This is a genomic window from Halobacillus faecis (assembly GCF_007991335.1).
Classification (GTDB): Bacteria; Bacillota; Bacilli; order Bacillales; family Halobacillaceae; genus Halobacillus; species Halobacillus faecis.
The window spans coordinates 1-57,671 of the sequence record NZ_BJYD01000006.1; the positions used below are offsets into that span (position 1 = coordinate 1).

Annotated in this window: 57 protein-coding genes, 1 pseudogene and 2 riboswitches (1 of these 60 running past the window's edge); of the genes and pseudogenes, 17 read left to right on the forward strand and 41 right to left on the reverse strand. The window is 46.9% G+C overall.

The window, feature by feature from the left end; genetic code table 11:
* Nucleotides 1–126 precede the first annotated feature (126 nt).
* From HFA01_RS03770 to HFA01_RS03785, 4 genes are all read right to left on the reverse strand, one after another.
* A complete protein-coding gene (locus tag HFA01_RS03770) occupies nt 127–1,890 on the reverse strand; it encodes a beta/alpha barrel domain-containing protein (RefSeq protein WP_146813370.1) in 1,764 nt (587 codons plus the stop codon).
* Nucleotides 1,891–1,962: 72 nt separating this feature from the next.
* The gene (gene rsgA / locus HFA01_RS03775; protein WP_146813372.1) at nt 1,963–2,988 is read right to left on the reverse strand and encodes a ribosome small subunit-dependent GTPase A; all 1,026 of its coding nucleotides are present in this window, start codon (nt 2,986–2,988) and stop codon (nt 1,963–1,965) included.
* A 155-nt stretch (nt 2,989–3,143) separates the two neighbouring features.
* Nucleotides 3,144–3,923, reverse strand: coding sequence for an ABC transporter permease (locus tag HFA01_RS03780; protein WP_146813374.1), 780 nt, complete (start codon nt 3,921–3,923; stop codon nt 3,144–3,146).
* Nucleotides 3,913–4,881, reverse strand: a complete 969-nt coding sequence (locus HFA01_RS03785; protein ID WP_146813376.1) for an ATP-binding cassette domain-containing protein — start codon at nt 4,879–4,881, stop codon at nt 3,913–3,915. Before HFA01_RS03785 ends, HFA01_RS03780 begins: the two co-directional genes overlap by 11 nt.
* Nucleotides 4,882–5,534: 653 nt before the next feature.
* Between HFA01_RS03785 and HFA01_RS03790 the strand changes: the two genes are divergently transcribed.
* Entirely contained in the window at nt 5,535–5,783 is a 249-nt protein-coding gene (locus tag HFA01_RS03790; protein ID WP_146813378.1) for a hypothetical protein, read from the forward strand.
* 12 nt (nt 5,784–5,795) lie between these two features.
* On the opposite strand, the gene HFA01_RS03795 is transcribed toward HFA01_RS03790, so the two are convergent.
* The gene (locus tag HFA01_RS03795) at nt 5,796–6,143 is read right to left on the reverse strand and encodes a hypothetical protein (protein WP_146813380.1); all 348 of its coding nucleotides are present in this window, start codon (nt 6,141–6,143) and stop codon (nt 5,796–5,798) included.
* Nucleotides 6,144–6,302: 159 nt separating this feature from the next.
* On the opposite strand from HFA01_RS03795, the gene HFA01_RS03800 reads away from it, so the two are divergent.
* Genes HFA01_RS03800 through HFA01_RS03810 form a run of 3 tightly spaced genes read left to right on the forward strand, consistent with a single transcriptional unit; the run spans nt 6,303 to nt 8,474 of the window.
* A complete protein-coding gene (locus HFA01_RS03800; RefSeq protein ID WP_146813382.1) occupies nt 6,303–6,980 on the forward strand; it encodes a hypothetical protein in 678 nt (225 codons plus the stop codon).
* Nucleotides 6,981–6,992: 12 nt separating this feature from the next.
* Entirely contained in the window at nt 6,993–7,733 is a 741-nt protein-coding gene (gene nfsA, locus HFA01_RS03805) for an oxygen-insensitive NADPH nitroreductase (protein ID WP_146813384.1), read from the forward strand.
* 15 nt (nt 7,734–7,748) lie between these two features.
* Nucleotides 7,749–8,474, forward strand: a complete 726-nt coding sequence (locus HFA01_RS03810) for an NAD-dependent protein deacylase (RefSeq protein WP_146813386.1) — start codon at nt 7,749–7,751, stop codon at nt 8,472–8,474.
* Nucleotides 8,475–8,546: 72 nt separating this feature from the next.
* Here HFA01_RS03810 and HFA01_RS03815 read toward each other — a convergent pair whose 3' ends face one another.
* Both HFA01_RS03815 and dacB read right to left on the reverse strand, forming a co-directional pair.
* Complete coding sequence (locus tag HFA01_RS03815) at nt 8,547–9,758, reverse strand: cation:proton antiporter (RefSeq protein ID WP_146813388.1); 1,212 nt, start codon at nt 9,756–9,758, stop codon at nt 8,547–8,549.
* A 99-nt stretch (nt 9,759–9,857) separates the two neighbouring features.
* The gene (gene dacB, locus HFA01_RS03820) at nt 9,858–11,243 is read right to left on the reverse strand and encodes a D-alanyl-D-alanine carboxypeptidase/D-alanyl-D-alanine endopeptidase (RefSeq protein ID WP_167506151.1); all 1,386 of its coding nucleotides are present in this window, start codon (nt 11,241–11,243) and stop codon (nt 9,858–9,860) included.
* 429 nt (nt 11,244–11,672) lie between these two features.
* On the opposite strand from dacB, the gene HFA01_RS03825 reads away from it, so the two are divergent.
* Nucleotides 11,673–12,407, forward strand: coding sequence for a poly-gamma-glutamate hydrolase family protein (locus HFA01_RS03825; RefSeq protein ID WP_167506152.1), 735 nt, complete (start codon nt 11,673–11,675; stop codon nt 12,405–12,407).
* 58 nt (nt 12,408–12,465) lie between these two features.
* Here the strand turns inward: HFA01_RS03825 and HFA01_RS03830 are convergent, their stop codons facing one another.
* Both HFA01_RS03830 and HFA01_RS03835 read right to left on the reverse strand, forming a co-directional pair.
* On the reverse strand, nt 12,466–13,110 hold the full coding sequence (locus tag HFA01_RS03830) for a hypothetical protein (RefSeq protein WP_146813395.1): 645 nt from the start codon (nt 13,108–13,110) through the stop codon (nt 12,466–12,468).
* Nucleotides 13,111–13,546: 436 nt separating this feature from the next.
* Nucleotides 13,547–13,996, reverse strand: coding sequence for a hypothetical protein (locus HFA01_RS03835; protein ID WP_146813397.1), 450 nt, complete (start codon nt 13,994–13,996; stop codon nt 13,547–13,549).
* Between the two features lie 282 nt (nt 13,997–14,278).
* Here HFA01_RS03835 and HFA01_RS03840 point away from each other — a divergent pair, with 282 nt between their 5' ends.
* Complete coding sequence (locus HFA01_RS03840) at nt 14,279–15,184, forward strand: VanW family protein (protein WP_146813399.1); 906 nt, start codon at nt 14,279–14,281, stop codon at nt 15,182–15,184.
* An 80-nt stretch (nt 15,185–15,264) separates the two neighbouring features.
* Here HFA01_RS03840 and HFA01_RS03845 read toward each other — a convergent pair whose 3' ends face one another.
* The 3 genes from HFA01_RS03845 to HFA01_RS03855 form a co-directional block, all read right to left on the reverse strand.
* The gene (locus HFA01_RS03845) at nt 15,265–15,846 is read right to left on the reverse strand and encodes a DUF4256 domain-containing protein (protein WP_146813401.1); all 582 of its coding nucleotides are present in this window, start codon (nt 15,844–15,846) and stop codon (nt 15,265–15,267) included.
* Between the two features lie 175 nt (nt 15,847–16,021).
* A complete protein-coding gene (locus HFA01_RS03850) occupies nt 16,022–17,314 on the reverse strand; it encodes an NCS2 family permease (RefSeq protein WP_146813403.1) in 1,293 nt (430 codons plus the stop codon).
* A 69-nt stretch (nt 17,315–17,383) separates the two neighbouring features.
* Nucleotides 17,384–17,484, reverse strand: a riboswitch (purine riboswitch).
* A 289-nt stretch (nt 17,485–17,773) separates the two neighbouring features.
* Entirely contained in the window at nt 17,774–18,232 is a 459-nt protein-coding gene (locus HFA01_RS03855; RefSeq protein ID WP_146813405.1) for a hypothetical protein, read from the reverse strand.
* A 120-nt stretch (nt 18,233–18,352) separates the two neighbouring features.
* On the opposite strand from HFA01_RS03855, the gene HFA01_RS03860 reads away from it, so the two are divergent.
* Nucleotides 18,353–18,790, forward strand: a complete 438-nt coding sequence (locus HFA01_RS03860; protein WP_146813407.1) for a hypothetical protein — start codon at nt 18,353–18,355, stop codon at nt 18,788–18,790.
* 24 nt (nt 18,791–18,814) lie between these two features.
* Here HFA01_RS03860 and HFA01_RS03865 read toward each other — a convergent pair whose 3' ends face one another.
* From HFA01_RS03865 to HFA01_RS03885, 5 genes are all read right to left on the reverse strand, one after another.
* A complete protein-coding gene (locus HFA01_RS03865; RefSeq protein WP_146813409.1) occupies nt 18,815–19,840 on the reverse strand; it encodes a DUF2332 domain-containing protein in 1,026 nt (341 codons plus the stop codon).
* A gap of 38 nt (nt 19,841–19,878) precedes the next feature.
* Nucleotides 19,879–20,430, reverse strand: coding sequence for a hypothetical protein (locus tag HFA01_RS03870; RefSeq protein ID WP_146813411.1), 552 nt, complete (start codon nt 20,428–20,430; stop codon nt 19,879–19,881).
* A 179-nt stretch (nt 20,431–20,609) separates the two neighbouring features.
* Entirely contained in the window at nt 20,610–21,440 is an 831-nt protein-coding gene (locus HFA01_RS03875; RefSeq protein WP_146813413.1) for an ABC transporter ATP-binding protein, read from the reverse strand.
* 199 nt (nt 21,441–21,639) lie between these two features.
* A complete protein-coding gene (locus tag HFA01_RS03880) occupies nt 21,640–22,641 on the reverse strand; it encodes a DUF3231 family protein (protein ID WP_146813415.1) in 1,002 nt (333 codons plus the stop codon).
* Nucleotides 22,642–22,652: 11 nt separating this feature from the next.
* Nucleotides 22,653–22,871: a hypothetical protein gene (locus HFA01_RS03885; RefSeq protein ID WP_146813417.1), complete on the reverse strand. Its 219-nt coding sequence runs from the start codon at nt 22,869–22,871 to the stop codon at nt 22,653–22,655.
* Between the two features lie 530 nt (nt 22,872–23,401).
* On the opposite strand from HFA01_RS03885, the gene HFA01_RS03895 reads away from it, so the two are divergent.
* Nucleotides 23,402–23,881, forward strand: coding sequence for an SRPBCC family protein (locus HFA01_RS03895; RefSeq protein ID WP_146813421.1), 480 nt, complete (start codon nt 23,402–23,404; stop codon nt 23,879–23,881).
* 4 nt (nt 23,882–23,885) lie between these two features.
* Here HFA01_RS03895 and HFA01_RS03900 read toward each other — a convergent pair whose 3' ends face one another.
* Complete coding sequence (locus tag HFA01_RS03900; RefSeq protein WP_146813423.1) at nt 23,886–26,240, reverse strand: penicillin acylase family protein; 2,355 nt, start codon at nt 26,238–26,240, stop codon at nt 23,886–23,888.
* A 109-nt stretch (nt 26,241–26,349) separates the two neighbouring features.
* Between HFA01_RS03900 and HFA01_RS03905 the strand changes: the two genes are divergently transcribed.
* Together HFA01_RS03905 and HFA01_RS03910 are read left to right on the forward strand one after the other, a co-directional pair.
* A complete protein-coding gene (locus tag HFA01_RS03905; protein WP_146813425.1) occupies nt 26,350–27,354 on the forward strand; it encodes an aldo/keto reductase in 1,005 nt (334 codons plus the stop codon).
* Nucleotides 27,355–27,619: 265 nt separating this feature from the next.
* A complete protein-coding gene (locus HFA01_RS03910; RefSeq protein WP_146813427.1) occupies nt 27,620–28,096 on the forward strand; it encodes a DUF456 domain-containing protein in 477 nt (158 codons plus the stop codon).
* A 76-nt stretch (nt 28,097–28,172) separates the two neighbouring features.
* On the opposite strand, the gene HFA01_RS03915 is transcribed toward HFA01_RS03910, so the two are convergent.
* Entirely contained in the window at nt 28,173–28,610 is a 438-nt protein-coding gene (locus tag HFA01_RS03915; protein WP_146813429.1) for an RDD family protein, read from the reverse strand.
* Nucleotides 28,611–28,845: 235 nt separating this feature from the next.
* Here HFA01_RS03915 and HFA01_RS03920 point away from each other — a divergent pair.
* Both HFA01_RS03920 and HFA01_RS03925 read left to right on the forward strand, forming a co-directional pair.
* Nucleotides 28,846–29,018: pseudogene (locus tag HFA01_RS03920) on the forward strand (IS1595 family transposase); the annotation flags it as partial.
* A gap of 68 nt (nt 29,019–29,086) precedes the next feature.
* Nucleotides 29,087–29,290 carry a hypothetical protein gene (locus HFA01_RS03925; protein WP_146813432.1) on the forward strand — a complete coding sequence of 68 codons (204 nt, stop codon included), beginning with the start codon at nt 29,087–29,089 and terminating at the stop codon, nt 29,288–29,290.
* Nucleotides 29,291–29,482: 192 nt separating this feature from the next.
* Here the strand turns inward: HFA01_RS03925 and HFA01_RS03930 are convergent, their stop codons facing one another.
* From HFA01_RS03930 to HFA01_RS03960, 7 genes are all read right to left on the reverse strand, one after another.
* Complete coding sequence (locus tag HFA01_RS03930) at nt 29,483–30,271, reverse strand: TerC family protein (RefSeq protein ID WP_146813434.1); 789 nt, start codon at nt 30,269–30,271, stop codon at nt 29,483–29,485.
* Between the two features lie 27 nt (nt 30,272–30,298).
* A complete protein-coding gene (locus HFA01_RS03935) occupies nt 30,299–30,679 on the reverse strand; it encodes a sporulation protein (RefSeq protein WP_146813436.1) in 381 nt (126 codons plus the stop codon).
* A gap of 387 nt (nt 30,680–31,066) precedes the next feature.
* Nucleotides 31,067–31,531 (reverse strand): helical membrane plugin domain-containing protein, encoded by a 465-nt coding sequence (locus HFA01_RS03940; protein WP_146813438.1) that lies wholly within the window; start codon nt 31,529–31,531, stop codon nt 31,067–31,069.
* Nucleotides 31,531–34,467, reverse strand: coding sequence for a formate dehydrogenase subunit alpha (gene fdhF, locus HFA01_RS03945; RefSeq protein WP_146813440.1), 2,937 nt, complete (start codon nt 34,465–34,467; stop codon nt 31,531–31,533). The genes HFA01_RS03940 and fdhF overlap by 1 nt, the downstream gene beginning before the upstream one ends.
* On the reverse strand, nt 34,460–35,263 hold the full coding sequence (gene fdhD / locus HFA01_RS03950) for a formate dehydrogenase accessory sulfurtransferase FdhD (RefSeq protein ID WP_146813442.1): 804 nt from the start codon (nt 35,261–35,263) through the stop codon (nt 34,460–34,462). Before fdhD ends, fdhF begins: the two co-directional genes overlap by 8 nt.
* Nucleotides 35,264–35,530: 267 nt before the next feature.
* Complete coding sequence (locus HFA01_RS03955; protein ID WP_146813444.1) at nt 35,531–36,772, reverse strand: MFS transporter; 1,242 nt, start codon at nt 36,770–36,772, stop codon at nt 35,531–35,533.
* A 60-nt stretch (nt 36,773–36,832) separates the two neighbouring features.
* A complete protein-coding gene (locus tag HFA01_RS03960; protein WP_146813446.1) occupies nt 36,833–37,423 on the reverse strand; it encodes a DUF2087 domain-containing protein in 591 nt (196 codons plus the stop codon).
* Between the two features lie 208 nt (nt 37,424–37,631).
* Between HFA01_RS03960 and HFA01_RS03965 the strand changes: the two genes are divergently transcribed.
* Nucleotides 37,632–37,892 (forward strand): hypothetical protein, encoded by a 261-nt coding sequence (locus HFA01_RS03965; RefSeq protein ID WP_146813448.1) that lies wholly within the window; start codon nt 37,632–37,634, stop codon nt 37,890–37,892.
* An 88-nt stretch (nt 37,893–37,980) separates the two neighbouring features.
* On the opposite strand, the gene HFA01_RS03970 is transcribed toward HFA01_RS03965, so the two are convergent.
* The 7 genes from HFA01_RS03970 to HFA01_RS04000 form a co-directional block, all read right to left on the reverse strand.
* A complete protein-coding gene (locus tag HFA01_RS03970; RefSeq protein WP_146813450.1) occupies nt 37,981–38,685 on the reverse strand; it encodes a LutC/YkgG family protein in 705 nt (234 codons plus the stop codon).
* Nucleotides 38,682–40,109 carry a LutB/LldF family L-lactate oxidation iron-sulfur protein gene (locus HFA01_RS03975; RefSeq protein ID WP_146813452.1) on the reverse strand — a complete coding sequence of 476 codons (1,428 nt, stop codon included), beginning with the start codon at nt 40,107–40,109 and terminating at the stop codon, nt 38,682–38,684. Before HFA01_RS03975 ends, HFA01_RS03970 begins: the two co-directional genes overlap by 4 nt.
* A 15-nt stretch (nt 40,110–40,124) precedes the next feature.
* Nucleotides 40,125–40,841 carry a (Fe-S)-binding protein gene (locus HFA01_RS03980; RefSeq protein ID WP_146813454.1) on the reverse strand — a complete coding sequence of 239 codons (717 nt, stop codon included), beginning with the start codon at nt 40,839–40,841 and terminating at the stop codon, nt 40,125–40,127.
* Between the two features lie 78 nt (nt 40,842–40,919).
* Complete coding sequence (locus tag HFA01_RS03985) at nt 40,920–41,624, reverse strand: FadR/GntR family transcriptional regulator (RefSeq protein WP_146813456.1); 705 nt, start codon at nt 41,622–41,624, stop codon at nt 40,920–40,922.
* 79 nt (nt 41,625–41,703) lie between these two features.
* Nucleotides 41,704–43,287, reverse strand: coding sequence for an L-lactate permease (locus tag HFA01_RS03990; protein WP_146813458.1), 1,584 nt, complete (start codon nt 43,285–43,287; stop codon nt 41,704–41,706).
* Nucleotides 43,288–43,472: 185 nt separating this feature from the next.
* Nucleotides 43,473–44,105, reverse strand: a complete 633-nt coding sequence (locus tag HFA01_RS03995; protein ID WP_146813460.1) for a flavodoxin family protein — start codon at nt 44,103–44,105, stop codon at nt 43,473–43,475.
* Nucleotides 44,106–44,192: 87 nt separating this feature from the next.
* Entirely contained in the window at nt 44,193–45,053 is an 861-nt protein-coding gene (locus tag HFA01_RS04000) for a DUF1028 domain-containing protein (protein ID WP_146813462.1), read from the reverse strand.
* A gap of 282 nt (nt 45,054–45,335) precedes the next feature.
* Here HFA01_RS04000 and HFA01_RS04005 point away from each other — a divergent pair, with 282 nt between their 5' ends.
* On the forward strand, nt 45,336–45,683 hold the full coding sequence (locus HFA01_RS04005) for a YflT domain-containing protein (RefSeq protein WP_146813464.1): 348 nt from the start codon (nt 45,336–45,338) through the stop codon (nt 45,681–45,683).
* Between the two features lie 36 nt (nt 45,684–45,719).
* Here the strand turns inward: HFA01_RS04005 and HFA01_RS04010 are convergent, their stop codons facing one another.
* From HFA01_RS04010 to HFA01_RS04025, 4 genes are all read right to left on the reverse strand, one after another.
* Nucleotides 45,720–47,168 (reverse strand): phospholipase D family protein, encoded by a 1,449-nt coding sequence (locus HFA01_RS04010; protein ID WP_146813466.1) that lies wholly within the window; start codon nt 47,166–47,168, stop codon nt 45,720–45,722.
* Between the two features lie 707 nt (nt 47,169–47,875).
* Complete coding sequence (thiT, locus tag HFA01_RS04015) at nt 47,876–48,442, reverse strand: energy-coupled thiamine transporter ThiT (RefSeq protein ID WP_146813468.1); 567 nt, start codon at nt 48,440–48,442, stop codon at nt 47,876–47,878.
* 88 nt (nt 48,443–48,530) lie between these two features.
* A riboswitch (TPP riboswitch) is annotated at nt 48,531–48,630 on the reverse strand.
* Nucleotides 48,631–48,711: 81 nt separating this feature from the next.
* Nucleotides 48,712–49,452: an alpha/beta hydrolase gene (locus HFA01_RS04020; RefSeq protein ID WP_146813470.1), complete on the reverse strand. Its 741-nt coding sequence runs from the start codon at nt 49,450–49,452 to the stop codon at nt 48,712–48,714.
* Complete coding sequence (locus tag HFA01_RS04025) at nt 49,406–50,311, reverse strand: SDR family oxidoreductase (protein WP_218027757.1); 906 nt, start codon at nt 50,309–50,311, stop codon at nt 49,406–49,408. The genes HFA01_RS04020 and HFA01_RS04025 overlap by 47 nt, the downstream gene beginning before the upstream one ends.
* 204 nt (nt 50,312–50,515) lie before the next feature.
* Between HFA01_RS04025 and yfkAB the strand changes: the two genes are divergently transcribed.
* Nucleotides 50,516–51,640 (forward strand): radical SAM/CxCxxxxC motif protein YfkAB, encoded by a 1,125-nt coding sequence (gene yfkAB / locus HFA01_RS04030; protein WP_146813474.1) that lies wholly within the window; start codon nt 50,516–50,518, stop codon nt 51,638–51,640.
* Nucleotides 51,641–51,658: 18 nt separating this feature from the next.
* Nucleotides 51,659–52,240 carry a YgjP-like metallopeptidase domain-containing protein gene (locus HFA01_RS04035; RefSeq protein WP_146813476.1) on the forward strand — a complete coding sequence of 194 codons (582 nt, stop codon included), beginning with the start codon at nt 51,659–51,661 and terminating at the stop codon, nt 52,238–52,240.
* 40 nt (nt 52,241–52,280) lie between these two features.
* Here the strand turns inward: HFA01_RS04035 and zupT are convergent, their stop codons facing one another.
* Together zupT and HFA01_RS04045 are read right to left on the reverse strand one after the other, a co-directional pair.
* Nucleotides 52,281–53,087 (reverse strand): zinc transporter ZupT, encoded by an 807-nt coding sequence (gene zupT / locus HFA01_RS04040; RefSeq protein WP_146813478.1) that lies wholly within the window; start codon nt 53,085–53,087, stop codon nt 52,281–52,283.
* A gap of 216 nt (nt 53,088–53,303) precedes the next feature.
* Nucleotides 53,304–53,969: an SIMPL domain-containing protein gene (locus HFA01_RS04045; RefSeq protein WP_146813480.1), complete on the reverse strand. Its 666-nt coding sequence runs from the start codon at nt 53,967–53,969 to the stop codon at nt 53,304–53,306.
* Between the two features lie 124 nt (nt 53,970–54,093).
* Here HFA01_RS04045 and HFA01_RS04050 point away from each other — a divergent pair, with 124 nt between their 5' ends.
* Nucleotides 54,094–55,551, forward strand: a complete 1,458-nt coding sequence (locus tag HFA01_RS04050) for a flavin monoamine oxidase family protein (RefSeq protein WP_146813482.1) — start codon at nt 54,094–54,096, stop codon at nt 55,549–55,551.
* Between the two features lie 127 nt (nt 55,552–55,678).
* Here the strand turns inward: HFA01_RS04050 and HFA01_RS04055 are convergent, their stop codons facing one another.
* Entirely contained in the window at nt 55,679–56,830 is a 1,152-nt protein-coding gene (locus HFA01_RS04055; RefSeq protein ID WP_146813484.1) for a S1C family serine protease, read from the reverse strand.
* 11 nt (nt 56,831–56,841) lie between these two features.
* A protein-coding gene (locus HFA01_RS04060; protein ID WP_167506153.1) for a zinc-ribbon domain-containing protein crosses the window boundary here: on the reverse strand, nt 56,842–57,671 show its 3' portion. 322 nt of this gene lie beyond the right edge of the window; 830 of the gene's 1,152 nt are visible here — the last part of the coding sequence; its start codon lies off the right edge, out of view; it ends in the stop codon at nt 56,842–56,844.

Here is a 57,671-nt window from a genome sequence, read left to right on the forward strand (position 1 = left end):
CTTCTTGCGCGCGTTCCTTTCTTCTTGCGCGCGTTCCTTTCTTCTTGCGCGCGTTCCTTTCTTCTTGCGCGCGTTCCTTTCTTCTTGCGCGCGAAAGGTCATCCTCAAATCGGATGACCTTTCGCTTCATTTATTCATTAAAAATCGATAAGAAAGCACTAAACCCGCCACGTAAAAGAAAAGAGCGATGTACGCAGGCAGCAAGTGGATGAATGTCGTATAACCGATCATGACGTGTACAAAAATTCCTGCAGCAAAAGCGGGAATTCCTCCGATTAGGAACATCCACCAGAACCACCTTTTTCCTTGGTGGTACCCCCACAAAGCGCTCATCAGGACGAGAGAGCCGACACTAAAGAGTGCGCTTCCGAATCCGGCGCGGTCGTGAGCGATGACGGGGATCAATCGTTCATTGAAGTTCTGAATCAGTTCAGGCGGCATGCATAAGTATTGGACATCTGTCGGAATAAAGACCTCGGTCATGCCAATATAGGAAATGATCATGCCTCCAAGTATAAACGAGAATCCCAGAACGACAAAGCAAAATTGCCCATAGACACCAAGCAGCCACGTACGATCATTTTTTCGATTCTTCGATGTTGGATTTTCAGACAGACCTCGGGACTTCATCCAACCCGTCACATATAAGGGCAGGAGGATGATCCAGAATAACAGGTGCAGCCAGTCAAAATAACCATAACCGATAAAAAAGAGAATACCTAGAAAACCTGCGATCGCAGCAAAATCAATCGCCTGCTTCCCCCACTTTTCTCCCTTGGAAACAGAAAATCGAGCCAGCCACATGTAAAGCAGCCCACCGGAAATCATCGTGCCGGCGAGCGTCATCCGGTCGTGGGCCATAAACCAGAGGATCCGTTCATTGAACAAAAGCAATTCCTGTCTCGATATCCCTAGAAATGCTTCATCATAAGGAAGGATGACGGAGGTCAAACTGAACACCAAGGCAAGGAGTCCCCCTAGAAAAACGGCCAGTCCAAACAGGAAGTACCACATCCAGCCGGTTTCTCTTTCACATGCTTCTAATTTTTCATCCAGCAGCGCTTCATGAATTCGCTTAGGTAATCCAGGACCAGCTTCAACATATTCGGCAGAAAGAAACACCATGCTTGCTCCTGCGGATAGGAGGTCGAGCGCATCTGCGGGCTCCTCCACCCCTCCGACCGTGATCACATCATAGCCCTTGAGCTTTTCCAATGCATCCTTGTGCGTTTCTATTGTCCCCTCCCTACTGGATTCTTCTAAGATGACCCCTTCCACTCCTTCAAGTCTACGAACTTCAGAAACGTCTCCACTGGGCACTCTTAAAAATACAGGTTTCCATTTTGAAAGGATATCGATAAGTTCCGGCTTCCACTCATGATCCGGGACACTGAATATCCCGTGAAAAGGCTGTAGTGCTTTTGCCATTTTCATGATTTCCTCTTGGGACCCACGCAAGTGAAAGAGAAAGGGAATCTCTGCATCCAGCGTTTCAAGACGTCGGACCGTTTCTTCCAGACCGATCGCCTCCCCGTGATCAGGAAGCAGCAGCCGCCCTTCTTTTCTTATGGGGTCGTCCCCCTTCTCTGGTTCCAGGGTCACCGGTCCAATTTCAATCATGCTGAATCCTAGATTACGGAAGGCTTTCGTACCTGATAATCGTGGATCGATCTTTCCTGATAGCCCCACAGGTCCAGGGATCAGCTCCCGTCCTAATGAAGTTGCGGGTCGTTCAGAGATCTCCTCTCTCCCTAGGAAATGAATGATATGCCCGCCTCCTGGAAGAGAGGCAATCCGGTTCATATTTTTATGTAAAAATTCCCTGGAAGTCACAGGGGAAAGTTTTGATAGCCAAGGTTTGAACAACACATGATAAGACCAATCCGGCATAAAATCTTCCTTTTCAATAAGAATGCTTCTGTTTCATAAGAAAAGAGGCGCCGGAAGCGGCACCTCTTTTTTCTACTTGATCGCGTTCGGTCCGTGCAGCATCCGGTTTGTGCGATGCGTTCCGTACCGATCCTTCAACTCGAGCCGCTTCAACTCCCGTTTCAACTTGTTGTAGCTTTTCAGACGTGCAGCATCGAGTTCTCCTTCATCGATGGCCTGCTGGACCGCACATCCCGGCTCTCGTTCATGCTTGCAGTCTCTGAACTTACAAGATGCGCTCAAACGGTCGATATCAGAGAACGTCTGGCCGACCCCTTCTTCATCGCCACCCCATAGCTGCAATTCACGCATGCCGGGTGTATCAATGATGTAGGTTCCGTTCGGCAGTTCGAACAGCTCTCTATGTGTCGTCGTATGCCGTCCGCGCTGGTCCTCTTCACGGACGCCCTGGGTGGCTTGTTTCTCCATACCGAGCAGATAGTTGATGAGTGTCGACTTGCCGACACCAGAAGAACCGACAAGTGAAATCGTATCGCCCACTCGCAATTCAGTGACCAGTTCTTTCATTCCTGTGCCTGTCAAACTATCGACGGCATAGACCGGAACGCCAGGAGCCACACTTTCGACTTTAGCGATGTGATCAGGAACCGTATCGCACAAGTCCCTTTTCGTTAAAACGATGACAGGGCTTGCGCCGCTCTCATAAATTTGCTGGACATACCGCTCAATTCTTCTCAAGTTGAATTCCTGAGTCAAGGCCGTGACGATAAAAACCGTACCGACGTTCGCTGCAATGATTTGCTCCTGATGACTTCCGCCCGCCTTTTTCCTCGACAAGACTGTCTGACGACCCAGGACGCGGTGAATTTTCGCACGTGCGCCTGCATCATAAGGTTCAAATACAACCCAATCCCCGACAGCCGGGTAATCTTTGTCTACCTCGACGGTATGGTGAAACCTTCCGGATACTTCTCCGTTTCGCTCCTGCTCATCATCCACGACCGTGTACAAGCCATGAGTCAGGCGGGTGACTCTACCGATGTGGTCCCCTTCGTTCATTTGTGCTTTAAAAAATTCTGTAAAATCATTCCGTTTCATTCAATTCCTCCTGAAATTTTGGAGGACGTTACGAGTGATGTCCTCCGTGATTTGATTGATTTGTATTGGATAGAATAGTTACGTTTGCCATAAAACATCACTCCTAACTTTTTAGTTGGTTCTATTATATCAGAATTTTTGGTCAGTGGTTCTATTTATCCCCTGGAAACTGCTTTTTTTGCAGAAACGGCTGCGAACGTGATGGTGATGGTACATACGATAAGGATGGCAAAAACCCCCTGCATCAAATCCCAAAACACCCAGCCATCAATAAGAGCTGTACGCATACTTTCAAAAATGTAGGTCGTCGGGTTGATCGTCGCTGCGATTTTCAGCCACTGGGCTTCAATCAGATCATACGGGACGAACGTGGTACTTAGAAAAATGAGCGGGAAAAAGATGAATGTTCCCGCTTGTGCGGCCTGGGCGTTTCCTGTACGGAGTGCGACTCCAGCAGAATATCCGGCAAACGCAAGCCCCCAGCCAACGGCAATCAGCAACACAAACAGAATGCCACCAAAACCGGTGACCACTTCAAGCCCAAGCAAAAAAGCGATGCCTATGATGAGCAGCGTTTGGACGACAAGTTGAAGCATTCCTGCAATGATCGGCCCGAGGACGATCGCCAGTCTTGAAGCAGGTGTCAGGAGCAACCGTGAGAAAAAACCGTTTTCGATGTCTTTCACAATGCTCTGTCCGGCACCCCCGGCTCCACCAATGGCGGCAGAGACGATGGAGACAGGCAGAATGAACGCTAAATAGTTCGCACCTTCAAATGTCGGCAGTTGGGAGATCCCGCTCAAACCGCCTTCATAAACAAGGAGGAAAAAAGCCGATATGATCAAGTTAGGGATGAAAGAAAATGGATTACGCAACGTCGTTTTGATGTTTCTTACCGTCATGAGCCACGTATCTTTCCATAAATTATTCCCCATCTGCTCTCACTCCCTCTTTTTTCTCACTCGTGATTTTCAAGAAAATATCATCTAGGGTTGGAGAGGAGAGTTGGATGTCCTCTATTTCATAGCCTTCCTGATCAAACAGACGGACAACTTCAAGCAATTGTTTTGTCCCCTCTTCTACATAAATGAGAACCTTATTCTGCCGACTGATCACATCAACGTCCGCCATCCGTTCGCGTAAGTACTCCACAGCCTCGGCTTGCTGATTTTCATCTTTTAATGTAAGTGTGATCAAATCATTCCCGATTTGGGCCTTCAACTCTTTCGGCGTGCCTGTCGCAACAATTTCCCCATCATTGATGATGCTGATGCGGTGAGCAAGCGAATCGGCCTCCTCTAAATACTGGGTTGTTAGAAAAATGGTGGTGCCCACTTCTTCATTCAGCCGCCGCAGTTCTTCCCAGATGGCCATGCGGTTCGAAGGATCAAGCCCTGTTGTCGGTTCATCGAGAAAAAGAATCTTCGGTTCATTGACGAGCGTGAGAGCGAGATCAAGACGTCTACGCATCCCGCCCGAATAGTTGCCGATCCTCCGTTCTGCCGCTTCTGTCAGCTGCACAATCTCCAACAGCTCCTGGGCCCTCTTTTTTCCTTCCTCTTTACGGAATCCGAAAATATTCGCTTGAAGCTCAATCATTTCCCTTCCAGTCAGGTCAGGATCCACACCTGTTTCCTGTAGCGCTACTCCTATATAACGTCTGACTTTTTCCGGCTCTCGAATGACGTCATGACCAGCCACTTCTGCTTTGCCGGAAGTGGCATTGATGAGCGTCGTTAAAATTTGGACAGTGGTCGATTTCCCTGCTCCGTTCGGTCCTAAAAACGCGAAGAATTCTCCTTCCTCCACTTCAAACGAAACATCTTTTACGGCTTGAACGTTTCCTTTTTTGAATGTTTTAGTCAAATGCTCGACAACGATTTTTCCATTCATCCCTATCCCTCCAGTCATCCATCCATATCTCTACTATATACAAAAGTCCCACCATAATCACATTCAGAATAAACAGCTATTAAGTTTGATTGGAACATAAGATTGAAACTCCCAAACCTAAGTACTTAAACTCTGAAAACTTGATCCAGAGCGTTTTATGCTTTGAACAATCGGGATAGCGGAAGACAATCCAACTTGGGAAGGGGTTCGTATCTTACATAAATCGAATGGGATGGTTGGGAAGCTGCGAGACTCCAGTGGGAGAAGGAGATAGGCAAGATCCCGCAGGAAGGAGTCCGAGGAACCTCGGCGCACCCCCACAGGAAAGTGTTCCAATGCGGAATTGCCCCAGTAAACACTGGGCGATGAAGCTGGACGAGTAGCTTCCAAGCCACCCCTAACGCCCAATCTAGGTAACGAACCCCGAGAACATCTCAAAACTGAGTCTTCAAGAAAAGGGGAGCTCTAATAAAAGATTAATATAAATGAAGGGTTTTAGGTTTGAAACTGGTTCAAGCGGGGAATCTTTATTTTTACGTCACTACGGAAAACCGCCAAAACTAGACGGTTTTCACGGTTGAAACAGGATTTCAAAACGTGATAGAATCTCTAATAATAAGAATTTTCAGAATAAGTTCGAGGAGGTGAATACCATGGAGCTCACTCAATTGTATCCTTGGTTGATGCCGGCCCTTTTGATCATTAGTATCGGTACGTTGTTCGGTTCATACTTAACGTTTAGAGCAGAAAAATACATGATGTTGATGGCGATTGGTATGGTACAAACGCTGATTAGTACGATGCTTGCAGCAAGCGTCGGACCGCTTTTGTTCGGGATTGGGTTGACACAGTTCTACGTAGGAATTGTCAACATGAAAAAGGTGAAAGGCTATGAGACATGAGAAATCATCGTCTTATAGTTCTTTCACCTTTTTTTCTATATAGATACATAAATCTCCAAGCGTCGGAAAATGAGATAACTCTCGACCTCTTGGTAGCTCCTGATGGGTGTTCGGTGGGAGCTCCCAATGTTGAATGAGGGCCGCGAACGCTTCCATAAATGGATCACGGTCATTTTTAAAAATGGGGGCAAGTTCGATATTTGTGGTCAAGTTTTCCAGTGGATGTTTATTCCTTTCATCGCTGTACAAATGCACATAATAGACCACGCTCTGATAAATGGCGACCGTTGTTCTTGGGTCCTGGGCCTTTTTCTTTTCTTTCTTTGACTGAAAAGCTCTGAAACTGTAGATTTCTCCCATCCCCCCACCTCCTTGTTTCTCTATGAAGATATATTTCTTTTTTTCATTTCCTTAATCCTTCATGATTGCAGATAATTTTTGTAAAAGTTTCACCCTCATGAATTCCTGCCTGTTGTGGTATCCTGTAGAAAAGAACTTTTTTAAGTGAGGGAATAGTTTATGATGATGAAAAACGCGGGGTGGATCGGCTTGTTCCTCCTTTTGTTGGTCGGATGCAGCTCTAATGCAGATGCAGAGGACACGTTAAATATAAATCCACTTGAAGGAGAAGATGACCTCACAGAGGAGGAGACAGCTGAAGGGAATGGAAATAAAATGCAGCTCACCCTCGATGGAGTTTCTTACCCGTTTACAACCAAAGATTACCCGATTTTATCCCAATATGTACATAATTTTGATCAGCCTGAACAATACCTGCGCAAGCTTCCTTTTTCTAAAATTAGAGAAGATCAGTATTTGGTGGAGTTTGCCTGTCATGAGGAGCGCTGCTCACATTTGATGATTGATTTTGAACAAAAGCACTCGTTTCTAATGAGTGATTTGAGCCAACTGGTTTCAAGCCACGTTTCTCCTGATCAGCAGTATGTGGCGTTCCTTTTTGAACGTACGCATGAAGAAATGGCGGTCCACCAGTTGGTCGTCATGGACCTGGGTACGCTCGAACCGATTGAACTGGAACCCGGAGAAGACCACCTCCTCCCAAAACCAAATCAGTATCAATACGCGATCCATTCTGTTACTTTTATGGATGAAGAACGTTTACAAATCACAAGTGACGATCCAACGGCAGACCCCGATACGAAGGACCCGGTTCGGACGCAATGGATCTACCAATAGGAGGACAGAATCATGAATGAAACGCTTGAAACGATTTTGAACCACCGTTCAATACGAAAATTCAAAGATACACCTGTGACAGACGAGCAGTTGAATACGATTTTGTCTGCGGCGCAGCAGGCGTCCACATCGAGCTACATGATGGCTTACACGATCATTGGCGTGACAGATGAAAAGAAAAAAGCACAACTGGCGGAAATCACCGGTCAGGGATACGTGAAAGATAACGGTCATTTGATGATTTTCTGTGCCGATCTTTACCGTCATACCCTTCACGCCTCTTCAGAGCAGTACGAGGAGATGCTTTCCAATCTTGAAAACAGTGAACATTTTCTCGTTTCTGCGATTGACGCAGCCCTTGCTGCCCAGAATGCGGCGGTTGCTGCAGAATCGATGGGGCTTGGCATCTGTTATATCGGAAGTATTCGGAACCAGCTTGATAAAGTGGATGAGATCCTGGAACTTCCGAAACATGTGCTTCCACTGTTCGGCATGGTCCTCGGGGAACCCGCTCACCAGCCTGACAAGAAACCGCGTCTCCCGAAAGAAGCCATCTATTTTGAAAATGAATACAAACGCGACCATAAAGATGAGCTCGGTGCTTTTGATGAAACGATCGCCGCCTATTATCAGTCCCGTCAAACGAATACGAGAAATGACTCCTGGACTGACCAAATGCTGCGCCGCTTCACTAAGCCAATGCGGATGGACGTCACCAGTATCGTGAAAAAGAAAGGCTTCAACAAGCAGTAAGAGGAGTTGCCACCTATGTATGAAACGATTGCTCTTAACATAAAGAGTGCAGAACGGATCGCTGTCCTGACGGGTGCTGGGGTGTCGACAGCAAGCGGAATTCCTGATTTCCGCTCAAGCGAAGGGTTATGGACGGAAGATCATGATCGCGAGTACTATATGTCGACCGATTACTTTTTCCATGACCCCGTGGACTTCTGGAAAAAATATAAGGCGATCTTCCGGATGAAGCTGTTGAAAAACTACCGGCCGAACCTTGTCCATCAATTTATTAAAGAATTGGAAACCGAAGACCGGGAAGTCTCGATCATCACGCAGAACGTGGACGGACTTCACAGCCTTGCCGGGAGTTCGCGTGTCCTTGAATATCACGGAACGTTGAACCGATCGAGCTGTCCGGACTGCGGCAGATCTTACTCGTTGGATGATGTCATGAAAGTCGCTGTACCGGTTTGTGAGGATTGCGGAGCGGTGTTGAAGCCGGATGTTCTGTTGTTTGGTGACCTGATCACCGCTCATGATAAGGCTGAATCGATCATTGAAAAAGCTGACCTTTTGCTCGTCATGGGCACGTCGCTTTTCGTGACTCCTTTCAACCTGCTTCCTTCCCTTGCTTATGAACAGGAAAACACGACGACGATTCTCATCAACAATGAACCGACAGATAAGGACCGTCTTTTTGACTATGTCCTACACGAAGACCTGTCAGCAGCGATCACGAAAATAAAAGAAAACATGTAAAAAAACGCCTCCTTCTGCAGAAGGAGGCGTTTTTCCATTATTTGTATGACCTGGTACACCAGATGATGGATATTATACCAATCCAAGTTTTTTGATGACTGGTTTTAAGGTGAGTCCTTGGACAATCAGTGAGAAGAGGACGACGGAAAAGGTGAGCAGCAGCACTTGTTCCCGGCCGTCAAAATCCATGGGCAGACTCAAGGCGAGAGCGATCGAGAGACTTCCTCTCAATCCACCCCAGTTGATGAGGATTCTCTCTTTGGAAGACAGTTCTTTCACCCAGCCTGTTCCAATGTAGACGGCAATGGTACGTCCGACGAGGACAATAGCGATGGCTCCGACAATATATCCCCAATTGCCTGCAAGATCAATGTTCCGAATTTCAAGACCGACCATCAGGAAGATCAGCGCATTCGCAAGCAGTGTGATGCTATCCCAGAACGTATTGATATTCGTTTTCGTTTCCTTGGACATGCCAATCTTCGCCCCATAATCGCCGAATACGAATCCAGCGACGACAACAGCGATTACCCCTGACGTATGGAAATGTTCAGCGATAAAGTAACTTCCGAAAAACAACAGGGCACTGAAGGCGACCTCCAGCGGATAATCATCGAAAATCCGAATCACTTGAGAGAATATAAAACCAAGGAGAAGTCCGATAAGGGCGCCGCCAACGGCAAACTTCAGAAATAGGAATACTCCGCTCCCAAGACCAGCCCATCCCATTTCAATGTAGGTCAACAAGTAGATGCTGGCGATTTTGAAGAGCACGACGGCGATGCCGTCATTAAACAGCGACTCCCCTTCCATAATCGTCGACATTTTTTGTTTCACACCGAGGGATTTGAAGATGGAAAGCACACTGATCGGATCCGTTGCACTCATGAGCGCAGCAAAGGTAAACGCGACAGCAAGCGGCAGGTCCAAAAAGAAATAAGCCGCTGCCCCGATGCTGAGCGACGATATGAATGTCCCTAAAAATGCGAGCCCCAACACCGTTTTCTTTTGTGAAAAAAGATGATGAAAAGGGAGCTTCAACGTTGCATCACCGAGCAGAATCGGAAGGAAAAGCGAGATGACGGTCGCCTGGAACACTTCCGACTGGGTAATGTAGCTTTCCGCTTCTTCAATGAAAGGCAGCTGGGTCAGGCCGAGAACGAGACCGACGAGAACCAAGGCGATCGAGTCTGGTTCTTTCAATAGTTTGGCGATGGCGATGACTGTGACAGAGATGGCGAGCAACAATAGGATTTGAATAAAAACATCATGAAATCCGTGCATGAGAAACCCTCCCAGGATGAAATAGCTACAGTTAGTCTTTCCCTTCTTGGTCTCCCCTTACCCATAAAAAAACGGACGTAAAAAACGTCCGCGCTTCTGTTATTCTTTTACTGACAGCTGATGCTCTGAAAGGATGACCGCCAAACGGTCTTCGATCTCGTCTACATCTTCTGCCAGGAAATGATTGAACACCATCGCAAAAATCAGCGGTTCCCCGTCTTTCGTTGTGACATACCCGGAAAGGGAGGAAACACCACTCAGCGTGCCTGTTTTCGCCCTGACATTTCCTTCCGCTTCGGTTCCCTGCATCCTATGGCGCAACGTGCCGCCTTCAAATCTTTTTTCATTCCCGGCCACTGGCAGCGAACGGCGGAATTCAGGGAACCATTCTTTCTCTTGAACCTGGAAAAGCAATTGGGAGATTTCATGGGCAGGAATAAAATTTGTCGCTGACATTCCCGATCCATCATTGAGTTGTATCGTATCCATATTCACTCCTAAATGCCGCATTTCCGCTTCGACAACTTCCAACCCTTTTTCCCAGCTTCCTTCATCGTGGACGACCTTGCCCATCTCCTTCACTAATACTTCCGCATGACCATTGTTACTCAGCTTCATAAAGGGAAGAAACAACTCTTTTAAAGGCATGGACGAATGCTCATACAAGCGAGTGGCCTGTTTAGGCGTTTCAGGGAATTTAGCGTGTGATCCTTTCACCACTATGCCCTCTTTTACTAACGACTGGTAAAAGAGTTCAATCACGAGCCCTGTCGGTTCAAGAACCGAGATCCACGATTTAGAAACAGGATCATCGATGGCCATGGTCCCCTCTACGACAATCGTATTGGTCCCGTGCTCCCTCTCCACCTTTAATTCATCTTCTGTTTTGGACGTTCCGGTCTTTGTCCGGTTCAAAATTTCTACATATTCGTTACCTGGGGTCACTTCAATCGTCGCCGCTTGTCCTTCTTTATGTGCAGGAGAGACGCTGATCAACACGGTCCCTGTATCATAATCCTGGTCCGGAGACACGGTCAGGGCAGACACTTGCGAGGCATAGTACTCACTTTCCTGTGACCATAGAATCCCAGGGGACAAGCGGATCTTGTCATACCACGAATCATCCGCTATAACCTCTCCTGTCACTTCCTTGATCCCCTTCTTTCTTAAAGAAACGGCCATCGCATCCAAGTCTTCAGCGGTCAGAGATGGATCACCTTTCCCCTTCAAATATAGGTTTCCTTTCAGCGTGCCGTCCTCGATCACCCCGTCCGTCCACAATCCCGTTGTAAACGCGTGTTCAGGTCCAAGCGTCTCCAATGCGGCTGCTCCTGTGAACAATTTTGTGTTTGAAGCAGGTGTCAACCTAAGGTGCCCATTCTTTTCATAAACCACCTCTCCTGAGACGGCGTGGCGTATGCTCACCCCAGCCATCGCCCCATGAAGAGTTTCACCTTCTAATAAACGATCTATTTTATCTTTCAATGCCGTCTCCCCTTCCGAGACCTCCTTTTCTTCTTCCACGTTTGATTAAAAAACAACATCCTGACGAGGGTAAGAAAAGGGATGACAAGCTGTATTCTCTTCGGTGTCGACATCTCTATGTAAAGGCCTCCTAAAAATCTTACCTATGTTCATCGTAGCAGAGCAGCCAGATTTTGTAACTTGATCTTTATCCCTATCCTGCTACTTCTTCAAGGGGAATAGGACTCTTTTCAAGGCCGCTTTCGAATGCTATCCTCTTCCTGAAGCTTTTTATAAAACTGATGCACCGCCCAAACTGATGAGGGAACATGGGTGTCTGAGGCATACACCCATGCCATTTCCGCTTCATTTCCTTCATTGACCAAGCATATGGTTATCCATATGCCCCCCATTATTGATAGAGTACCTTTAGAAGGAAGAGGTGTAGAGATGAAACTGAAAATCACCCTGGCCGTTGCTGTTTCCATTGCAGCACTGCTATGGTTTTTAAATGAAGATAAAGAAAAAAGCTCACAAAAAGCTGAAGACGATTGTTCCGGAGATCGGTTCTGTTCGTTTGAAGAGTTGACTGCCGTTTATGAGGAAGGAGAGGACTGGGTCATTGCCACAAGTACAGAAGGTAACCAGACATGGCTCGTCAGTGCGATCCATGGCGGCGGGATCGAAGAAACAACCTCAACTCTAGCAGAAGCGATTGCTGGAGATGAGTATCCCTATTACGCATTCAAAGGAAGATTGACATCCGATAATTTCAGAAACTTACATATCACTTCGACAAACTTTGATGAGCCTCAAGCCCTTGAGATGGTCGCAGGAGCCAACCATCATATTTCCATTCACGGAGCAGGCGGTGATGAGCCTAAAACATTGATCGGCGGTCGGGATCAAGAGTTGATGGGGCTTGTAAAGCGTCATTTAGAAGAAGAAGGTTTTGCTGTCGAAGAACCTCCTGAACACCTGAACGGTGATCACCCCGACAACTATGTCAACAAAACAAAGACAAACAAAGGGGTCCAACTTGAGATTACCCGAGCACAAAGAAAGGCATTTTTTAAAAACGGGGACATCAGTTATTCATCAAGGAAAGATTCTACTAATGAGACCGAAGCGTTTAAAGCGTATGTAGAAGCCATTCAGGAAGCAATGAAAGAATATCAAGACTAGCAAACGTAACGCTCCACCACATGTGGAGCGTTTTAACCGATAGGATTTACACAACCATTCACCCTTTTACCCAATCAAATTCACCATTCTCAATCACTTGTAAAAGGGTGTTCTCTCCTTCGATTTTATATTCACCGCCCACACCTTCACCATCCATACTTCCCCAGATACGGACGGCATCCTTTCCAATAATGATCTGAATCTCGTCTCCATAAGATCCACCTTCCAGCCAAATCGAATAGAGGTGTGTGGAGAAACCATCATCTGAGGTCACGAGAGTCATATCTGAGGGGGACTGCAACACGCTTTTCATCTCTTCAGGATCTTCCAAAGTGACGGATTTGAATGGTTTCCCCATCTCGGTATAAATCTTGATTTCCGTGACCATTTGTCCAGAACTTATGTGATTAGGGAGTACTTCACCGAATGTGGTCGTTGTTGGTTTGTTGATCAAATAGAACAAAACAGGTGTAGCAAGAAGAAAAGCAAGCATCAATCCGATCACCAGCCCTGTCTTTCTCCTGAAGAGCAGGAATAAAAAGGCGAAAACGGCTGCTCCTATGATGCTTATGAGTACGAACACATTTCCAATGTTCACATCATCCTTAAAGTAGGCCCCTGTCGCCCCCACGGCAATCAGCGTCACGGCGGCCATGATGGGGAGAACAATCAGCGCTGTTTTGCGTACGCGTTCGTTGACCAAGAAAATCCCTCCATTCTACCTACTATTTACTCCTCGGCTTAGATAAAGGCTGCTTCCCCACCTTTTCCGAAAGTTGATCTTCAATCAATCGTTATAAAACATTTAAAAATGAGTACGAGAAATAAAAAAGAAGCTTCCATTTCCCTGAAAAATATAAAAAACCTCTTTGAATGGAAAGGCCTATGATGATCAAGTCATTCAACCCGAACCAGAAAGCTCACAGAATGTTCCTTTGCTTATTTTTTCATCTTTTTAAACCCACCGATCGGTAGAAAGAGGACGAAGAACAAAATGATCCATGAACCGATATCCATAGGGTCTCCCTCCTAAAAGTTTCATTGACTTCTTTACGTGCTAGAACGATAAAGGTTTCATGATCCTGGATGTGCTCTTATTCCTTTCTATTCATCGGCAGGTGATTCCCTCCGAGAAATCCTCAATAGATGGAACCTTCCAGGATCTCCTTAATACCCCCTAAATGCTGGATAAGGGATAACCCGGAGAAAAAGACGTAAAAACAGCTGAGGACAAGCACTTTCCCGAGTGGTTTCCCTTTCAGGACATCCATCCCTACCCAGAAGATCGCTACCATAATGGCCGTGAAAAAGAGGTGGTACTCCATTGCTTGAGCGTGAATACGATCGACGAGCGCTTTTGCTCTCCATTCATCCCCTTCAGGCGGTTGATAAGTGACCCTCTTTTCTTCAATCCCCCACGTATTCAAGGACTGTACAACGACCGAATTCTCCTCTTTTTTCACCACTTCATAACCGAGCGGGGAATACCCAAGTGGATAAGCGAGAAAATAAGATAGGAGAAATGCGGCCAAAAGAAACGCGATGTAAAGAAGGATGCGCCTGACTTTATTCAGCAACTCTTCACTCATGGTCATACCTCCTTATTCTATCTAGACTAAACCCTTATCTTCCCATACGAGTTCATCCCTTGAATGGTTTCACCCTATCTTCCATTCAACCCTGGAATGATCATCCCTTTTCGTTCAAAGCTGAACATTGTTTCGGTATCGAACTTTCCCCCAAACCATAAACGTTCAAGATTTTCTAACTAATGGATGCAGATCGTACCTCTAAAGACTGCCAGCCCTTTTCTAAAGTCTTTCACATGATTCCTACAGCACCTACTCATACTAACTTCAGGAGGAGTCAGGATGAAAATTGCCATTCTTTCAATATGCTTATTAATCAGTGCCCCGTTCATTCAGGAACAGCACGCATCGATCACTCATGAGGGTGAAAAGTTAATGACCGTTAACCGTGAGGATTTCAAGGATGAAACGTTAGGTAGACCCTTTGTCGATACAAAAAAAACCGTGCAGTTGATTGCCGCCCTGGAAACTGAAGTCAACCGCGAACCAGTACCCGCAACAATAGGAGAAGCAGAGGAAATTATCCCCGGCAAACCGGGAGTCAAGGTCGATCAGAGAAAGTTCATCGAAGAATTTTATCGTTATTTAAATAATAAGGGATCCGCGGTCATTCAAACTCCCACCCTCCCCGTTCACCCGAGAGTGGATAGTGAATTGCTCGCAACCATCCGCACGAAACAGATCGGCCAATACGTCACTTATTTTAATAAAAACAATCACGAACGTGCCCACAATATCCGTCTGGCTGCAGAAGCATTGGACAGTCATGTCGTCTTTCCCGGCGAGGTTTTCTCTTTTAATCAGGTGGTCGGGAAAAGGACAGTAGAAAAGGGATATAAGAAAGCCCCGGTCATCGTCAAAGGAGAAGTGACCGAAGGCATCGGCGGAGGCATCTGTCAGTTATCTTCCACATTGTTCAACTCGGTAGACAAAGCCGGTGTGAAGATTTTAGAACGCTATTCGCACAGTAAGCGTGTCCCTTATGTTCCGGAAGGGCGCGATGCGACAGTGAGTTGGTACGGTCCTGATTTCACATTTAAAAATCCGTACAATCAGCCCCTGCTGATCCGGTCGAAGGTGTATGGCGGACAGATGATTGTAAAAGTGTATTCTTCTGATGTGATCAATACAGAACCAAAGGAAGTTCCCGATGCAAGCAAACAGCTCCCTGAAGAGATGTTCCAATGATATGACACATTCATTCAATCACACAAAAAGGTCTGTACCTCATTAAATCACAGGAGGTACAGACCTTTTTGTGGTAGACATCAGACATACAGCGAACCCCGGAACCCTCTGGATTTATAATAGGACTCTGCTCCGTTATGATACAAAAAAACGTGATCAAAGCGACGATCGCAAAAAAGCGCCCCGCCAAGTTCTCTAATCTTCTCAGGCGTATGAACCCAGCTGGATGTCTTCAAATCAAATTCCCCGAGATCCTGCAGATCACGATACTGTTCTTCCGTCAGCATTTCGATCCCCATCGACGCGGCCATATCCATCGCGCTGGTTTCTGGTTTATATTTCTTCCTGGATTCCAAGGCGGCGCGATCATAACACACACTTCTCCGGCCTTTAGGACTTTCCTTTGAACAATCATAAAAGATGTAGGCGTCCTTCTCTTTGCTGTATCCGACGACATCCGGTTCGCCACCGGTTCTTTCCATTTCGTGCAGGGACCACAACTTTTCAGGAAGTTCATGAAGTTTAGCCTGGACTTGATTCCATTCCAGTTCCTCATGACGATTCCTATACTTTTCGAAACGTGCTTCTAATACTTGAAGCAGTTCTTCTTTTTCTTCTTGTAAAAGCTGCGCTTTATGGCTGGTACTCGTGTCCTTTGTCATCTTCCTTCCTCCCCAATCGTTGATATCTTTTATCTTACTATAAAGAGCCCATATAAACACAAGAGTGTCCGGGTTATGGAAGGGAACACACGCGTTTTGTGTCACCTGAAAGCAAAAAAATCTGCCTCAGACTTTATAAAGTCAGGGCAGATTCTCTAGCCGTATTATTGAATATTTATAAAAACACGAAGTACATAATGAACAGGCCACCAAGGGTGTACATGATCGGGTGTACCTGCTTCCAGTCTCTCTTCGCAATCATAGCAAATGGATAAAGAATAAATCCGAGCGCAATTCCGGTTGCGACACTGAACGTGAGCGGCATCATGATGATCGTGACGAACGCCGGCACGACGATTTCAAAACGGCTCCAGTCGATTTCTTTCACTTCTGTCGCCATGAGAGCACCGACGATGATCAGTGCAGGTGCTGTCACTTCTGGTGTGATGACACCAAGAACAGGAGAAAAGAACAACGCAATAAAGAAACAGATCGAAATGACAACGCTCGTAAATCCTGTACGGCCGCCGACTGCAACACCCGCAGAAGATTCAACGAAGGAAGCTGTCGTCGATGTCCCGAAGATGGCTCCTGCCACTCCAGACGTGGAGTCAGCCAATAGAGCGCGGCCTGCGTTTGGAATTTTGTTGTCTTTCATGATTCCCGCCTGGCTGGCTACAGCAATAAGCGCGCCTGCCGTATCAAAAAATGCGACAAACAAGAAGGTGAAAATAACCGCTAACACTTCCGGTCTGAAGATTTCCCCTAAATGCTGAAAAACCACGCCGAAGGTTGGCTCGAGGCTTGGAATTTCCCCCACGACCGATTTAGGCACATCCACCAATCCAACCATCATGCCGATGATGCTGGTGATGACAATCCCGTAGAAAATCCCTCCGCGAATGCCGCGCACAAGCATCATCAGCGTAACGATAAAGCCGAACGCTGCAAGAGCTGTTGTTGGTGAGGTCAATTGACCGATCGATACAAACGTCTCTTCGCTCCCAACGACGATGCCGGCATTTTTCAATCCGATGAACGCAATGAAAAAGCCGATGCCTCCTGCAATCGCATGCTTTAAATCTTTCGGAATGACATTGATGATCTTCTCCCGGATCTTAAGTAAACTGAGGATCATAAAGATGATTCCAGCGATGAAGACGCCGGTCAAAGCGACCTGCCATTCAATGCCCATCCCGATGACTACAGAAAAGGTGAAGAATGAGTTCAGCCCCATACTGGGTGCGATTCCTACAGGAAAGTTAGCAAGAAGTCCGATCAACAGCGATCCGACAATGGCGGATAAAGCCGTAGCTGTGAATAGTGCCCCTTTATCCATCCCCGCCTGACTTAGAATGATCGGATTGACGACTAATATATAAGCCATAGAAAGAAACGTCGTAATCCCCGCGAGCGTTTCTTTTTGAAAGTCCGTTTCACGTTCTTTGAATTGAAAAAAGTTTCTCATGATGTCCCCTCCTATCAAAAACAAAAAAAGCACCGGCATTCTACCGGTGCTTATACATAAGGAAAGGAACATAGACGTTCCATCCCTTGTAGACGAGCTATTTCCGGTAGCTGGTAGAAACGTTCAGGCCGTATTCCTGAACTTATACAAGGTGCTGCTATTTTGAATTATAGGGAGAATCATAACAATCCAAAAGACGGGGGTCAATGCATTTGAAAAATGTCCGGGAATTCACTTTTTTCTGATTTCTAAAACTAACTTCCCGAAGGATTACGCAATGTCCGTGTTCCTATTATTGCCCGAATATTCAGCGTAATTACTGCTAGTCGCTTTTCATTAAGCTAACCTTTCAACCATGGATGAATTTCATGATTTTTAATCATCCACAAAAAAATACGGCTTCAGGCTTTGCTTAATTCAATGAATGACCAGGCTAAGGATGATCACTAGCCATTCCATTTAAGATAAATTCCTGATTCTGGTGATCTGCCCGATATTCATACCGATCCATCCACCCAGCATAGGAAAAAAATCGAGAGGAAAGGTCAAACTTGCCTCACCCAAGTCAAATGTAAACAAAGCCACAATAATCCCAAGGATCAAAACAAATAGGAAGATCAATTCTATCATTCTTCTTCTTTTCCATCTTCTTTTCCCCATGTGTTCGATATCAAAAGCAAGCACCCGCTTATACGTCTTCGTTCCTACTACCTGCCCCGTTATAAGCACGTACAACAAATTGGCCGCATAAATGGATAAAAAAATACAGCACAAGCCGATGACAACCGTAAGTGCGCCACCGTTCTGAGAGTAAATAGCAAATAGAATAAAAAAGAAAAGCAAGAGAAGGTTGGAATGAATCAATTGTTTCTTTTTTAATCGCTTCACTTCTTGCCTATCCCATTCCATTTCACCCACACGACATCCCCCCTTTTCCATTTGTCAAAAAGATTTTGATTCCCTTCACAGCCGTACCCTTTACATGCAGAATCGACAAAGAGATAATTGGGTGTAATCAACGAGTAAGGGGGTGAACGTATGCGTAATTTCTTAGCCGTTTTAGTGGTCTGGAACTTCGCATTTGTGCTCATACAGTTTCCCAAACCGCTAAGAACCACTTACGAGCACGCCTCTGTCCCATTCACATCAGGCGAATGGCATACCGTCTATCTAGCGGTGTTTCTATTACTCATGCTTGTTTTATTCCCCTTATCTTTTTTAATGAATAGAATCGTCGACCGCTTGGAAATCGGACGTTTTTTCATAAAATTAGGCTTATACGTGACGGTATGTTCGTTGATATGGATGTTCGTTGATCCCTATTTCATTTTCTTCTACGAAATGATTGCTGTTGTTGCGTTGTTTGCGGTTTTATATGAATGGCTAGGCAAGCTCTCCCGCAACGTTTTGCACAAGATCGTCATAGGTGTATTAGCCTTCAGCCTTCTCGTTGCCTTTATTCTTTTTGGGATTTAACTTGAGAGAATCGTTCTTCATGAGTCACCATTCAAAATCAAACCACCGTCCATGCCCGTCTGTTTCACCAATCGTCTTTGCCATAAAACGGCCGGTAACAGAAGCATCCACGTGCAGCATTCGATCATTCATATTGTTGTAGATATGGAACACGTCTCTTTTCTGTCCGATATGACTCACTTTATCGAAAAGCTCCTCTTTTACGCTTTCCGGCATCTGGTTGGCGACATGGGTATGAAAGATACATAGAGTAGAATCCTCTGGCATTTCATCAGCGACTTCTGGCAGCATAGCGACTCCATCCCCCTCCACTAAGGTGGGTGGAGTCGTTCTTACTTGCTGGACGGCCGCTTCAAAATTCTCTCTTCGTTCGTCATGTTCTGGCCATATGAGCGCCTTCAGCCAATGGACATCTTCCTCCTGAGTTAAATCACTGACATGTAAGTCGATCCCCACTCTTTTTCCCACAGAAGGCGTGCGCTCCAGTACATGCAGAGGGGGCGATCCTTTTCTTACCTTCGACTTCAGATGAACGTAGGCATTTGGGTTTCCGTAAAACTGGTCGTCCCCGTACGAATAACTGTACTGATCCCATAACAATTGAAGTCCGGCACTTGTACCGATTTCAATAAGGGATAGAGGCTTTTCCGTTTGTTTATGTATAGAGCAAAAGACAGGATAAAGATAGGCGCACCGTCGAACCTCATTGGTCTGGACCCGTTTGGTTTTCAGCCGTTGAACGATAGCTTCCTCCTGTTCCATGCAAAAAGATTTAAAGAATGGAAAAGGATTACGCTCCGTATCCAGCTTGTCCGTTACGCTTTGGTAGAAGCTTGCGAGTTCATGGTCGGCCCCTCGCAAAAGTAAATCGTGGACAGAAGCGAAGAGCAGGTTGGGCACAGGCTGTCCTTCCCCTGATTTCATACACAATTGTAAAACATACGCATCTTCAGCAATTTGTAGAGACAACTGTTTATAGAGGTCACTCGATCCTTCACACTCTTTCCTTGCAAAATCAACGAATCTTTCAGCGATCCTTTGTGTTTTCATAGGTTTTCCTCCCTTTCAACGAACCACACCGCATTTCTTTATCTTTTAAAGACCATGGAATCAATCACTTCTCCATCCGGCTTATGTAAAAGTTTAATTTCATTATCAGAATGGAATGGTTTTTCGATGTACCACACATACAAATCCTTCCACCTGAGCTTTATCCACTCACTTTCTTCTGGAAGCAAAGATTTTACATTCAACATCGTTGCTTTTTCATCTCCCACCTTCACAGATCGCTCGTCGCCTTTTCGAACAAGGCTGTAGACGAGATCATACCCGTGAACGAACAGACGGTTCAATTCTTCACCAATTCTTTCCCTATCCAAGGGGTTCATGGACATCATTCCTGCCTTCCAGCCAAAGATTCCTTTTTGAACCTTAGCTGCACCGAAGTGACGGTCATCTTTAATAAAAAAGAACAAGGCTTCTCCATCCACTTGTTGAACGGGAATTAACGTGAGCCCTTCCTCAGTGGCGTGGAGGGCTTCTCCCGGTTCATCGTAGGCACCTGCTTTTCCAACCATCATCCATACAGCTAGTAAAAGAAGGATCGTTCCTGCGAAGGAAAGAACTCCTCTCTTTTTCAAAAGCATCACCTTCTTAAAACGGTAGTACTGGAGGTCTATCCTTAATTTGGAAACACTCTCCTTCAAAACATAACACACGGTTTCTCTCCTGCAAAGAAATACACAGGCGAGGGAACGAGGAGCGGGCCATTTTCCAGCAAATAAAAAAAGCCTGGAGGAATTTCCTCCAAGCTTGTTGTTCATCCATAGATACTGACGGGCTTTGTTTGTTCCGTTTCGGCCTCTTGTCCGATCAAATCATAAGTAATCAGCGCTGGACGGTGGGTGCGTGGATCGGTGACAATCGCCGCATCAATATGGAATACCCGTCTCAGAACAGAAGATGTCATCACTTCATGGGCGGTCCCTTCCTTCATGATCTTGCCCCCATTCAAAGCGACCAAATGATCAGCGAAACGTGCCGCATGATTCAAATCGTGCAGCACCATGACGATGGTACGGCCTTCTTCTTTGTTCAACTTTTCCAAAAGCGTGAGGACTTCGAGCTGGTGAGCAAGGTCCAAATAGGTGGTCGGTTCATCCAATAGCAGCAAATCCGTTCCCTGAGCTAAAGCCATCGCAATCCAAACTTTCTGCCGCTGGCCGCCGGATAAGGCATCGATTTGACGGTCCGAAAATTGTTGCACCCCCGTGACTTCAAGCGCCCATTGAATGATATCCCTGTCTTCATCCGTCAACTTACCAAAGCCACGCTGATGCGGGAAACGACCATAAGAAACGAGCTCATAGACCGTCAATCCACTCGGTGCCTGAGGGGTTTGGGGGAGAACCGCCATCTTTTTAGCGATTTCCTTCGTGGATTCTTTATGAATCGCTTTGCCGTCCAAATAGACGATGCCCGACTTCGGTTCAAGCAAACGCGACATCGTTTTCAGTATGGTCGACTTCCCGCACCCGTTCGGACCGATGATCGTCGTGATTTCCCCTTCAGGGATCTGCAAGTTCAAATCTTCGACAATTTTCACTTCACCATAGGCAATGCCTAAATCCTGCATGGACATTCTCACCATTCCTGTGCACCTCACCTTTTCGATTCAAAAAAATAGATCCGTTCATTGTAGATAGTAATAATCATTCTCAATTAATCGTATACGCAAACTTCTTTTTCGTCAAGGAAGAACAAAGGCGCATGCGTACCTGGATCCGGAACTTTCATTTAATCGTTTCCTGAGCAATAAAAAAAAAGCCTCTTGTCGAGACAAGAGGCTCTCAGGAGAGTTGATCACGGTCGGGGGCAAGCGGCGGTTGTTCCAGCCAGCCCTTCTTAATACTCAGGACCGCTCCGTCGGATGCAAACTTCGCTGTTTCCCATACGAGACGGGCAAAAGCCAGGGATAAATCTTTTCTTGCGATTTGTGATAAAGCCGTTCCATAATTGCCCAACCCGCTCGCTGAGGCCAAACCTGTATGGTAGTGCATCAAACGATCAGAAAATGGGGGGATTTTTGATTCCGTCACTTCCGGATCCCACAACTGTGGGGCAGGCAGATCCTCATCTGTCAGTTGATTGATGAAAATGTCAATATGCTTATGGGAGATTTTCTTCCCTCGATGCAGGTATTGCTTCAGGTCTTCTGATTTTGCCGACTGGCTGAAGGCAATCATCAAAGATTTTCCGAGCATGTTCGTATCCAGATTAACATAAAGCTCTTTAATTTCCTGTGCAGATATAGCTCTTTGTCTGCCTCTTAATTTACCGAGGAAGTCTGTATCTTCGACAAAGGAGATCTCTGTTGGAATCGGAATGCTTGGCGTACGGATCACGATTCCTTTTTCTAGCAGCGCTTCAATCGCATCATTGAAGACCTTCACATATTCCTCCATATTCTTCTTAAGAAACATCCGAATGTCTCTTCTGTGGGAAGCGAACAACGCGTTGGAATAGTTGATGATGGACGTCCGGCTCATTTCTTTCAGATAAAACAAATAAAATTTGTCTGAGAACATCCTGGGCGCTTCCAGAAAAACATCCTGCTCGCCGAAACCATGGGGGGTTTTCATCCCTTCTTGCTTGAATAATTCCTGGTAAGCTGAAATTCTTTCCTTGATCAGGTTCGCGTTCTCTCCGAGTAGTTGTTTCGCATCCCGGTCGACGACATGATGCTGAAAACTCTCCATGACCACATCAAGCATCGTTTCTCCTATGTATCCGGCCCACAACACCCCGATTTCCCCTGATGTTAATGGAACAATACGACCGTCCTGACTCATGACACGTCACCTCACCTATATCGTTGGGCTGTTGAAAAATATTGAAACCAAAAACGGAATTCATCAAAAAATACGGCCGGAGTCAATTCGATGTTATCGAAAAAGTCCTCCAACACCTCTTCCTCTACTTCATCCAGCAGGCCTGTCACGTACAAAGGGGTTTGAAAGCGGCCGTACATCTCCGCGTATCCGTATGTTTCAAAAACGTCTTTCATTTGTTCTTCCGTCATAAGCGCACACTCCTTTACTATAGGGTGGCACGATTCCTCCATTCATATTCCATCTTCCATACAAACGGTTCAAGTTTTAGGCAGGATTCTTGAAGACTCGATTTCGAGGCTTTTATGGGAGCTTAGGGCTCCGGGAAAAGGTTCGCTCCGCCCCTTTACCAAATGAGGTTCTCCAAATCCCTCTTATTAGTAACCTGCCTAGTTGTGTTGTGAAATCCTGCTTAATCTGCATCGGTATAGGGTTCCTAACTACAAAAGCTCTTATTACTGGAAGGTAGTTTCGAGAATGTCTTACGAAAAGTGGGCGGAGGGGAATGGCGAGACTCCTGCGGGAAAAAAGTGCAGGGTGAGACCCCACAGGACGAAGTCCGAGGAGGCTCACCGCGCTCCCGCGGAAAGCGAGCTATTCCCCGCAGCCCCATCCACTCAACTAAAGTCTCGAAACTGCGTCTTCAAGTAAAGGGAGCTTACCTGGAAGAATGGTGTTACAGTATAATGATAGGAAAGTCAAGGAGGAAGGAGTGGTGAGGGTGCCTGTGATTATTCATCGGACTTTTATCGAAGCACCTGCGGAGGTGTGCTTCGATCTTGCAAGAGATGTGGATGTGCACACGCAAACCACCAGCAACACAAAAGAAAAAGCCGTGGCTGGGGTGACCAAAGGTTGGATGGAAGAAGGAGATAAAGTGACGTGGGAAGCGACACACTTCGGCATCCGGCAGCGGCTGACAGCCCGGATTACAGAAATGGACCGGCCGCATCGTTTCGTCGATGTGATGGTGAAAGGCGCGTTCCACTCGTTCACCCACACCCATGAGTTCTTCGAAAAAGCAGAGGGTACAGTGATGGTGGATACGTTTGACTATCAGTCACCCCTCGGCCCCCTCGGTTCAATCGCCGATCGTCTTTTTCTGGAAAAATACATGAGGGACTTGATTGAGACCCGTGCCCATGAATTGAAAATGATGGCGGAAAAAGAAAAAGACTCAGAGTTGAACTCTGAGCCTTGAATGATTACGGAGTGAGGGTCAGGACCTCGCCATCCACTCCATCTGTGGATGTCAGGTGGTACTCCCCTTCCACCCAATCGTCCAGTTGATCATGGTACCAGTCGCTCCTAAAATGACCGGATTGGCCCGGCCCGACGACATGGTAGGCTTCCGTCGGATCATCCATGTCGATGACAAAGCGCCACGAGGCTCCATGATTGACGAGGCCTTCGCTGTTGAAACCAGCGGCACGCACCGTCACTCGGCTACCACTCACAGGATAAGGATCACCCGGATTCAGGAATCGTTCCAGGAATCCGATGCTTGAAAGCGGATGGGTGAATTCAACCGCATGGGCATCTCCCCACGCCCATTCAGAAGGGTTTTCTCCAAACTCCTCCTTCATTTCATTCATCGTCGCTTGAAAGGCTTCGGAAATGACGGATTCCATACCACCCGCTTTTTCTACCCAACGGGACTCCTCGCCCTTCCGCAGCAATTCATCCGTCGTTTGTCCAGCGCCTTTGAAGAATTTTTGAATATCTCCGGACAGATCAACATTGTAAAGTTCATCCTCGATGTTCGCCATCCAGCGGTGGAAAACCAACGGCTGCGCCAGCGCTCGGTCATCCTCCCTGTTCCATTCTTCCATCAGTGCAACGGTTTCTTTTTCCATAGAAGTCACGGGGTCAACATAATCCAGCAGGAGAGGCAGGAACTCTTCTGCCTGAAGGTTTTTCACATCCATCTGCATCGCTTGAAATTGCTCTGGAGTCAGCTCATTTTCCCCTTCGAGCATCTGACTGATACGCGCGTAACGATAGGGTTGCGCCCAATTGTGGCTGATATGGTAAGGGTAGTCCTCCGCTGTGATTTTATTGTTTGCGGTCGCAATGAACCCTTCTTCCGGATTGACCACTCGCGGCAGCTCATCAAAAGGAACGAATCCTTGCCACTCATCCTCAGATTCCCATCCACGCATAGGAAGGAGGGCATCCTCCGGTTCATTGTAAATCGGCACTTGACCATTCGCCTTGTAGGCAATCGTTCCATCTTTACTTGCAAAAACGAAGTTCTGTGCCGGAACAAGGAATTTTTCCAACCCTTTTTCAAATGACTCCCAATCCTCAGCGCGGTTCATTTCGAGCACAGCTTCCAGTTCTGTCGTCGCATCAAGAGCGGTCCATCGTAAAGATAGCAGCGTATCTTTTCCAGACTCTCCTGCATAGTCGCTGATGACAGGACCGTGACGGGTCTCTACGACCTCAAGTTCCACAGGATCTCCGTCTTTGACCTGTATCGTTTCTGTAAAAACATCCGCCTCTTCCCATTCGTCTTCATATAAAAATTGGTTCGGATTCTCTGGGTTCCTTTTTTCTAAGTAAAGCTGCTGCACGTCGGGGCCAACGTTCGTCACACCCCAGGCAATGTTGTCATTGTGTCCGAGGATGATGCCGGGAATCCCTGCGAAAATCACCCCGGAAACATTGTAACCAGGGGCTTCCAAATGCATCTGATACCAGATTGACGGGGTGGCCATTCCGAGGTGCGGGTCGTCAGCGAGCATAGGGGAGCCAGAAGCCGTCCGATCTCCGCTCACGACCCAGTTGTTGCTGCCATTGAATTCGTTCGGAATGATGACGTTGGCAAAGCTTTTTTCAATATCAACGGTGTCAGCTTCTGCAAGAACCGTCGGGGCGTCTTCAGGATAAGTAGGAAAAAGTTCATATGCTTCTTCTTCACTGAAATTCTGCAACAAGTAGTAGTTGAACGCCTGACGCTCCCAGTGGCCGCCAAGGTCGAACGCCATGTATTTTCCGATGGTTAATGAATCGAGCGGTGTCCACGGTTCGGGATTGATGTTCATCATCGCAAACTCCGGAGGCAGCGGTTCATTTTCTATGAACGCATTGACTCCCTCCGCAAACGCCTCGAGCCGTTCGGTGGCTTCATCTGAATAAACGGCCAGTGACTTTTCTGCTGCCCGTCTCAGGCCGAGCGTCCGGAAATAACGGTCCTGATCAATCGTTGCTTCCCCGACCACTTCACTCAACCCCCCGGAGGCCTGCCTGCGGGCAAGCTCCATTTGAAAAAGCCGGTCCTGCGCCTGGACATAGCCTTGGGCTCGAAAGACATCGAGTTCGTTCTCTGCCTGAATATGAGGCACCCCTTGGTCGTCCCTCGTCACTGTAACAGAGGCTTCCAATCCAGCGAGTGTTGCCTCTCCACTTGTATCGGGCAGGCTCCTCAACGTGTAAGCGTTTACAAAAATGACACCACTAACAATCAATAACACAATGATTCCAAGGGTCAGCCAGGTCGCCTTTTTCCACTGTGGTCTTTTCTTTTTCTGTGGATCGATCTGTCTAGCTGTCTCCATTCCCCCACCTCCAGAACTTTTCTCCATTATATCTCATTTTCGAGAAAATAGATTAAAAAACTTCGGAACGGGAATGAGACGAATGTGCTTGATTATGGAGGTGTAAAAAATGGAAAAAATTAAAATTAGCGATACATCCATGGAAGCGAGCCGCATCGGCCTTGGCACATGGGCGATCGGTGGCTGGATGTGGGGAGGCACGGATGAAGAACAATCCGTGAAAACCATCCACTCCGCGCTTGACCAGGGCATCAACTTGATCGATACCGCCCCTGCTTATGGGTTTGGACGCTCAGAAGAAATCATCGGAAAAGCTGTGGAACAATATGGCCGACGCGAAGATCTTCTGCTTGCGACAAAAGTGGGCATCGACTGGAACGAAGACTCTGTTTTCCGTAACGACAGCAAAGAGCGCATCCATAAAGAAGTTGAAGACTCACTGAAACGATTGAAAACCGATTATATTGATATTTATCAGGTCCACTGGCCGGATCCGATCACACCGATCCACGAAACAGCGGAAGCTCTATCTTACCTGTACAAACAAGGAAAAATCCGCGCCATCGGGGTCAGCAACTTTTCACCAGAACAGATGGATACTTTCCGTGAAGCAGCACCACTGCACACGCTGCAGCCACCGTACAATCTATTCGAACGGGACATCGAGTCGAAAACGCTGCCTTATGTACAGGACCATAACATCACGACCATCTCTTACGGATCTTTATGCCGCGGACTGCTGTCAGGAAAAATGTCTACGAAACGAGAGTTTGAAGGCGATGATTTGAGAAACAATGATCCAAAATTCCAACAGCCGCGCTTCAAACAGTACTTGAATGCCGTCAACGAACTCGAGCAGCTTGCTGAAAACCGTTTCGGCAAGAGCGTACTTCAGCTCGCCATCCGCTGGGTGCTTGACCAGCCTGGATCCGGCATCGCCCTCATGGGAGGCCGGCGCCCGGATCAGCTCAACCCGATCGACGGTGTCGACAGCTTTACGATTGATGAAGAAACGAAACGGGACATCGACGAAATTTTATTGAAACATGTCAATGATCCAGTTGGACCGGAATTCATGGCTCCCCCTGATCGTCAAGAATTAGGATTAAAATAGTTGTTGAGCGGACCCTCTCTCGTATGAGGGTCCGTTTTTACGTTACAGGACATTGAAGCGGAGTTAGAGGACATTGACTATGCGTTAGAGGACGTTAAAGCAGCGTTACGGGACATTGACCTTGCGTTAGAGGACATTGGAGCGTAGTTAGAGGACATGAAAAGATTGCAGGAGCATAGGAAAGTAGAAACCAATAAAAGTTTAGAAACTTTTATTCTCGTCAATCGTATATAGGAAAGAAACAGAAATCAGGAGGTACACGGTTATGGATCTTTTCATATGGGTGATCATCATCGCCTGTTTCATCGCTAGTTTTGCAAGCGTCATTTTTCCAATCATCCCGGCACCGCTCGTGCTATGGATCGGATTCCTTGCCTATGCGTTTTTCATCAATGGCAGCGGACTTTCGGTCTTCTTCTGGGTCGGAGCGGTCGTTTTAACTATACTGCTTATCGTCTCTGACATCATCGCGAACAGCTATTTTGTGAAAAAGTACGGCGGAAGTAAATGGGGCGAGCGTTCGGCCGCCATCGGTGTCATTATTGGATCGTTCATTATTCCACCGTTCGGCATCATCGTTATTCCATTCGTGCTTGTCATTATTGTGGAACTGATTCAAAAAAGATCATCGGAAGAGGCATTCAAAGCAGCCATCGGCTCTCTATTCGGCTTTCTCAGCGGAACGGTTGCGAAAGTGGTGATTCAGGCGATTCTCATCATCTGGTTTTTCCTGGACATTTAAACTCAAAAAAAAAAATCTCAGAGCTATTGGCTCTGAGATTTTTTGTGGATGTAGTTGTGAATCTTACTTATAGCCTTCAAGCTTGAACTTCATCATATTCGGTTCGATCACGATCATCAGGCGGATTCTTCGTCACATAGGTTCCGCCGATCAAATCATGGATCCCTCTTTTATCTTCTCTCAGTCCAACCATAAAGGCACTGACAACCAGAGCGATGCCGAACGTTACAAAGTACAATAAACCACCAACGAGCTCACGTAAGACAATGTTGATAAACGTAATCTCTGCCCCATCGGCTTTGACAATTCTGTTCCCCAAAGCCCTTCTGCCGAGCGTATACCCATGCCAGATCGGTGGTAAAAGAAGAGCATAAAAGATCGACAATACATCAACAACTGTGAAACTCTCCTGTACAACGAACTCTCCCGTAATGACACCGAAAAAGCCCGCTAAGATGAACCCATCCAAAAATCTTGCTCCAACCCTGTTCCAAAACCCAGCCGGATTATCCATACCTCATCCCCCTATGCCTCAATCGGACTATCTATGTATATAGACTTATTATCATGGATGATCTTGGTATTTTCAAAGATTACCTAGTCGAAACCCACCTAACAAACATAAAAAAGATCTCAGTGATTAGATATCTGAAATCTTTTTACGCATTTTCAGTTCTTCTCTCTTTGCTTTTCTTTAATTAAGGCTTCAATAAGGCTCTGTTAAAGTTTAGATTGATATGGATACAGTGTTTAACGGTGTGGCAACGAAAAATCTCAATCATTACCTGACCTGGTTTCAGGTATTAAAGAGTATCCATCATCAGCGTAATGAAGTGACGATGCATGATATGATGGTGAAAGGGATTTATTTCCAAGCACCAAAACCTATGATACCCTTAGATTATCTACTTTTACTGTATAACGGTTATTTCTTCATTCAAGGATCGGAACAAATGCTTTAAAGAAGAAAAATTCATGAGGAGTGTCTTGATGGGATTTTATTATTTATTCTTACTCTTTATCGGAATTGTACTGATTGTAATTGGAGCACTTAAAAAGGATGTGCCTCGTTCAGTTAAAATAGTAATTTTTCTATTTGTAATTGGGATTGGGTTCATAGTAATGTCGTTATCATTATTATTGCTTCCCGGTAGCTCTGACGTTATTGCTGAACTTTTGAAATGGGATGAATAAGTATCAATTTGCCGAAAGTCCCATAAAACCAAACAGAACTTCCATCTTTACGGAAGCTCTGTTTATATATATATATATATATATCAACATTCAACTTTTACAGAGCCTTCCATAAAGACTTGATTTCCTTTACATCTTCCCTCTGCTTTTTTCAACTTCTTCTCCATATCGCTCACTTGGAAAAAGAGATTATTATGATACCTGTTCTTCGGCAGACATGTTCTTCTCCGGGCTCTTTGCCTTAGATAAGAACCAACCGCCGATAGCGATCAACAATAGAATGGACCAGAATGTGATTTTCCACGGCGCACTTTTCGCAAAACCTTCGGATAAAACTGCGATCTCCGGGTGGGCCATCGTATAGACTGCAAGCTTGACGCCTACCCAGCCCACGATCATGTAAGCCGCTGTTTCAAGTCCGGGACGGCGGTCGAGCAGGCCGACAAAATAACTGGCAGCAAACCGCATGATGACAAGACCGATGATCCCACCAGCGAGAATGACAGCGAAGTGACCACCATCTAAACCTCCCACTTGCGGAAGACTCGTCAAAGGTAAGGTTACCGCTAAAGCAACGGCCGCGAGAATGGAATCAACTGCAAAAGCAATATCGGCAAGCTCCACCTTGATCACGGTCGCCCAAAAACCGGATCCCTTTTTGACTGATGCTTTCGTTTCCTTCAACTTAGGCTTCAACACATGCTTTTTCACCAAATGATAAACGGCAATTCCGATAAGATAGATCGCTCCGATCGCCTGCACCTGCCAGATGTTGACGAGGTAGGAAATGAGGAACAAAGAACCAAAGCGGAACAAAAAGGCCCCAGCTAACCCGTAAAACAACGCTTTCTTCCTTTTTTCCTCTGGAAGGTGTTTGACCATTGTCGCGATCACAAGCGCATTATCCGCAGCGAGGATCCCCTCAAGCCCGATCAAAATCAACAACACCCAGCTATATTCCATAACTAAACCAAAATCCATTTTCTTTTCTCCTTATTTATAAATTTTTTAGTTTACGAGAATCTCATCATGATCAAAACTTTTGGCATTGTTTTCAAAGACCAGCCGAGTCTGAAGTTTGTAAGATTTCCCCTCTGTCAGAATAGGAAGGTTTCTTGGCAGTTCATAGCGGAAAGGATACGCATCGGATCCTCCCGCTTCCATCGTCCGGGTCATGAGGACAGTGGTCACCGGCTCTACGAGGATCGGCTTCTTCCCCCTCTCAACGACGACCAAATCGCATTCGAGACGCTTGATGTTCTGCTTCCGCCAGCTTCCGGACAGATGAAAAACACCCGACAGAACACAGGGGTCCTCCCCTTTTGAATCAAGGACTAGATCCACCTTAGGGGCCATGATTCTGAATCCGTTCATCCATTTGCTTAACAATGAAAATCCCTCCTATGAATATAAAAAAACCTTTACCAAAAGATGGTAAAGGTTTTTGAGAGTTCTTCATTATATCCCTTTACCATTATGGCAAAGGTCTCGCGAACAACGTTTAACGTTGCCAGGTATGCCGGAGGCCGATGGGCCACGTAATGACGACATAACTGTAAGCTACTCCCCTTTGGAGTTATATAAGCTCTATTGAGCACAGTTTTCACTCGCTGACTGTAGCTTAATCATAATTAGTTTTCAGAAAAATGTCAATTCTTTTTTTCTGCGTTTACGAAGCTTTTTTATTAAAGTAGATGGCAGAATTGAAAGAAGGAGGATTGAAAGAGAAAAATTAAAAAGAGGATGAAACCGTGGTGGCTTCATCCTCTACATTTGTTACCTTCCCATGCCCTTTAAAAAATGAAGGAGCATCGTGATGCTGCGGTTGATTTCCGGATCTTTCAAAGCTTTGGCAAGGTCGAAGAACGACGTCTTGTCGGTCGTCCCTTCCCCTTCCATCGCTTCCAGACCGTGATTCAGTCGTGAACTCAAGTCACGGATCCCGGTCACATTGATCTCGCCAAGCAAGAAGACGAGTTCAGGTAGGTTGCGCAGTAAAGGTTCGTATTGATCCTTATCGATTTCCTTCACCACATTCGCAAGGGCTTCATCCTTTGCTTTTACAAAAGCGGTCACGGAGTCCAGGGTTCCTCCATTGTCGAGCGCCTTCAACAATTCGATGCCCTTTAGGATGGAATCTTTATTGTCAGCGACGGCTTCTTTCACTTCCCGAGCGTCCTGCTCGACTTGATCCTCCCGGGACACTTCATACCTTTTGATTTTCGTAATGGATTTTGCCATCATCGTCCCCCCTTGCCTGGGAATATATAATCTTCACGCTTCCATTTTTCCTGTACTTTGACACCTTTTTGCGGAACTGGATTCCCGCGGCGGTGGTTGTTGTGTGGAATCGGCGACTTGCCTTTTTTCTTCAACACTTTCATCTTCACCGCGATTTCTTTGTATGCCGGTGTATTCGTATCTTTATCGACCCGGTTGTCTGTGAGGAAGTTGATGGCTGACTTGCCGTTGTCGTTGAGCGGCAGGAAAATTTCCTTTCCGCGTACACGGTCGGTGACGGTCACGACGCCTGACGCTTCCCCTGCTTCTGAGATCAGCTTCACTTCGGCACCTTCTTCAATGCCGCGTTCTTTCGCAAGCTCTTTCGACACTTCGATAAAGGCGTTCGGTGTTTTACGACGGATTCCTTCTGACTTATACGTCATGTTTCCTTCATGGAAGTGCTCGAGTAAGCGACCGTTATTGACATGCAGGTCATATTCTTCATTCGTATCGTATTTCAGCTCGTACGTCAGCGGATACAGCTTCGCTTTTTTATCTTCAAAAGGAAAACCTTCCGTAAATAAGAGCGGCTGATCGGATCCATCTTCTGCGACCGGCCATTGCAAGGACTTGTACCCTTCGAGACGATCATAATGAACGCCTGCGAACAACGGCGCTAGACCTGCCGCTTCGTGCATGATTTCAGAAGGATGCTGATAATTCCAGTCACGGCCGAGTTCTTTGGCGATCAGTTGAATGATCTGCCAGTCCGGCTTTGTTCCTTCAAGCGGCTCGAAGCTTTGATACAAACGCTGGATGCGGCGCTCGGTATTCGTAAACGTTCCTTCTTTTTCAAGGCTCGGAGATGCAGGGAGTACAACATCCGCATATTCCGCCGTTTTCGTTAAGAAAAGGTCCTGAACAATGAAGAGGTCTAATTTTTCAAACGCATCGGTCACGTAGTTAATGTTGGCATCGACGATTCCTGTGTCCTCACCCATGACGTACATCATGGAAAGCTCACCATTATGGATCGCCTCGATCATTTCGTGGTTATCCATGCCTGCCTCTTTTGGAATGGTCGCATCCCACGCTTTTTCATAGCGGGCGCGAACCTCATCGTCTGATGTGGCTTCATAACCTGGGAAGAAGTTCGGCATGCTTCCAAAGTCACTGCACCCTTGGACGTTGTTGTGGCCGCGGAGTGGGTAAGCACCCGTGCCCGGCTTGCCGTAGTTCCCTGTGATAAGTAGCAGGTTACTGATCGCTGTACTCGTATCACTTCCGAGCATATGCTGTGTGACACCCATCGCCCAGCAGACAACGACCGATTCCGAATGGGCGATTTCTTTCGCTACATCCTTCAGCTCCTGTTCAGGGATGCCGGTCAACTCGGAGGCATATTCCATCGTGAACGGCTCCAGGCTTTCGCGATAGTCATCAAAACCGTTCACCCATTCATCAAGGAAGCTCTGATCTTCCCAGCCCTGATCAAGGATGTACTTCGCTACAGCGGAAAGCCAGACGAGGTCCGTCCCTGTCTTTGGCTGATAAAAGCGGTCAGCGCGCTTTGCCATTTCGTGTTTTCTCAAATCGAAAACAAACAACTTCTGGCCGAACAACTTTTGAGAACGCTTGATTCGTGAAGCGAGAACCGGATGGGATTCTGCGGTATTCGAGCCGATCGTCAAGACCAGTTTACTTGCCGCGATATCGTCAATGGAACCGGAGTCTCCGCCATATCCGACCGTACGGAACAAGCCTTTCGTTGCCGGGGCCTGACAGTAACGGGAACAGTTGTCGACGTTGTTCGTCCCGATCACTTGGCGGGCTAATTTCTGCATCACATACGATTCTTCGTTCGTCGCTTTGGAAGATGAAATGAACGCGAGGTGGTCCGCGCCTTTTTCTTCCTTGATCTGTGTCATGCGATCCGCGACGTGAGCGATCGCTTCGTCCCATTCGACTTCTTCAAAATGGTCGCCGCGTCGGATGAGGGGCTTCTGTAGACGCTCTTCACTATTGACGTAATCCCAGCCGAACTTCCCTTTCACACAAGTGGAAATGCCGTTGGCCGGAGATTCGGCACTCGGTTCGACTTTGAGGATTTCTCTACCCTTCGTCCATACATCGAAGGAACAGCCGACGCCACAGTACGTGCAGACCGTTTTTTCCTTCTCGATAACTTCTTCGCGCATCGCGGCTTCTGTATCCGATACTGCGAAAAGTGGACCGTATCCTGTCTCCACTTTCTTCGTCAAATTGATCATCGACTTCAGGATCCCGGGCTCGGTGTCCGTCAAAAAGCCGGCATCGCCTTCCATTCCTTTTTCCATCATCGCGTTACAAGGACAGACGGTAGAACACTGCCCGCAGTTGACGCAGGAGGACTCATCGATCGGCACATCATTGTCCCAGATGACACGCGGTTCCTTACGATCCCAGTCGATCGTCAGCGTCTCGTTCACCTGGACGTCCTGACAGACCTCCACACAGCGTCCGCAGAGGATACACTGATCTGGATCATAGCGGTAGAAAGAGCCGGAATCGTCCTTTTCATAACTCGTTGGCTGGAACGGACGGGACTGATGCTCCAATCCAAACTCCGCCATCGTATTGTGAATCTCACAAGAGCCATTGTTATAATCACAAACCGTGCAGTACAGTTCATGTTTCTCCAAAATGCGGTCCAACGACTCCTTCTGTGCCTTATGTACATGAGGAAGTTTCGTTTGGACTTTCATACCGGCTTTCACACTCGTGCCACACGCCCGCGTCAATTCGCCATCGACCTGGACGATACACGTATCACACGTCTGGATGGGTCCCAGTGATTCGTTGTAGCAGATTTGCGGTACCTGTTCTTCTGCCTCGTTCATCAGTTGAAGCAGATTCTGACCTGGTTCCGCCAAAAATTCTTTTCCATTGATCGTCACTACTGTGTGTTCATTCAATCGTTACTCCTCCTCCACTAGCTGCAGCGATACGCCTCGGATGAGTGTACACATTCATCCGCTCCCCCCGTAAAAATCCGACAGCCGTAATGTTTAAATCATCCGCAAGCTCAAGGGCCAAGTCTGTCGGTGCCGATTTGGACAGCAGGACACCAAACCCCATTTTCGATATTTTTAAAAGGACTTCCGAAGAAATCCTGCCTGTAAATAAAATGATCTTCCCTTTTCTGCTTACGTTTTCTTTCAATAAAAAGCCGTACAATTTGTCCAGCGCGTTATGACGGCCAATGTCCGCATACGCTTTCAGTATTCCATCTTCCGTAGCGATGGCTGCCTGGTGCACCCCGCCTGTCCGTTGGAACAAACCCGCCTGGGATTGGAACTCTTCCATCAGTCTAAAGCACACATCCGGATTGAAGGTACTCTCATCCATAGCTGTCCGGGCTGTCGCCGCATCGGCTTGAAAATAAAAGGCCCGACTTTTCCCACAGCACGATCCGAGCCACCTTTTTTGACCGCCTTGCATCTGCGGAAGGCTCTTCGCCGTTTCCACGTAAGCAAACCCACGATCTTCATCAATCGTCATCTCCTTGATTTCCTTCACACTCCGAATCAAACCTTCGGATGCGAGGAACCCGATGACCATTTCCTCTTTGTCCATCGGAGTGCAGACCATCGTTGCGAATTCCTCCCCGTTGACGGTCACCGTGAGTGGATACTCGATAGCGACTTCATCTTCTTCAGAGGACCATTCTCTCTCTCGAAATCTATGAATCTGCCACGATCTCGTCCCCAATTTTTAACCCCCTTACCAATCGTTCCCTAACTTATTCCCGTTCTTTCGACAAAACAAACACCTGTCTATGTAAAAGTTGGACAGGTGTCTGGGTGATGGTTCTATTCTTATATTTTTCTCTTTTTTCATTAATTTTTCCTTTATTGTTTACGTTTGAATTTTCAAAAAATAGGAAATGAAGAAATACTCAAACTAAAAGAAGAGGTGAGGACAATATATATTTTGGAAACTTTTCTTCAAATCCTTCGAAGAGTACGCGGAACCTTCTTATCCATCGTCCTGATTTTTATCGTTCTTTTTGCGCTCTTTATTGCCGTAGGATACATCACTTCCCTTTTCAACTGATGCGAAAGTCTGCTTTCTGTTAAATAGAAAATAGAAGAATAGCAACAAAACACCACCAGTAATGCAGATTCCACCTCCCCACATACCAAGAGTGCGGGCACTGAAAGCATCTAAAAACCACCCGGAGGCGAACATCATGAGTCCAAGCTGGACATTCGTCCATGATTCAAACCAGCCGAAGACACGTCCTTCTTCTCCTGCCTTCACATTTCTCATGAGAAAAGCGTCCAGGAAGGCCCCTAACACCCCACCGGTCAAGGCAATCGATACAAACGTCAGCCATAATCCAGGAAAAAGGGTCATCCGGCTCGCGATCATATGAAGCATCCCCTCAACAATGAGAAGAGCCAGGCATAAAGGAAGACCATAAGATTTGATCTTACTGGAAAAAAAGAAACTCGCCACTAGCCCTGTGCCGAGCGCTCCATACAGGAACCCAACGCCAAGTTCACCAAGTTGAAACGTTTCCGCTCCATACACACTGATTAGAACATTGAACGCTCCGTCCATCGTTGCGCCGACGAGTTGGATGGCAAATACGAACATTATCCACCCTTCCCAACGGACGCGTTTCGTGCTTTCTCTTTTATCGAAAACGCTAAGCGTTCTGTTTTCCTTCAAAGGAAGAACCAGTAGAGCTGCTGCAATAAATGACAGGCCGTTCAGCCAGAAGGCGAAGGAAGTACCGAAGATGTAGGCAACCAATCCCCCTGTAATCGAACCTGCAATCAAGACCGCTCCGAGAAGAAGCTGCTCCCAGCCATTCACCTTCAGCAAATCCTCTTTGTCTACGATCGTAGCAATGAAACTTTTCCGCACAGGTTGATAAACGGCCTCTCCGCAGGCCAGAATGAACATCCCCACGAAGACCAGCCACACCATCTCCTTCGTATCCACTAGTAAAAAGCTAAGAGCAAACGGAAGCCTGAAGACATCAGTCAGCACGAGCATCCATTTTTTGTGAAAACGATCGGCAAGCTTTCCACCGAGTGGGGAAAGCAGCAAGTAGGGAATCACCCTCAACCCGAGAGCCATCCCTACGGCCACACCTGAGCCAGTCAGTTGTAACAGGAGCGTCAAAACCGCTACCTGACTGAAGCGGTCGCCAATCCCATTGACGATTCCTGAATAAAACAAAAAACGGTAAGAATGATGGCGAATCATAAAAACCACAACCAGTTAGATATACATCTAATTAGATATTCAAAAAAAGAAGCCATGCCGTCACCTTTGGACGACAACCGGCCACATTTCTACAGGGTTTAGTTCATATTGATTGTTTTCCCTGTACATGAACTGCTGCATGATCCATTCCCGTCTGACGGTCGCAAAATCATCGAAGAATGTTTTAATATATTCATTGACTTCCTTCTCATCATAGGTTTTCCCATGCTCAAACCATTGGACAAAATAAGAAAGAATCACGTTTTTCTTTTTCAGCTGGCTTGGCATCTGTTTCAGTTTCCCTTCAACTGTGACGAAGTTCTTAACAATTTTCGCCTGGTCTTTGGCGTCTACTTTCAATTCTTCAGCTACCACTCGTTCATCATCTCCAATCCTTAAGATCGCGGTTGTCATGAACTTTAAATTCTGTTCATTCAAATAAAAATAAATCGTATTTTTATCCCTTCTCGAATAGACCGCCCCTGTATCCTTCAACTTTTTCAAATGATGGGTAATCGTCGGCGGACGCAGTCCTAACTTCCCTGCAATCGCCTGCCCGTGCAGCGGTCCCTTCCTGAGAAGAGCAATGATCCGCAGTCGTGTCGGATCTCCGACTGCTTTATGAAACGCGACCATTTTTTCTAATTGCATTTTTCCACCCCACTAATTAAATGTATATCTAATTAAACAATAGTCTAATTAGATGATAGTGTCAACTACGATTTCTGCTTCAAGTCTTTGAAGAAGGGAAGATTTCATACTAAAAAATGCACAACTCCCAAGCCATTTGTATAATTTTTCTAATTCTGATGTAATAGAATAGAAGCTCTAGGTTTGGAAAATGAAGGAGGAAATTCTTATGAAGAAGCTGCTTTTCTTATTCTTTTTATGTGTGAATGTATTTTATATCGCGCATGCTCTTCTAGATTTTGGACTACGGTTCTCCATAGAGTGGAATATCCTGCTCGGATCCTTATTTGTCATCAGCCTTGTTTATTCCAGCATCCATCTTTTACGATCCAAAAAGCACTCTTTGTTGAGTGTAGCCGTCTTATCACTCAGTTTAGCTTCCCTTGGCTGGTTTACGTTCATGAACTTCCTCTCCATAATCATGGGATAACAGAACAGTGGGGGAAGAAATCCATCTTGAAGGATCCCCTCACTTTTTTCATAAAAAAAGCACCCCATTTCTGAGGTGCTTTTGCTGCTTATAAATCTTCCACCAGCACATAGGTCGCTTTCACAGGCCCATGAACACCAACGATCAGGTTCATTTCAATATCTGCACTGTTGCTCGGTCCGGTAATAAAACTGACGCATGACGAAACAGGGTTCCCTTTCTGCTCCTGTTCATGAATGACACGCGCGGCCTGCGTCATTCTCGGTACAAGCGTACTTTTCGGAATGATGGCGATAAACGTTTCTGGAAGAAGGCTGATGGATCTGCCGTTATGTTTATCGTTGAAAAGGGTCACCGTTCCGGATTCTGAAAGGGTGATATCACTAAATACGATCCCGACACCTGCCTGTTCGGCGAATGTGATGTCCCCCTCTTGGTCATTCCAGATCCGGAGGTCAAAGCCTTCTTTCTCAAGCGCTTCATAAATCCCCCGCATGCCGAATTCATCCAATCTCGGACCTCCTGCGCTGATGACTTTTCTGGAACCTTCAAATGCTGCGAGTACTTTTTGAAGGGAGTCACCTAGAGCGGCCAGCGTTGTCCGCTCAAAGGAAGTATGAATGATGCGGCATTGGGCTTCGAGCTTTTCGATGAGCTCATCCTGGGTAGCCCCTTGGAAAACGCGGTCCTGCGGCTTTACGGAATAAGAAGGGGACTTCACTTCTGTGCGCCGCTCCCTTCCGAGGTTTTCAGCGACACGATCTAGAAACGATGTCCGGTTATGAATCGTCATGCCTCTTCCCTCCTTTTTTCTCGTTGTTTGTACCATTCCCGGAAGTTCTTTTTGGCTGGAGCAGGAAAGTCTCTGCTCTCTGTCCATCCTTTCAACGGACCCGGTCCTTTTTCGATCTGTTCGTCTTTCGTCCATGGCTTCATCGCTGTTCTCGCCATTTTCGTACTCAGCTTATAGGCGGCAGGCGTGGAGGCCCATTTGGCGAATCCTTTCATCATCCATTCCTCTGACTTCGCCCCCATGTGTTCGCGCTCGACGATATTCTCACGGTGGCGGATCAAATGTTCATGGAGGGGAATTTTCACAGGACACGCCTCTGTGCAGGCGGCGCACAACGTGGACGCATAAGGCAGGTCTTTATGGTCTTCGTACCCGTCAAGGAGCGGCGTCAAGACGGCACCGATCGGACCAGGATAAATCGACCCGTACGAATGACCGCCTACATGACGGTACACCGGGCAGGCATTGATACAGGCTGCACAGCGAATGCAATGGAGCGCAGATTGGAATTCCGTCCCCAGAATCTTCGAACGTCCGTTATCCAAAATGACGAGGTGGAAATCATCCGGCCCGTCTGTTTCGTCTTCTAAACGGGTACCTGTGAGTGCCGTAATGTAGCTCGTCAGTTTTTGACCAACGGCTGCTCTCGTAAGTAAGCTGACGACGACTTCAAGCTCCTCCCACGTTGGAACGACGCGTTCCATCCCCATAACGGCGATGTGGGTATCAGGGAGTGAGGTGACCATACGCGCATTTCCTTCATTCGTCACAAGCGTGACCGCGCCGGATTCTGCGACAGCGAAGTTGCAGCCTGTCACACCAAGGTCCGCTTCCAGGAAATCTTTCCGAAGCTGTTCGCGGGCAAAGGCAGCCAGTTCCTCAGGCTGATCGGTTTTCGTGTACCCTTTCTTGTTCGCGAACGTTTCGCGGATCTGCTCTTTATTTTTGTGAAGGGCCGGGGTGACGATATGGGACGGTGGATCTTCATCGAGCTGTAAGATCCATTCCCCCAGGTCTGATTCCACCACTTCGCAGCCGCTTTGTTGCAATGCTTCATTCAAGCCGATTTCTTCTGTGACCATCGACTTTGATTTCACGACTTTGCGTGCCTGCTTCTTCTTCGCGACTTCCTGGACGTAAGCGTTCGCTTCCTCAGCGGTTTCTGCAAAAAACACCGTTCCGCCCCGTTTTTCCACCTGCTCGCTGAGCTGGTGCAAATAGTAGTCGAGGTTTTCCATCGTATGATGACGGATTTCTTCACCAAGCGTCCGCCAGTCTTCCCAATCGCCGAGTTCTTCCGCTGCTTTCAGACGTCCACTTCGGAAGCGTCCCTGGGCGGAAGATACAGCCTGTCTCATGAAGCTATTTTCAATCCCTGCCTGGATCCGCTCGGCATACGGCTTATCCCCAATTCTTATTCCCATGTGACCTCTCCTTTCTTATTGGCTGTTCAACACTTGAGCAATATGCAGCACTTTCACGTCCTGTTTATTCCGGCGCATGCATCCACCCATGTTCATCAGGCAGCCTATATCGCCCCCGATGAGATATTCCGCCCCGGTCTCAACGATATGCTGGGCTTTTTCTTCCACCATTTGCCCGGACACGGCGGCATTTTTAACCGCGAACGTTCCCCCGAACCCACAGCAGTCTTCCTTCATCGGGAGCTCGATCAGATTCAGTCCATCCACGTTTTCCAGTAAAATTCTCGGCGCATCCTTCACTCCTAGGAGACGTGTCATATGGCAGGACGGATGATACGTCGCGGTCCCTTGGAACGCTGACTTCACATCCTCCACTTGTAAAACTTCCACCAAAAACTGGGTCAGTTCATAAGTTTTATCTGCAACGGCCCGGGCACGTTCGCTCCATTCCGGTTCATCCCTCAATGCATGAGGATACTCCTTGATCATCTGCACACAGGAACCGGATGGACCGACAACGTACGGGGAAGCTTCAAAGGCAGTAATCATTTGTTTCATCGCTTGGATCGACTCTTGCTTGTACCCGCTGTTGAAAGCCGGTTGTCCGCAACAAGTCTGGTTCTCTGGAAAATCCACCTCACACCCGAAACGTTCGAGCAGTTGGACGGTGTCTTTCCCGACGTCCGGGGTGAAGGTGTCGCACAGACAGGTGATAAATAACGATACTTTCACTGTTATGTCCTCCCTTTTAAACATAAGGTCATCAGATGACTTGTTTTTTGAGAAAGGATACTGACAACAGAATCCTTTTCATGATAAATATTCAGCTAGATGTTCTTCCACACTTTGCAAGTGACGGACCATCGCCTCTTGGGCCAATGCTTCATCCTGAGCTTTGACGGCGTCGAGAATTTGTTTATGCTGCTCAAGCAACCGGCTCGTTCCTTCAGGCGTATGCAAAAGTTTGCGGGTTTCTCTCATGGCCTGCATCATAATTTCCGAAACGCTGTTCATCAAATTGATCAAAATCTGATTCTGCGTCGCCTGGACAAGTGCGATATGGAATTCAAGGTCCGCTTTTTCTCCGAGCTCCCCGTTTCCTTTTGCTTTTTCCATATCCGACAAGGCCTGCGCCATCGCTCGGAGGTCATCCTCCTGCCTCGTCCACGCAGCTGTCCCGGCCGCCCCTACTTCTAATATGTGTCTCACTTCCATCAGATCTTTCAAATCTTCCTTTTTCATTAAAAAGGCAACGGATGTGGGTAAAGAAAAGCGCGAAGGGTCGAAAGCCTTCACATACGTCCCTTCCCCCTGACGCATTTCGAGAATGCCCATGGCTCTCAGGGCACTTAACGCTTCACGGATGGCCGATCTTCCGACACTGAAACTGCCGGCCAGGCTCTCGACACTGTCCAGTTTATCTCCCGGCTTCAATTCCCCATTTTTCAATGATTCCAAAAGAGAATCGGCCACTTGTTCGTATATTTTTTTCGTCCGAATCGGTTTATAATTCATGCGGTTTCCTCCAAAGTTTCGCTTGTCTCTTCTTTTTATTCTAATCGAAAAACAAACCCTTTAAAAGAGAAAGCGATTTCTACGTAAAGAAGAGATACACGAGAGCGGCGATGCCGACAAGCAGTCCATACAACAAAGCAGGGCCGATCGTTTTCCTGATGATCTCCCCTTCTTTTCCAGCGAGCCCTACGACCGCTCCTGCCGCTACGACATTATGCACACAAATCATATTGCCTGCCGCTGAACCAAGGACTTGCAAAGACAGGACCGTATCTTTAGCCAGCGCTGTTTCTTGAGCAATGCTGTACTGAACGGGAGAAAACGTCAAGGTGGATACCGTAGCGCTCCCAGTAATGAACGCTCCAAGCTGGCCTAGAAAAGGCGCAACCATGACCCACATGGAACCGAATCCTCCAGCGAGAGTCTGGGCGATATACTGAGGCATGCTCACAAGTTCTTGAGCGTTCATTCCTGAATTCGTAAACACCTGGACAAGAGCGAGTGTCGCAACTAAAGCTAAAGCCGCATCCTTCATGGAAAGAATAGATTCTCTTGCTGCCTTCGTAAATCGGTCAAACGATTTCCTTTGTACAACGACCGCCGTCATGGCTGCAAAGACGAGTACAGACCCCGGAGAATAAAGCACCTGCCAGGAGGATGTAATGCCTTCCACACCTAAAATATCCGCCCAAGAAAGATCAACCCAGGTCAACGTGAAGGTTTTGACCGCTGGAACGATCCTTGTCACAAGAAGGAGCAGAACAATGATCACATAAGGTGACCAGGCCCCCCACAAGCTCATAGAGACAGGTTCATCGGCCCTTTTTTCCTCTTGAAGAGCTTCCTGCCAAGGTTCATCGGGAAGCAGAAAACCTTTCTTTGCCGTTAAGGTGGCCACAAGCAGGCCGGTCAAGGAAGCTAAAATGGCTACGAACTCATGACCGAACAAATTGGCATAAAGATAAGCGGACAACGTATAGGTGAAACCGATCAAAAGGGTCCACGGAATCATTTGCGTTATATCCTTGAGCTTACGCTGTTTACCAAAAAAGACGGTTAGGATAACCACAAGAATAAGTGGAATGAAGCTCCCCGCAAACAGATCAAAAAAAGCGACATGGACTCCGATTTCTTTGTAAAAAGAAAGATCCGCTCCTGGAATATTGCTCAACCCGACCTGAATCGGGGTTCCGACAGCTCCATACGAAACCGCCGAACTATCCGCTATAAGCGCAATGGCTGCAGCAGCCAACGGGGAAAATCCTAAAGCCACCATCAACGGGCCTGTTACAGCCGCCGGTGTCCCAAACCCTGCGGCCCCTTCAATCAAGGCACCAAACAAGAAGGCAACAATCACAATCTGGACTCTCATGTCTTTGGAAATGCTCCGGAATCCTTGATTGATCCGGTCCACAGCTCCAGTGTTTCTCAGCGTATTCAAAAGGACAATCGCACCGAATAAGATGAACAAGATGGTCAACGTCTTATGTGCCCCCTCAAGGATAGAGGCGGCGATCACCCTTTCCCCCACACCCCAGACGAAGTATGCCAGGCTGATCACAATCAACGCGCTATACAACATCCCTTTTTTTGCCGGCATCCGTAAAAGGACCAAAAAGATAAAAGGAGCAAGTATCGCACTTAATGCCACAAATAAAATCATATAAATCCTCCCCCACCACACGTAATGTCAACGCTTTCAATACATGTATAAAAGTAAGGTCATCAGATGACCTGCTTTAATTATATTTTATACCTATGGTGGAGGTTTTGCAATCGCTTTAATGGAATTCATAAAGAAAAGACCAGGCCTTTTAAATCCCTGGTCTTAACGCCTTTAAGGAAGGTTTACTCCATCCGGTTTCCTTCTGCCGGAATCGGATGTTCTCTTAACATGCGTGCAAAATGGAGCGTGTTATACGCGAGCATTTCAACATGTTTTTTTGTAAATTCGTTGTTTTGACCATCACCCTCTAAATAAGAAGGGCCGGGTCCAGCTTCCCCCACCCAGTACGCATCCACATTCGGCGGCACAACAAAGCCAATGTGCGACATTCCATAAAGCACAGAGGCTGCCGCATGCTTCGCACCATCTTCGTTACCTGTAATGATGACGCCTCCGACTTTGTTGTAAAAGATCGACTGGCCTTTGTCATTCGTTTCTCCGCTGCTGCCATACAAGCGCTCCATCGCTACGGTAGCGAGACTGCTCTTTTCACCAAGCCACAGCGGTGTTCCGAACAGGACGATGTCAGCTTCTTTCACTTTTTCAAAGATTTGCGGCCACATATCTCCGCTTCCCAGATCACCGCTGATGCCATAAGGAATATGATAATCCGCCAGGCGGACGATTTCCGTTTCTACGCCTTCTCTTTCAAGAATCTCCAGAACTTCACGACTCAGACCTTCTGTATGGGAAGGCTCTTCTGCCTCCGTATTCTTCAAGGATGCATTCAGAACGATCGCTTTCAATTTTGTCATATCATCCACCTCCTATCCTGCCCCTTTCCCTTTCGTAAAAACGTTCAATCAAAAAGCCGCACATCTTAGATGTACGGCTTTTCTCTATCATTGATTTTTCATGTATTCAAAAACTTTCAAGTCGATTTTCCCCCGCTCCTGCTCACGACCTTCAAAGTTTTCCGTGTGCAAGTAGGTCGTGAATGTATCGTGAAACTCATCGGAAGAGACGTCCTCTGAAGTGAGGTACCCGAGACGGCGCAGATGGTGCTCGACCTCTTTCTTCACATCTCCTTCCACTTCCACGACTTCCTCAGGCTTGGACGCCCCAAAATAGAGTTGATGAAGCTGATAGATACGGTCAAGCTCTTCAATGGGTTCCGGATGATCATCCACTCGGAGATCGACGGCGACGTCACTGAGCCCTCCATATCCAGCTTTATCTTTCACGACGAGGATGGCTGCCGATTGCTTCCCACGACTGTCTCCGCCTGCACGCTGAGCCGCTTTGATCGCAGTCATTAAACGATCCGCAAGAGAACCTTCCGCCTGTTCAAAAGCTTCGCCCATATCGGTGACGGTCTCTTCATTCACAAGGATGTTCCCTTGAGCCGCATAATGTTTGCCGACTTTACCGCCAGCCCACTCGTAGCACTCTTCACCTGTAAACGTAGCCCCGTTTCCTTTCGCATCGACAACTCCGACTTGACGGTCTTCCTTTTGAGGGTCGTCGGAAGTAAGGCGCTCGATCACTTCTTCAGCTGAAAGCCCTTGTTCGAGCAGCTTCAGGCCGTCCGGTCCGTACTGCGGGTTGCCAAATGCCTGAGTAGCAATCGCTCCGACACCTGCCTTTGCCCATGGGACAATCGATCCCACACCTAAAAACTTCGACTGCACAGCAACGCCCCATTCTCCCGTTTCAGGAGCGTGGGCACAAATAGAAAACGTAGCAATAACCTTTGATTTCATTTTCTTCCCTCCAATCTTGTATGTAATTCGAGATGATTGGACAATTTCCTGCAATTTCCGTTTAAGATTGGAAGCTAAGACCCTTAGTGGATATCTCTTAATTCTAATGGATCTATTGAATTTTCAATGGATATATCAAATTTTTAATTGATATTTCTACATTCTGATTGATATCCTTTTCGGTTTGGTTAATAAACCCCCTGCCCATCCAGAGGTTTTATCCACGACCAACCGGGTACATTCCATACCGTAGCAGCTATTAAGAAAAAGGAGCGATTCTATATGAAACCAACCGTAAGAGAATACACAAATGATGAAAAACTGATGGAAGATGTGAAGCGTTTAAAAGATGAAGGCATCGACAACAAAGACATCTACATTCTGTCCCACGATGACGACCGCACTGACCGCATTGCCAAGAACGTAAACGCCAATACCATCGGACTCTCAGAACAGGACGTCAAAAACGTGATTAGTAATCTCTTCAACAAACAGGGCGATGAACTACGAACGAAACTTCAGGAAATCGGATTTTCTGAACAAGAAGCAGAAGAATACGAAGAAGACTTGGATGAAGGGAAAGTTCTCCTGATCGTGACAAACCCGTCGAAAGCAGAAGCATTATTATAAAAAGAAGGAGCGCACGGCATGTGCGCTCCCTTTTTATTAGTATGTGGTAAACCATGTCCACTTCTGCAAGTAGTAAGTGGCATAACGGATGAATGTTAAATTGTCCTGGTATTCTTTATAATCAGCCGTATAATGTCCCTCTTCGTTGTTCCATATACGAGTAAAGTAATCATTGACATCCTGGAACACTTGCTCTTCCCCATCCCCTTTGATGACAACATCGGCTTCCAAGTTTAAGTTGGAAAGGTTACGGCGCGTATAGTTCGCGGACCCGGCGATGATGACATCCTCCTCAGGATGGTCGATATAAAGCATCTTCGTATGGTACTGCTCAATATTGACATCATACCAACGCAAATGAATATTTTCGTTACCCAAATTCTGTAACTCGGCAGCCACAGGTAAGTTGGGTATGCCGGTTTTTTCGTGACCAAACGCTTTTTTGTTTGGATCCATCACAATGTTCACTGTAGCTCCGCGGTTGGCTGCCTCATCGATGGAATTCATGATTTTTTTATCGGCTAAGTAATACATGCCGAGCCATACGGTGTCTCCCTCACCAGCTTTCGAAAATTCTTCAAGAATCGATTTGTAGATCTTTCCTTCCGTAACAAACCGTGTCGTGATCGGCCCTTCCTGCTCCTCCCAATTACGATTTTCATAATCAGGAAAATCAGCCTCACCCGAATAGTTCACCACCGCTTCTTCAGCTTCTAAAATATCTTTGATGATCGGCCCCGTCATCTTAAACGCGACGTTTTCATGATAACCACTGGCATCGTGAGGGTTGGCTGTTGAGACAATCGCAGATTTCTCTGTGACGAGAACTTTCCTATGGTTCGCTTTAATGTTCATCAATTTCATATAGGACCTGAGCGTCACATCTGGAGCTTCCTTGGCCATAGGGTTACTGATCCATCCATTGTCTCCGGTCCCCATCCATGAAAACAAAAGCCGCCATACGCTCGAGTATAAAGGGTTCGAATCTCTCAACTTATTTAAATTGGTCAAAACGACATCCACCCCGCCATCCTCGAGGCGTTTGATGGTCTCCGACTCATACGATCCATAAACCGTATTGATCCGATCCGTAATAAAAACGACCTTCAAATCAGGAACTTCCTCTTTCCTTTTTAAAATGGCATCCACTAAATTTTCGGATATCTTCGGAAACTCGTTTTTCCCGTTCGTGTAGCCATTAAATAAAAACATATCCGCTACAATAAAGTCCTCAGCTTCTGAGATTGTCTGGTTGATCTCTTCAAAAACTTGAAGGTCATGTACCGTTTTTCCTGCTTCATTTTCATATGATAAATCACGGAAAAACTCGATATTTTCCATCTGATGCGCTTCTCCTTCATAAGAAATCCCCTCAGGGAGAGCTTTCCATGAAGTATGATAGGCAATCGTAACACTTAAAATAGCGATAATGACGACGATGATCCAAAACCACTTGCTCTTTCCAATCCGCTTCAAACGGTTCATTATGTAGCCTCCTCAACTAGAGTGCTTATTTTATTTTCACTATAATGGCCCGTTTCAAACCTTGATTGGAGAAAAAAATGAATAAAGCACATTTTATTGAGATTCTTGAAGACTCAGTTTCGAGATGTTTGAAGGTGGATAGGGAACTCCGGGAAACAGTTCGCTTTCCATGGGGCGGGCGGTGAGCCTCCTCAGGCTACGCCTTCCGGGCTCTCACCTGTCCCGCACACCCCATAGGAGTCTCACCGTTTCCCTCCGCCCCTTTACCTAATCAGTGTCTCGAAACCACTTCTCGAATAAGCAGCCATTCAGTTTGGTGAGAGTATAAAGATATCCTCCCCTGTCTAAGTGTTTGAATTCTGAAAGCTTGATACCGAGCTCTTTATGCTTCCAAAAGTGGGATAGTGGAAAAATCCAACTTGGTAAAGGGGTTCGTTTCTCACATACATCGAATGGGGTGGTTGGGAAGCTGCGAGACTCCCGTGGGAGAAAGGAGATCGGCGAGATCCCGCAGGGCGGTAGCCCGAGGAAGCTCGCCACTCCCCCACAGGAAAGCGAGTTGCTTCCCAACCACCCCTGAATTTCAATACGCTAAACGAACCCCGGTTATCTAAAAAGCTGTGCCTTCAAGAATAAGGAGCGTATATGAAAATTAATAATGAAAAAATCCCCCTCTCGATGCTCCGACATGGAGAGGGGGATTTTTGTTAATGGCTTAATAGTTTTGGTCGTTTTACGAATAGGAGACTGACGACGATACTGCTTAAGATAAACGCAGGCAGCATGTATCCGCCATTATAGACGAGGGAATACAACCAGACCGGCTGGCCTTCCGGGGCGAACTCTCCGTAAAAAACGATGCCAGCGAAAAAGTGGCCGAAAAAGCGCAGGACACTTCCGATCAGGCAGCCGACGATGATCCATCCGACCAATCGACGGGACTCTTTCGATTTGATCGCATTCCATAGTGGTTTCGCCACTAAGCCTGCCCCTCCAATCACAGCAAAGGCAACGACATAGTCCAGAAATGCCTGGAGAGGGGTCATAATATAGGCACCTGTCATGATTTGATAGATTCCCAGTAGCAGACCGGTGGTGACGCCCCCTTTTAAGCCCCAGCGAAAAGCCATGATGAACACAGGGACCATCGCAAAGGAAACCGAACCTCCCTGCGCCCATAGTTTAAATGATAAAAACGGGATGATATCCAACAATAATGCGAGTGCTGAAAAGATCGCAACTTCTACGAGAAATAAAACGCGACGATTTCTCATTTCAACATTCCTCCTAAAAAAAGACACAAAAAAAGCAACGCCAAATAGGGAAGCTTCCTGATGGAGGAGTCCCAATTTTGCATTGCACCATCAAAAAAGCCGCCATCCCTACGCCAGTGCTAACTGACAGGTTCGAAGGGTCAGAACGAAACGTTCACTCTCAGCCGGAGGCTCCCCTTGAAGGCTTTATACCGTTTACTTTTCTTGATTTGTCTCTATTATAATAAACTTTTTACTAGATTACAAAACCTTTTCTATTTCCCGGGCAATCACTTCGTGTTTGTGTACATTTGGAAAAATTCCAGCGTACGCTCGATGATCATATCCTTATCATGATCCAGTGTGGCCACATGGTAACTGTTTTCCAGGTGGATGATCTCCTTATGTTCAGAAAACACGGATTCGAAAATGACTTCTGAATTGTGAGGTGGAACGACGTGATCCTCATCCGATACGAAAATCATGATCGGGCAATGGATTTCGTCAAGCCTGTCCTTCACTTTACCCATCAATGTGACGAGCTCGCCAATGGATTTCACCGGCGTGCGATCATACGCAAGTTCAACGGTTTCCGGATCCTTGATATCCGAGCCGATGGCATCAATGAAGCGTTCGTCCATTCCCTGACTATTTTCAAGGGCTGGGATATCGATCGCCGCATTGATCGGAATGACGCCTTCAATATCCCGGTGCTCACTCGCCATATACAAGGCAAGGGTTCCACCCATCGATAACCCGACGACAAATACTTTTGAACACCTTTCTTTCAACCAGGCGTATCCTTCTTCTATAGATTTCACCCAGTCCAGATGAGAGGTCGATTCCATGTCCTCCGGGGTCGTTCCGTGCCCTTTCAATCGAGGACAGCAGACCGTATAACCTGACCTTGCATACGCTTCGACTAATGGCTTCATGCTCTGTGTTGTACCGGTAAACCCGTGTGAGACAAGAATGCCGACTTCATTACCCTCGAAGCGCATCTCCTCCGCTCCATGCATCACTTTTTCCATTCAACCCCACTCCTTTGGCTTTCTCTTTTCCTAGAATTTTTTGTAACACCGTCTTCTCCAGCCACCTCCACGGCAGCAAGCGTTTGAACCACACATTCACACGAACTCCGGGACCTATTGGATAGCGGAGTTTCACAAGCGTTTCTTTTTCCATCAGTCCGGTCATCAGATCAGACACGTCCTGAGGGTTCCCGTGGGTTTCACTGTTCAACGCATTCCACAACCCTTTTATGTAATCGGCATAAGGAGATTCAGGGTCCTGGACTTCTTCCGGCATTTCAAGCCCTGTCGACCAAATATTGGTCTGATATGCGCCTGGCTCGATCAGCGCGACATCAATCCCGAACGGTTTCACTTCGAAACGGAGGCTTTCCGATAATCCTTCCAATGCGTGTTTGGAGGAAACATACGCAGATAAACCTGGAAAACCGATCAATCCGCTCACACTGCTGACATTTAAAATTTTCCCTTTTCCCTGAGCGCGCATCAGTGGCAGAACCGCTTTCGTAACGGCAATCACACCAAACACATTGGTATCAAACTGCTTCCGGTAGGTTTCTAGCGGTACCTGTTCAAGAAATCCACCCACCGCATAGCCCGCGTTATTCACGAGAACGTCCAACCTTCCCAGCGTGTTCACTTTTTCTGAAAAACGCGCGATGGATTGTTCATCCGTCACATCCAACGGCCACACTTCGATGCGGTTGCGCACTTCCTCGTCAAGTGTTTCGTAGGCGACGGCCTTTTCTACGTTTCTCATCGTGGCAATGACACGAAAGCCTTTTTCGGCACATTTCACAGCTGTATGGAAACCGAATCCACTGGATGCTCCGGTAATGAGTACGGTTTGTTTCATAATCTGACTCCCCCTTGTGCTAATCGTTACCCCATATCTTTCGCTGTCACACCCTTATTCTCCTCTTTCACAGAAACCTAAACAGCTCCGGTCAGGCAGATCACCGTATCATTCCGATACATAATGTATGGTTTTAGGCATATTAATGATAGAATGGTAAAGGTTATCGACCGAATAAATTTGAATAGAAAGGAAGTTTCATATTTTATGAGTACGAACATGAAGCTTCAAGCGCTTACCCCCTCTTATGACCCTTGGGAAGCGTATATGGACGTGGAAGAACACGGAAAAATGACGTTATCGAACATTGAATTTACGACAACGACGCTCTGTAACATGCGTTGTGAGCATTGTGCAGTCGGATATACGTTAGGTGCGAAGGATCCCGAGGCTCTGCCGATGGACTTGCTCAGGAAGCGGCTCGATGAAATCCCACATCTCAGGACGCTCAGCATCACGGGCGGGGAACCGATGATGTCTAAGAAATCAGTAGAAAATTATGTCGTTCCTCTGCTGAAATACGCCCACGAGCGCGGAGTGCGGACACAAATCAACTCGAACTTGACGCTTCCTTATGAGCGTTACCTCCCGATCATTCCTTATTTGGACGTTTTACATATTTCCCACAACTGGGGAACGATCGAAGAATTTATCCATACCGGATTTGCCCGCATGGAACGAAAGCCATCCGAAGAAAACCGTAAGAAGTTCTTTGACCGGATGGTGGAAAATTCACAGCGGCTTTCTGAAGAAGGGGTGATGGTTTCAGCAGAAACGATGCTCAACCGTCGTACGTTCCCTTACCTTGAATCCATTCATGATCATGTCAAAGAAATGAAGTGCGCGCGCCACGAGATCCATCCGATGTACCCTGTGGATTTTGCCAGCAGCTTAGAGACGTTGAGCCTGGAACAAATGCGTGAGGGCATCAACCGTCTTCTTGACCATCGGGATGACGACATGTGGATGTTGTTTGGGACACTGCCTTACTATCCATGCAGTTCTTCCCAGGACGATCTCGATATGCTGAAGCGTCTGTACAGCGAAAAAAATGTGACGGTAAGAAACGACCCGGACGGGCGCTCCCGCCTGAACGTGAACATCTTCTCGGGCGATATTATCGTGACAGACTTCGGTGACGAGCCTGGCCTTGGAAACATTCAAGACACGAAACTTAGCGATGCCTATGAAAACTGGCTGTCTACGAAAACGGCGCAGAGCCTCAACTGCCACTGCCCTGCTGTGAAGTGCCTCGGTCCGAATGTGCTTGTGAAAAACACGTACTATGAAGGAGTCGATTTCCAAAAACGGAAAGCGAACATTACGTTGTAACGTAGAAAGGAGAGCGCCATGCCGACCCTGACTATTAGAGAGAAAACGATAGATTATACTATAGAGAGGCAGGACGTCTCTTTTATTAAGATCTACCTTGATGATTTGAATGGAGTAAAAGTGACCGTCTCCCCTCATAAAGAGGAAGCAAAAATCCAGGCTTTCGTTGAGAAGAAGGCGGACTGGATCCTGGAAAAATGGCAGCAAACGCACGAGGATTTATACGCCATTGATGCTCTTACAGCTTCCGATCACGAAAAGATCACTTACCTTGGCCGCTCCTATCGGCTGAAGATCGAACATCAGGATGAAGCCCGCTTTGCTTTTCAAAAAGGCACCTTCCTTTTTGCTTATCCTGAAAAATGGACAAAGGAAAAAGCGAACGGACACCTTCGCAGAGAGGTGAACGATTGGCTGTTCCGTAAAGCCGGTGAAAAATTTCCGACGTTGTCCGAATCGCCAATCGACGCAGAAGAAGACCAGGTGAAGCTTGGAATGAAAGAGGACGACCACATTCATCTCAACTGGCGGCTGATCCAGAGGTCTAAACAGAAGATCCAAGAGACTATAAAAGATCTCATCCATGAAAAGACGTGCTAACAAAAAATGCCCAGCAGGCTTCAAACCTGCTGGGCATTTTTTATATGAATAAGAGGAGACTCAAGGCCATGACGGCCATACCAGCGACGACCCCGTAAATCGATAAGTGCGCTTCTCCATACCTTCTTGAAGCAGGAAGCAGTTCATCCAGGGAAATGAAGACCATAATCCCTGCCACTCCTGCAAATAAAATACCGAACATCATATCGTTCAAGAACGGCATCAGCAATAGATATGCTAAAATGGCGCCGACCGGTTCAGACAAACCACTCAAGAAAGAGAGCTTGAACGCTTTTTTCTTGTCTCCTGTAGCATAGTAAACGGGCACAGAAACGGCGATTCCCTCTGGGATGTTATGAATCGCAATCGCAGCGGCAATGGCTAACCCCAGGGCCGGGTCATTGAGGGCTGCCGTAAATGTCGCGATCCCTTCTGGAAAGTTGTGAATGGCGATCGCTAAAGCTGTGAACGTTCCCATCTTCAATAAATCAGGATCTTTCACGGCTGTGTCCCGTTTCGCCATGTCTTCCACTTTTTTCACTTCGTGAGGGTTTCCTGACTTCGGTATGAATTTATCGATGAGTGCGATGACAAGCATTCCCCCGAAGAAGGCGCCGACCGTCGTCCACTGACCTGCTTCGTTCCCCATCGCATCGACAAGTGAATCTTGTGCTTTGAAAAAGATTTCCACCATAGATACATAGATCATCACCCCTGCCGAAAAACCGAGCGCAAGGGAAAGGAACTTCGTGTTCGTCGTCTTCGCAAAAAATGCGATCAAACTCCCTACACCTGTAGCTAATCCGGCAAGTAAAGTCAGCCCGAAAGCCAATAACAAGTTTTCCATTGTACCTCTCCTTCAATTCGAACATTTTCTCTAAGCACATTGTAACGAAGGTTTTTCCTTAGAGCAACTTTTTTAGTTTCAGTTATATTTTATGAGCCCATAAAATAAGTGCTACACATTATTCTTAACTTTTATATTCATATTTAAAGGCACCCGTGCATAATCTTTCCTTTTTCGCCCATAAAAAAACCACCTTCCGCTCAGGAAAGTGGTGACTTACGGTAAGTATTGAAAATGAGCTTCCACCCTGGCCACGGTTTCCAGCGTCCCCGGTTCAATCGGAGTCGCGGTTGCTCCAAGTACGTCAGCCTTTTGAAAGCTTTGTACAGGAACGGCAGGCGTGGTACCAATTTCGATGATTTTGACAGGCGTTTGGTCCAGGTTCAATCCCATTGTATTCGCAATCGTCTGAGCGTTGGCTAACGCGTTCCCGAGGGCGATTTTTAACGCTTCCTGATAATTTTGATACGGATCACTCACTGTAAATGCAATACTTGAGATCCGGTTCGCCCCGGCCGCTACTGCTGTATCAATGACATAGCCGGTTTGACTCACATCGTCAACGGTCACTTTCAAGGTATGGGTCACCTGATATCCACGGAACTCCTGCTTGCCGTCTACGTAATCATACTCAGGAAAAATGAAGTAGTCCGCCGTTTGAATATTTTCTTCGGGGATCCCGGCAGCAACCAGCTGATTGCGGACGTTCTCCATCGTCCGGGCGTTTTCCTGTTGTGCGGTTTCCAAGTTTTTGTCCTTTGTCACGACACCGATCTTCACATTGGCAACATCCGGCCGGACTTGAACTTTTCCGACACCATTGACTTTGAGAAGCCTGCTCTCGCCCTCTCTGGCCATTTGTCTCATTCCTGGGTAATACATCTTGCATCCCCCCTTTTTTATATAATGAAGGAGAGCAAAGGAATATGTCCTTTCCGAGATAAGGATTTCTCCCTATACTTTTATTTCCATTTTTTGAATAGATAGTAAAAGGGGGGTGGCGTCGATGCATCGTGTCTATGAAGAAAGTGTGAAAGAATATAAATCCTATATTCTTGAGGGGTTACCCAAATCCGGGCATAAAAAACGGATTCTGATTTTAGGTGCTGGCATGGCCGGACTTGTCGCCGGGTCTCTTTTGAAGAAAGCCGGGCATGACGTTGTGATTTTGGAAGGGAACGATCGAGTCGGCGGAAGGGTCCATACCGTACGGGAACCTTTTTCAAACGGAAACTACATAGACGTCGGCGCCATGAGAATTCCGAAAAATCACCAGTACGTCCAAACGTATATCGATAAATTCGGGCTGTCGACCAACCCCTTTATCAATTCCAAACCCAACGACCTTTTGATGATCAATGGCCAAAAGGTGTTTCGGTCCGAATATGAACAAAACCCTGACCAGTTGCACTTCCATCTCCTTCCGCACGAACGAGGGAAAACGGCAAAGCAACTGTTTCTTGATGCTGTCCAGCCGTTCCTGCACCTTTACCGGAGTAGTTCGGATCAGGAGAAAAAGAAATTGGAGGATCAATTTTCTAATTTTTCGATGGGAGAATATTTAAGAAACAATCCTTACGGTCCCTCGATGTCCAATCATGCTGTCCGTATGATTAAGCTCGTCCTTGGCATTGAAGGTTTTCCTGAGTTTTCTTTTCTGGATATTTTAATCGATATCACGTTTCCCATCTTTAATGGTCAGACAGAATTTGTAGAAATTCAAGGTGGCAATGACCGGCTTCCTCATGCTTTTCTTCCTGAATTGATTGATAATATCTATTTCGAACAAAAAGTCACGAAAATCGTCCACAACCATGACCGCGTGACCGTCCATACCGAAGACCAGCGTTTTTCGAAGCCATCGTGTTGGAGTGGTGACCTTCTGCTGACGACCATTCCTTTCAGCGCTTTTCAATTCATAGACGTTTTTCCTTTCGGATGCTTATCGCTTAAGAAGTGGCAGGCTATACGAGAAGTCATTAACGTACCTGCCGTTAAGATCGGCATTGAATTCAAGTCCCGTTTTTGGGAGCGGTATCCGGTAGGCAACCTCATTTCCGACTTGCCGATCCGCTTTGCTTATCAGGCGAGCCATCACCAAGGTATGCCGGGGCCCGGCATTCTACTAGCCAGTTACACATGGGGCCAGAACGCCCTTTTGTTCAACAGCCTCGATCAAAAAGAAGCGACCAAACAAGTCCTTGAGAACCTCGCTCGTGTATACGGAAACGTTGTCTATGAGGAATACATGCAGAGCGTGGTTTACAATTGGAGTCAAAATCCGTTCTCTGCCGGCTGCTTCACCTTGTTCACTCCAGGGCAGAGCCGTGATCTTGAAGAAGTGATGCCCCTACCAGAAGGCCGGATCCACTTTGCAGGCGAACAGACATCCTCCTACCACGGTTGGATTGAAGGAGCGATCGAATCCGGCATCCGCGCTGCGAAAGAAATGAATCGACGGTGATACGATGTTGAAGGGGGTGCCTGGCACCACAATATGTCTACCTGGTGCCAGACTTGCTGTTCACCATTTTCACCCACCCACAAAAAATCCCCTTCCACGGTTCATAGTGGAAGGGGATTTTTTATTCTTATGATGCTTCTTTCTCTTCGGTACTCAGCTCTTCACCAGAACCGCTCCAAATTTTGACGGATTGGTTTTCTTTTTTGACTGGATACACGACTTTGTATTTCTTCATCTGCACTTCGCCATCCACCGTTTCTTCCGCTGTCAGGAAAGCGGTGACTTGGACGGTATCCCCTTGAGGGTCTGCAACAAGGTTATCCACCTTCACACTGAGCGTATTGTTGTAGCCGGATCGGAAATCTTCAAATGAAATATCCTCCTGCCAGCTTGCGCTCAGCAGAGAATAAGCCGTGACGAAATCGCCCTGATTGATGCTGTCATAAAAATACTGCACCATATAGCTCGCCTGCTCGGCATCCGTCCCTGTCACAGGGGAGTAGACTTCACCGGTAAGTTCCGGGAACTCAGGAAGCGAGCGCATCGGGGATTCACTCCAGCGCCTTACCATTGACAGCACATCAGCAACCGGAATGCTGAACCCGATCGATTCGTCATCCATTTTTGCGGAGTTGATTCCGATCACTTCACCGGTTTCCCTGTCCAGAAGAGGGCCGCCACTGTTTCCTGGTGAGATCGGTGCTGAAATTTGGTATAAGTTTTTGTAATGGAAAGGCTCGATGTCAAGCGTCCGTTCAAGGCCGCTGATTTCCCCGCGCGTCACAGTGTTCTGGAGCCCGAGTGGACTTCCAAGCGCCAGCACTTCATCGAGGAGTTCTGCTGAATTTTCTTCCCTGATCGGCAGTGGCTCTTTTCCTTTCAAGCCGGGCACTCGCACTACAGCGACGTCAATGTCGCGGCTGACCCCGATCACATCGCCGGGCATTTTCTTCCCATCTGATGTAATGACATTGACACTTTCTGTATTCGCAACGACATGTGCGTTCGTTATGATATCTCCCTGGTCATTGTACAAAAAACCAGAACCGACAGAACCATCTCCGAGCTCTAATTGCACGACAAGCTTCTGCGATTCAAATATAATCTCCTGGGTTTCTTTCGGTACTTCTCCCTCTTCATCCTCATCCGGTGGTTCATTTAAGACAGCCGAAACCGTGACGTCCTGTTGAACGGTATCCATCACGTAGAAAACGCCGGCAATCCCGCCACCGAGGATTAGAAGAGTGGCGAGAAGGCTGATGATCCAAGAGCGCTTCATCTTCCATCCCCCTATTCTACGAGCCACTCCATCTCAGTCATTTCGACGGAGTAATCTCCCTCATCCAATTCATAATGTACTTTTTCAAAAGTCCCCTGATCTCCAGGGTTCATATAGTTCGGGAAAACTTTCACAGATTCAGAACGGACGACCTTTCCATCTTTATCGAGGATGTCGTACTTCACGGTCACCGTACTGATGATTTGAGTAGCCACACTTTTCAGCGAACCCTCTACTTTATAATCGCCGAACTCATCTTTCGTTATCGTAAGATCAACAAGTTCAAGCGCCTGGGTCTGGTTACGCAATTCATCCTGAGCGGCCTGCTGCATCGCGCTTTCAAGTCTCTGCTGTTCCGCTTGCTCGAAAGCCGTTTTCTCCTGCTGGATCCGTTCCTTCAACTGAATCAACTTTTCATCATTGGAAACGTACTGCAAACCCTGATCGATGAGGGCGATCGCTTCTGCATAGCGCTTTTCCCCCGCTGCTGCTTCTGCTTTCTTCGTCGATTGGTTCACGATTTTTTCAAAGATTTTGTCCCGGACTTTGGAGGCTTCCTCCAAATTGAGGCCGGATAATGTATTCAGTTTCCCTGCCAGTTCATCCACGTTTGTAATCTTCGAAAGTTCCTGATTGACTTCCTTTAACGTTAGTCTGGAATCCATTTCATTCATTTTCGGAATGAGCGTGACAAGCAGACGGCTGTCTTCCTGACGTAAGGACTCTTGAATGGCTGTAAGCTTCTCACTCGCTTTTTTCAATGAACCTTCTTCAATCCACTGGCCCACCTTCTCAAGCTCCTGGTCCCACGTCAATGCTTCCTGCACAGTCCCGAGCTCCT

Excerpts from the sequence above, each read along its gene's own strand:
- HFA01_RS04010 (WP_146813466.1), bottom strand. The coding sequence starts at position 47,168 with ATGAACCGTTTGAAGCGGATTGGAAAGAGCAAGTGGTTTTGGATCATC.
- HFA01_RS03955 (WP_146813444.1), bottom strand. The coding sequence starts at position 36,772 with ATGATTCGCCATCATTCTTACCGTTTTTTGTTTTATTCAGGAATCGTC.
- HFA01_RS03990 (WP_146813458.1), bottom strand. The coding sequence starts at position 43,287 with ATGATTTTATTTGTGGCATTAAGTGCGATACTTGCTCCTTTTATCTTT.
- rsgA (WP_146813372.1), bottom strand. The coding sequence starts at position 2,988 with ATGAAACGGAATGATTTTACAGAATTTTTTAAAGCACAAATGAACGAA.
- yfkAB (WP_146813474.1), top strand. The coding sequence starts at position 50,516 with ATGAGTACGAACATGAAGCTTCAAGCGCTTACCCCCTCTTATGACCCT.
- HFA01_RS03860 (WP_146813407.1), top strand. The coding sequence starts at position 18,353 with ATGCGTAATTTCTTAGCCGTTTTAGTGGTCTGGAACTTCGCATTTGTG.
- HFA01_RS03825 (WP_167506152.1), top strand. The coding sequence starts at position 11,673 with ATGAAACTGAAAATCACCCTGGCCGTTGCTGTTTCCATTGCAGCACTG.
- HFA01_RS03900 (WP_146813423.1), bottom strand. The coding sequence starts at position 26,240 with ATGGAGACAGCTAGACAGATCGATCCACAGAAAAAGAAAAGACCACAG.
- HFA01_RS03810 (WP_146813386.1), top strand. The coding sequence starts at position 7,749 with ATGTATGAAACGATTGCTCTTAACATAAAGAGTGCAGAACGGATCGCT.
- nfsA (WP_146813384.1), top strand. The coding sequence starts at position 6,993 with ATGAATGAAACGCTTGAAACGATTTTGAACCACCGTTCAATACGAAAA.
- HFA01_RS04055 (WP_146813484.1), bottom strand. The coding sequence starts at position 56,830 with ATGAAGCGCTCTTGGATCATCAGCCTTCTCGCCACTCTTCTAATCCTC.
- HFA01_RS03785 (WP_146813376.1), bottom strand. The coding sequence starts at position 4,881 with ATGAATGGAAAAATCGTTGTCGAGCATTTGACTAAAACATTCAAAAAA.
- HFA01_RS03975 (WP_146813452.1), bottom strand. The coding sequence starts at position 40,109 with ATGGGAATAAGAATTGGGGATAAGCCGTATGCCGAGCGGATCCAGGCA.
- HFA01_RS03875 (WP_146813413.1), bottom strand. The coding sequence starts at position 21,440 with ATGGTGAGAATGTCCATGCAGGATTTAGGCATTGCCTATGGTGAAGTG.
- HFA01_RS03925 (WP_146813432.1), top strand. The coding sequence starts at position 29,087 with ATGGGATTTTATTATTTATTCTTACTCTTTATCGGAATTGTACTGATT.
- HFA01_RS03995 (WP_146813460.1), bottom strand. The coding sequence starts at position 44,105 with ATGACAAAATTGAAAGCGATCGTTCTGAATGCATCCTTGAAGAATACG.
- HFA01_RS03965 (WP_146813448.1), top strand. The coding sequence starts at position 37,632 with ATGAAGAAGCTGCTTTTCTTATTCTTTTTATGTGTGAATGTATTTTAT.
- HFA01_RS03835 (WP_146813397.1), bottom strand. The coding sequence starts at position 13,996 with ATGAGTGAAGAGTTGCTGAATAAAGTCAGGCGCATCCTTCTTTACATC.
- HFA01_RS04050 (WP_146813482.1), top strand. The coding sequence starts at position 54,094 with ATGCATCGTGTCTATGAAGAAAGTGTGAAAGAATATAAATCCTATATT.
- HFA01_RS03800 (WP_146813382.1), top strand. The coding sequence starts at position 6,303 with ATGATGATGAAAAACGCGGGGTGGATCGGCTTGTTCCTCCTTTTGTTG.
- HFA01_RS03940 (WP_146813438.1), bottom strand. The coding sequence starts at position 31,531 with ATGGCAAAATCCATTACGAAAATCAAAAGGTATGAAGTGTCCCGGGAG.
- HFA01_RS03850 (WP_146813403.1), bottom strand. The coding sequence starts at position 17,314 with ATGAGAAACTTTTTTCAATTCAAAGAACGTGAAACGGACTTTCAAAAA.
- HFA01_RS03970 (WP_146813450.1), bottom strand. The coding sequence starts at position 38,685 with ATGACGATTCATAACCGGACATCGTTTCTAGATCGTGTCGCTGAAAAC.
- HFA01_RS03780 (WP_146813374.1), bottom strand. The coding sequence starts at position 3,923 with ATGGGGAATAATTTATGGAAAGATACGTGGCTCATGACGGTAAGAAAC.
- HFA01_RS04035 (WP_146813476.1), top strand. The coding sequence starts at position 51,659 with ATGCCGACCCTGACTATTAGAGAGAAAACGATAGATTATACTATAGAG.
- HFA01_RS03840 (WP_146813399.1), top strand. The coding sequence starts at position 14,279 with ATGAAAATTGCCATTCTTTCAATATGCTTATTAATCAGTGCCCCGTTC.
- HFA01_RS03885 (WP_146813417.1), bottom strand. The coding sequence starts at position 22,871 with ATGACGGAAGAACAAATGAAAGACGTTTTTGAAACATACGGATACGCG.
- HFA01_RS04020 (WP_146813470.1), bottom strand. The coding sequence starts at position 49,452 with ATGGAAAAAGTGATGCATGGAGCGGAGGAGATGCGCTTCGAGGGTAAT.
- HFA01_RS03915 (WP_146813429.1), bottom strand. The coding sequence starts at position 28,610 with ATGGATAATCCGGCTGGGTTTTGGAACAGGGTTGGAGCAAGATTTTTG.
- HFA01_RS03930 (WP_146813434.1), bottom strand. The coding sequence starts at position 30,271 with ATGGATTTTGGTTTAGTTATGGAATATAGCTGGGTGTTGTTGATTTTG.
- HFA01_RS04000 (WP_146813462.1), bottom strand. The coding sequence starts at position 45,053 with ATGAAATCAAAGGTTATTGCTACGTTTTCTATTTGTGCCCACGCTCCT.
- HFA01_RS03880 (WP_146813415.1), bottom strand. The coding sequence starts at position 22,641 with ATGAGTCAGGACGGTCGTATTGTTCCATTAACATCAGGGGAAATCGGG.
- HFA01_RS03770 (WP_146813370.1), bottom strand. The coding sequence starts at position 1,890 with ATGCCGGATTGGTCTTATCATGTGTTGTTCAAACCTTGGCTATCAAAA.
- HFA01_RS03865 (WP_146813409.1), bottom strand. The coding sequence starts at position 19,840 with ATGAAAACACAAAGGATCGCTGAAAGATTCGTTGATTTTGCAAGGAAA.
- HFA01_RS03790 (WP_146813378.1), top strand. The coding sequence starts at position 5,535 with ATGGAGCTCACTCAATTGTATCCTTGGTTGATGCCGGCCCTTTTGATC.
- HFA01_RS03960 (WP_146813446.1), bottom strand. The coding sequence starts at position 37,423 with ATGCAATTAGAAAAAATGGTCGCGTTTCATAAAGCAGTCGGAGATCCG.
- HFA01_RS03815 (WP_146813388.1), bottom strand. The coding sequence starts at position 9,758 with ATGCACGGATTTCATGATGTTTTTATTCAAATCCTATTGTTGCTCGCC.
- HFA01_RS04005 (WP_146813464.1), top strand. The coding sequence starts at position 45,336 with ATGAAACCAACCGTAAGAGAATACACAAATGATGAAAAACTGATGGAA.
- zupT (WP_146813478.1), bottom strand. The coding sequence starts at position 53,087 with ATGGAAAACTTGTTATTGGCTTTCGGGCTGACTTTACTTGCCGGATTA.
- thiT (WP_146813468.1), bottom strand. The coding sequence starts at position 48,442 with ATGAGAAATCGTCGCGTTTTATTTCTCGTAGAAGTTGCGATCTTTTCA.
- HFA01_RS03845 (WP_146813401.1), bottom strand. The coding sequence starts at position 15,846 with ATGACAAAGGACACGAGTACCAGCCATAAAGCGCAGCTTTTACAAGAA.
- HFA01_RS03985 (WP_146813456.1), bottom strand. The coding sequence starts at position 41,624 with ATGAATTATAAACCGATTCGGACGAAAAAAATATACGAACAAGTGGCC.
- HFA01_RS03910 (WP_146813427.1), top strand. The coding sequence starts at position 27,620 with ATGGATCTTTTCATATGGGTGATCATCATCGCCTGTTTCATCGCTAGT.
- HFA01_RS03905 (WP_146813425.1), top strand. The coding sequence starts at position 26,350 with ATGGAAAAAATTAAAATTAGCGATACATCCATGGAAGCGAGCCGCATC.
- HFA01_RS03795 (WP_146813380.1), bottom strand. The coding sequence starts at position 6,143 with ATGGGAGAAATCTACAGTTTCAGAGCTTTTCAGTCAAAGAAAGAAAAG.
- HFA01_RS04045 (WP_146813480.1), bottom strand. The coding sequence starts at position 53,969 with ATGTATTACCCAGGAATGAGACAAATGGCCAGAGAGGGCGAGAGCAGG.